General features: G+C 47.7%; 61 protein-coding genes and 2 pseudogenes. 17 read left to right on the plus strand and 46 right to left on the minus strand.

The features are described from left to right. Window positions 1-609: 609 nt before the first annotated feature. Window positions 610-1,527 (minus strand): LysR family transcriptional regulator, encoded by a 918-nt coding sequence (locus IFO68_RS20920; RefSeq protein ID WP_192017716.1) that lies wholly within the window; start codon window positions 1,525-1,527, stop codon window positions 610-612. A 104-nt stretch (window positions 1,528-1,631) separates the two neighbouring features. Here IFO68_RS20920 and IFO68_RS20925 point away from each other — a divergent pair, with 104 nt between their 5' ends. Further along, entirely contained in the window at window positions 1,632-2,087 is a 456-nt protein-coding gene (locus IFO68_RS20925) for a DMT family transporter (RefSeq protein WP_192017717.1), read from the plus strand. 34 nt (window positions 2,088-2,121) lie between these two features. Then, complete coding sequence (locus IFO68_RS20930; protein ID WP_192017718.1) at window positions 2,122-2,628, plus strand: DMT family transporter; 507 nt, start codon at window positions 2,122-2,124, stop codon at window positions 2,626-2,628. An 82-nt stretch (window positions 2,629-2,710) separates the two neighbouring features. On the opposite strand, the gene IFO68_RS20935 is transcribed toward IFO68_RS20930, so the two are convergent. The 3 genes from IFO68_RS20935 to IFO68_RS20945 all read right to left on the minus strand — a co-directional run bounded on the left by IFO68_RS20935 (window position 2,711) and on the right by IFO68_RS20945 (window position 5,437). Further along, a complete protein-coding gene (locus IFO68_RS20935; protein ID WP_192017719.1) occupies window positions 2,711-3,967 on the minus strand; it encodes a cysteine desulfurase-like protein in 1,257 nt (418 codons plus the stop codon). Next, the gene (locus tag IFO68_RS20940; RefSeq protein ID WP_192017720.1) at window positions 3,957-4,607 is read right to left on the minus strand and encodes a 2OG-Fe dioxygenase family protein; all 651 of its coding nucleotides are present in this window, start codon (window positions 4,605-4,607) and stop codon (window positions 3,957-3,959) included. Before IFO68_RS20940 ends, IFO68_RS20935 begins: the two co-directional genes overlap by 11 nt. Before the next feature lie 503 nt (window positions 4,608-5,110). Beyond that, a complete protein-coding gene (locus tag IFO68_RS20945) occupies window positions 5,111-5,437 on the minus strand; it encodes a hypothetical protein (protein ID WP_192017721.1) in 327 nt (108 codons plus the stop codon). 136 nt (window positions 5,438-5,573) lie between these two features. On the opposite strand from IFO68_RS20945, the gene IFO68_RS20950 reads away from it, so the two are divergent. Together IFO68_RS20950 and IFO68_RS20955 are read left to right on the plus strand one after the other, a co-directional pair. After that, window positions 5,574-6,152, plus strand: a complete 579-nt coding sequence (locus tag IFO68_RS20950) for a DUF6942 family protein (protein ID WP_192017722.1) — start codon at window positions 5,574-5,576, stop codon at window positions 6,150-6,152. Window positions 6,153-6,319: 167 nt separating this feature from the next. Then, a complete protein-coding gene (locus IFO68_RS20955; protein WP_192017723.1) occupies window positions 6,320-7,486 on the plus strand; it encodes a cation:proton antiporter in 1,167 nt (388 codons plus the stop codon). A 7-nt stretch (window positions 7,487-7,493) separates the two neighbouring features. Here the strand turns inward: IFO68_RS20955 and IFO68_RS20960 are convergent, their stop codons facing one another. After that, the gene (locus tag IFO68_RS20960) at window positions 7,494-8,006 is read right to left on the minus strand and encodes a hypothetical protein (RefSeq protein ID WP_192017724.1); all 513 of its coding nucleotides are present in this window, start codon (window positions 8,004-8,006) and stop codon (window positions 7,494-7,496) included. A 151-nt stretch (window positions 8,007-8,157) separates the two neighbouring features. Continuing rightward, window positions 8,158-8,550 (minus strand): hypothetical protein, encoded by a 393-nt coding sequence (locus IFO68_RS20965; RefSeq protein ID WP_225445375.1) that lies wholly within the window; start codon window positions 8,548-8,550, stop codon window positions 8,158-8,160. 396 nt (window positions 8,551-8,946) lie between these two features. Here IFO68_RS20965 and IFO68_RS20970 point away from each other — a divergent pair, with 396 nt between their 5' ends. Further along, window positions 8,947-9,990, plus strand: a complete 1,044-nt coding sequence (locus IFO68_RS20970) for a GMP reductase (RefSeq protein ID WP_192017725.1) — start codon at window positions 8,947-8,949, stop codon at window positions 9,988-9,990. A gap of 598 nt (window positions 9,991-10,588) precedes the next feature. On the opposite strand, the gene IFO68_RS20975 is transcribed toward IFO68_RS20970, so the two are convergent. The 24 genes from IFO68_RS20975 to IFO68_RS21085 all read right to left on the minus strand — a co-directional run bounded on the left by IFO68_RS20975 (window position 10,589) and on the right by IFO68_RS21085 (window position 28,444). Further along, entirely contained in the window at window positions 10,589-11,692 is a 1,104-nt protein-coding gene (locus tag IFO68_RS20975; protein ID WP_192017726.1) for an endonuclease/exonuclease/phosphatase family protein, read from the minus strand. Window positions 11,693-11,844: 152 nt separating this feature from the next. Continuing rightward, window positions 11,845-12,042 carry a hypothetical protein gene (locus tag IFO68_RS20980; protein WP_192017727.1) on the minus strand — a complete coding sequence of 66 codons (198 nt, stop codon included), beginning with the start codon at window positions 12,040-12,042 and terminating at the stop codon, window positions 11,845-11,847. Window positions 12,043-12,044: 2 nt separating this feature from the next. Continuing rightward, window positions 12,045-12,809, minus strand: coding sequence for a hypothetical protein (locus IFO68_RS20985; protein ID WP_192017728.1), 765 nt, complete (start codon window positions 12,807-12,809; stop codon window positions 12,045-12,047). After that, window positions 12,800-13,486, minus strand: coding sequence for a hypothetical protein (locus IFO68_RS20990; RefSeq protein WP_192017729.1), 687 nt, complete (start codon window positions 13,484-13,486; stop codon window positions 12,800-12,802). The genes IFO68_RS20985 and IFO68_RS20990 overlap by 10 nt, the downstream gene beginning before the upstream one ends. Continuing rightward, window positions 13,483-14,022, minus strand: coding sequence for a baseplate complex protein (locus IFO68_RS20995; RefSeq protein WP_192017730.1), 540 nt, complete (start codon window positions 14,020-14,022; stop codon window positions 13,483-13,485). Before IFO68_RS20995 ends, IFO68_RS20990 begins: the two co-directional genes overlap by 4 nt. A 51-nt stretch (window positions 14,023-14,073) precedes the next feature. Next, entirely contained in the window at window positions 14,074-16,599 is a 2,526-nt protein-coding gene (locus tag IFO68_RS21000) for a phage tail-collar fiber domain-containing protein (protein WP_192017731.1), read from the minus strand. 7 nt (window positions 16,600-16,606) lie between these two features. Next, window positions 16,607-17,203, minus strand: a complete 597-nt coding sequence (locus tag IFO68_RS21005) for a phage tail protein (RefSeq protein WP_225445376.1) — start codon at window positions 17,201-17,203, stop codon at window positions 16,607-16,609. After that, complete coding sequence (locus IFO68_RS21010) at window positions 17,196-18,383, minus strand: baseplate J/gp47 family protein (protein ID WP_192017732.1); 1,188 nt, start codon at window positions 18,381-18,383, stop codon at window positions 17,196-17,198. Before IFO68_RS21010 ends, IFO68_RS21005 begins: the two co-directional genes overlap by 8 nt. Beyond that, the gene (locus IFO68_RS21015; protein WP_192017733.1) at window positions 18,376-18,699 is read right to left on the minus strand and encodes a DUF2590 family protein; all 324 of its coding nucleotides are present in this window, start codon (window positions 18,697-18,699) and stop codon (window positions 18,376-18,378) included. Before IFO68_RS21015 ends, IFO68_RS21010 begins: the two co-directional genes overlap by 8 nt. Then, window positions 18,696-20,579 carry a phage tail tape measure protein gene (locus tag IFO68_RS21020; protein ID WP_192017734.1) on the minus strand — a complete coding sequence of 628 codons (1,884 nt, stop codon included), beginning with the start codon at window positions 20,577-20,579 and terminating at the stop codon, window positions 18,696-18,698. The genes IFO68_RS21015 and IFO68_RS21020 overlap by 4 nt, the downstream gene beginning before the upstream one ends. 3 nt (window positions 20,580-20,582) lie before the next feature. After that, complete coding sequence (locus tag IFO68_RS22185) at window positions 20,583-20,828, minus strand: DUF6890 family protein (protein WP_419555453.1); 246 nt, start codon at window positions 20,826-20,828, stop codon at window positions 20,583-20,585. Further along, window positions 20,768-21,031, minus strand: coding sequence for a putative phage tail assembly chaperone (locus IFO68_RS21025; protein ID WP_192017735.1), 264 nt, complete (start codon window positions 21,029-21,031; stop codon window positions 20,768-20,770). The genes IFO68_RS22185 and IFO68_RS21025 overlap by 61 nt, the downstream gene beginning before the upstream one ends. Beyond that, on the minus strand, window positions 21,028-21,312 hold the full coding sequence (locus IFO68_RS21030; protein ID WP_192017736.1) for a hypothetical protein: 285 nt from the start codon (window positions 21,310-21,312) through the stop codon (window positions 21,028-21,030). The genes IFO68_RS21025 and IFO68_RS21030 overlap by 4 nt, the downstream gene beginning before the upstream one ends. Beyond that, window positions 21,313-21,897 carry a 3TM-type holin gene (locus IFO68_RS21035; RefSeq protein ID WP_192017737.1) on the minus strand — a complete coding sequence of 195 codons (585 nt, stop codon included), beginning with the start codon at window positions 21,895-21,897 and terminating at the stop codon, window positions 21,313-21,315. A gap of 5 nt (window positions 21,898-21,902) precedes the next feature. Further along, window positions 21,903-22,325, minus strand: a complete 423-nt coding sequence (locus IFO68_RS21040) for a DUF5675 family protein (RefSeq protein ID WP_192017738.1) — start codon at window positions 22,323-22,325, stop codon at window positions 21,903-21,905. After that, entirely contained in the window at window positions 22,322-22,543 is a 222-nt protein-coding gene (locus IFO68_RS21045) for a TraR/DksA C4-type zinc finger protein (RefSeq protein ID WP_192017739.1), read from the minus strand. Before IFO68_RS21045 ends, IFO68_RS21040 begins: the two co-directional genes overlap by 4 nt. 9 nt (window positions 22,544-22,552) lie before the next feature. Further along, on the minus strand, window positions 22,553-23,002 hold the full coding sequence (locus IFO68_RS21050; RefSeq protein ID WP_192017740.1) for a phage protein: 450 nt from the start codon (window positions 23,000-23,002) through the stop codon (window positions 22,553-22,555). Further along, on the minus strand, window positions 23,002-24,123 hold the full coding sequence (locus IFO68_RS21055; RefSeq protein ID WP_192017741.1) for a DUF2586 domain-containing protein: 1,122 nt from the start codon (window positions 24,121-24,123) through the stop codon (window positions 23,002-23,004). The genes IFO68_RS21050 and IFO68_RS21055 overlap by 1 nt, the downstream gene beginning before the upstream one ends. A 3-nt stretch (window positions 24,124-24,126) precedes the next feature. Further along, entirely contained in the window at window positions 24,127-24,783 is a 657-nt protein-coding gene (locus IFO68_RS21060; protein ID WP_192017742.1) for a virion morphogenesis protein, read from the minus strand. Further along, complete coding sequence (locus IFO68_RS21065; RefSeq protein ID WP_192017743.1) at window positions 24,767-25,258, minus strand: phage tail protein; 492 nt, start codon at window positions 25,256-25,258, stop codon at window positions 24,767-24,769. The genes IFO68_RS21060 and IFO68_RS21065 overlap by 17 nt, the downstream gene beginning before the upstream one ends. Then, a complete protein-coding gene (locus tag IFO68_RS21070) occupies window positions 25,255-25,674 on the minus strand; it encodes a head completion/stabilization protein (protein WP_192017744.1) in 420 nt (139 codons plus the stop codon). Before IFO68_RS21070 ends, IFO68_RS21065 begins: the two co-directional genes overlap by 4 nt. 107 nt (window positions 25,675-25,781) lie before the next feature. Beyond that, window positions 25,782-26,501, minus strand: a complete 720-nt coding sequence (gpM, locus tag IFO68_RS21075; protein ID WP_192017745.1) for a phage terminase small subunit — start codon at window positions 26,499-26,501, stop codon at window positions 25,782-25,784. Between the two features lie 9 nt (window positions 26,502-26,510). Beyond that, on the minus strand, window positions 26,511-27,518 hold the full coding sequence (locus tag IFO68_RS21080; protein WP_192017746.1) for a phage major capsid protein, P2 family: 1,008 nt from the start codon (window positions 27,516-27,518) through the stop codon (window positions 26,511-26,513). Beyond that, complete coding sequence (locus IFO68_RS21085) at window positions 27,518-28,444, minus strand: GPO family capsid scaffolding protein (protein ID WP_192017747.1); 927 nt, start codon at window positions 28,442-28,444, stop codon at window positions 27,518-27,520. Before IFO68_RS21085 ends, IFO68_RS21080 begins: the two co-directional genes overlap by 1 nt. 176 nt (window positions 28,445-28,620) lie before the next feature. Here IFO68_RS21085 and IFO68_RS21090 point away from each other — a divergent pair, with 176 nt between their 5' ends. Continuing rightward, window positions 28,621-30,402, plus strand: a complete 1,782-nt coding sequence (locus tag IFO68_RS21090; protein WP_192017748.1) for a terminase large subunit domain-containing protein — start codon at window positions 28,621-28,623, stop codon at window positions 30,400-30,402. Continuing rightward, window positions 30,399-31,415: a phage portal protein gene (locus IFO68_RS21095; protein ID WP_192017749.1), complete on the plus strand. Its 1,017-nt coding sequence runs from the start codon at window positions 30,399-30,401 to the stop codon at window positions 31,413-31,415. The genes IFO68_RS21090 and IFO68_RS21095 overlap by 4 nt, the downstream gene beginning before the upstream one ends. A 14-nt stretch (window positions 31,416-31,429) precedes the next feature. Here the strand turns inward: IFO68_RS21095 and IFO68_RS21100 are convergent, their stop codons facing one another. Beyond that, complete coding sequence (locus IFO68_RS21100) at window positions 31,430-32,050, minus strand: hypothetical protein (RefSeq protein ID WP_192017750.1); 621 nt, start codon at window positions 32,048-32,050, stop codon at window positions 31,430-31,432. 163 nt (window positions 32,051-32,213) lie between these two features. Here IFO68_RS21100 and IFO68_RS22190 point away from each other — a divergent pair. Further along, window positions 32,214-32,345, plus strand: a pseudogene (locus IFO68_RS22190) (ogr/Delta-like zinc finger family protein); the annotation flags it as partial. Between the two features lie 24 nt (window positions 32,346-32,369). Next, on the plus strand, window positions 32,370-32,648 hold the full coding sequence (locus IFO68_RS22195; protein ID WP_225445379.1) for an ogr/Delta-like zinc finger family protein: 279 nt from the start codon (window positions 32,370-32,372) through the stop codon (window positions 32,646-32,648). A 15-nt stretch (window positions 32,649-32,663) separates the two neighbouring features. Here the strand turns inward: IFO68_RS22195 and IFO68_RS21110 are convergent, their stop codons facing one another. Beyond that, complete coding sequence (locus IFO68_RS21110; RefSeq protein ID WP_192017752.1) at window positions 32,664-32,867, minus strand: hypothetical protein; 204 nt, start codon at window positions 32,865-32,867, stop codon at window positions 32,664-32,666. A 232-nt stretch (window positions 32,868-33,099) separates the two neighbouring features. Beyond that, window positions 33,100-35,151: a rolling circle replication-associated protein gene (locus tag IFO68_RS21115; RefSeq protein WP_192017753.1), complete on the minus strand. Its 2,052-nt coding sequence runs from the start codon at window positions 35,149-35,151 to the stop codon at window positions 33,100-33,102. A gap of 616 nt (window positions 35,152-35,767) precedes the next feature. Here IFO68_RS21115 and IFO68_RS21120 point away from each other — a divergent pair. Beyond that, window positions 35,768-36,235 (plus strand): hypothetical protein, encoded by a 468-nt coding sequence (locus IFO68_RS21120; RefSeq protein WP_192017754.1) that lies wholly within the window; start codon window positions 35,768-35,770, stop codon window positions 36,233-36,235. Window positions 36,236-36,297: 62 nt separating this feature from the next. On the opposite strand, the gene IFO68_RS21125 is transcribed toward IFO68_RS21120, so the two are convergent. The 7 genes from IFO68_RS21125 to IFO68_RS21155 are packed head-to-tail and all read right to left on the minus strand — an operon-like array spanning window position 36,298 to window position 38,602. Continuing rightward, window positions 36,298-36,528 (minus strand): hypothetical protein, encoded by a 231-nt coding sequence (locus tag IFO68_RS21125; RefSeq protein ID WP_192017755.1) that lies wholly within the window; start codon window positions 36,526-36,528, stop codon window positions 36,298-36,300. 2 nt (window positions 36,529-36,530) lie between these two features. Further along, window positions 36,531-36,941: a hypothetical protein gene (locus tag IFO68_RS21130; protein ID WP_192017756.1), complete on the minus strand. Its 411-nt coding sequence runs from the start codon at window positions 36,939-36,941 to the stop codon at window positions 36,531-36,533. Continuing rightward, window positions 36,938-37,144 (minus strand): hypothetical protein, encoded by a 207-nt coding sequence (locus IFO68_RS21135; RefSeq protein WP_192017757.1) that lies wholly within the window; start codon window positions 37,142-37,144, stop codon window positions 36,938-36,940. The genes IFO68_RS21130 and IFO68_RS21135 overlap by 4 nt, the downstream gene beginning before the upstream one ends. Then, window positions 37,141-37,473: a hypothetical protein gene (locus tag IFO68_RS21140; RefSeq protein ID WP_192017758.1), complete on the minus strand. Its 333-nt coding sequence runs from the start codon at window positions 37,471-37,473 to the stop codon at window positions 37,141-37,143. Before IFO68_RS21140 ends, IFO68_RS21135 begins: the two co-directional genes overlap by 4 nt. Window positions 37,474-37,500: 27 nt before the next feature. Next, complete coding sequence (locus IFO68_RS21145) at window positions 37,501-37,788, minus strand: hypothetical protein (RefSeq protein WP_192017759.1); 288 nt, start codon at window positions 37,786-37,788, stop codon at window positions 37,501-37,503. A gap of 9 nt (window positions 37,789-37,797) precedes the next feature. Next, window positions 37,798-38,346, minus strand: coding sequence for a phage regulatory CII family protein (locus IFO68_RS21150; protein WP_192017760.1), 549 nt, complete (start codon window positions 38,344-38,346; stop codon window positions 37,798-37,800). 40 nt (window positions 38,347-38,386) lie between these two features. Next, on the minus strand, window positions 38,387-38,602 hold the full coding sequence (locus tag IFO68_RS21155; protein ID WP_192017761.1) for a DNA-binding protein: 216 nt from the start codon (window positions 38,600-38,602) through the stop codon (window positions 38,387-38,389). A 102-nt stretch (window positions 38,603-38,704) separates the two neighbouring features. Here IFO68_RS21155 and IFO68_RS21160 point away from each other — a divergent pair, with 102 nt between their 5' ends. Next, complete coding sequence (locus IFO68_RS21160) at window positions 38,705-39,307, plus strand: phage repressor protein CI (RefSeq protein ID WP_192017762.1); 603 nt, start codon at window positions 38,705-38,707, stop codon at window positions 39,305-39,307. 9 nt (window positions 39,308-39,316) lie between these two features. Further along, window positions 39,317-40,627 (plus strand): hypothetical protein, encoded by a 1,311-nt coding sequence (locus IFO68_RS21165; protein WP_192017763.1) that lies wholly within the window; start codon window positions 39,317-39,319, stop codon window positions 40,625-40,627. 100 nt (window positions 40,628-40,727) lie between these two features. On the opposite strand, the gene IFO68_RS21170 is transcribed toward IFO68_RS21165, so the two are convergent. After that, a complete protein-coding gene (locus tag IFO68_RS21170) occupies window positions 40,728-40,904 on the minus strand; it encodes a hypothetical protein (protein WP_192017764.1) in 177 nt (58 codons plus the stop codon). Between the two features lie 60 nt (window positions 40,905-40,964). Continuing rightward, window positions 40,965-41,795, minus strand: coding sequence for a zeta toxin family protein (locus IFO68_RS21175; RefSeq protein WP_192017765.1), 831 nt, complete (start codon window positions 41,793-41,795; stop codon window positions 40,965-40,967). Window positions 41,796-42,389: 594 nt separating this feature from the next. On the opposite strand from IFO68_RS21175, the gene IFO68_RS21180 reads away from it, so the two are divergent. Continuing rightward, a complete protein-coding gene (locus IFO68_RS21180) occupies window positions 42,390-43,028 on the plus strand; it encodes an HNH endonuclease (protein WP_225445377.1) in 639 nt (212 codons plus the stop codon). A 65-nt stretch (window positions 43,029-43,093) separates the two neighbouring features. Here the strand turns inward: IFO68_RS21180 and IFO68_RS21185 are convergent, their stop codons facing one another. The 4 genes from IFO68_RS21185 to IFO68_RS21200 form a co-directional block, all read right to left on the minus strand. Beyond that, a complete protein-coding gene (locus tag IFO68_RS21185; RefSeq protein ID WP_192017766.1) occupies window positions 43,094-43,675 on the minus strand; it encodes a hypothetical protein in 582 nt (193 codons plus the stop codon). A 348-nt stretch (window positions 43,676-44,023) separates the two neighbouring features. Beyond that, window positions 44,024-44,698 (minus strand): hypothetical protein, encoded by a 675-nt coding sequence (locus IFO68_RS21190; protein ID WP_192017767.1) that lies wholly within the window; start codon window positions 44,696-44,698, stop codon window positions 44,024-44,026. A gap of 340 nt (window positions 44,699-45,038) precedes the next feature. Next, complete coding sequence (locus tag IFO68_RS21195; RefSeq protein WP_192017768.1) at window positions 45,039-45,761, minus strand: hypothetical protein; 723 nt, start codon at window positions 45,759-45,761, stop codon at window positions 45,039-45,041. Between the two features lie 35 nt (window positions 45,762-45,796). Further along, the gene (locus IFO68_RS21200) at window positions 45,797-46,132 is read right to left on the minus strand and encodes a hypothetical protein (RefSeq protein WP_192017769.1); all 336 of its coding nucleotides are present in this window, start codon (window positions 46,130-46,132) and stop codon (window positions 45,797-45,799) included. A gap of 277 nt (window positions 46,133-46,409) precedes the next feature. On the opposite strand from IFO68_RS21200, the gene IFO68_RS21205 reads away from it, so the two are divergent. The 4 genes and pseudogenes from IFO68_RS21205 (at window position 46,410) to IFO68_RS21220 (ending at window position 48,723) form a co-directional block, all read left to right on the plus strand. Further along, a complete protein-coding gene (locus IFO68_RS21205) occupies window positions 46,410-47,432 on the plus strand; it encodes a phage integrase (protein ID WP_192017770.1) in 1,023 nt (340 codons plus the stop codon). Window positions 47,433-47,574: 142 nt separating this feature from the next. Then, window positions 47,575-47,832, plus strand: a pseudogene (locus tag IFO68_RS21210) (IMP dehydrogenase); the annotation flags it as partial. Between the two features lie 52 nt (window positions 47,833-47,884). Further along, window positions 47,885-48,172 (plus strand): hypothetical protein, encoded by a 288-nt coding sequence (locus IFO68_RS21215; RefSeq protein WP_192017771.1) that lies wholly within the window; start codon window positions 47,885-47,887, stop codon window positions 48,170-48,172. 179 nt (window positions 48,173-48,351) lie between these two features. Then, window positions 48,352-48,723, plus strand: coding sequence for a hypothetical protein (locus tag IFO68_RS21220; protein WP_192017772.1), 372 nt, complete (start codon window positions 48,352-48,354; stop codon window positions 48,721-48,723). The last annotated feature ends 99 nt before the right edge of the window (window positions 48,724-48,822 follow it).

Consider the following 48,822-nt stretch of genomic DNA (forward strand, 5'->3'; position numbering starts at 1 on the left):
CATCACGGAATATTACAGCGAGATCAGGCCACATCAATATAACGGTGGTCTGACGCCAAATGAGTCAGAACGGTTATTCTGGAATGACTCTAAAACTGTGGCCAGTTTTACTTGACCACTACATACCTGGAACTTCTCGACTGGATAGGCAGACATTTTCATGAAGGAAAAACGGGGCAGATCGCTCACGATGCGCCACCCATTCTTAAGCGATTAGGATTGAATAACTCTCACTGGCTTCGCACTTACAAACGATTTGAGAAAGGCAATATGATTGGGGCAAAGTCATCAATGAAAGCCTGCCTGTCATTAGTAGGACGGAAACGAATTTCTGGTACTCAATTATCCACTAATTAGACCTTGATCGGTGAATCGTTACAAAGCTTCAGCATAAGATTTTAGATCGGGTCAACGCATCTCAAATCACTGCTCATTTTTACCGTTTTGCTAATTTTACGGGCTAGCCGCAACTTTCCCGGCACATCAGCCCCCACTTTTGTTATCAGTCCGAACCCTATCAGTCAGAATAGCTACCTCTGTTAATACACAACCAGTTAGATCACTAATTTGCCTGTCCCATTTAGGTTTCCCGTAAAAGTGCCTGTCCTCCTAAAAGCGATCCCAGCGCGGCTCATCGCCTCCCAACTTATCCACCAGATAGTCAATCAGCACCCTTACTTTCTCAGGTAAATGTTTACGTTCTGGAAACATGGCATACACAGCATGCAGCGGCAACGCATAATCTGGCATTACCGGAATCAATTTCCCTGAAGCTAAATCCGCCCCCACGATAAAGGTCGGCATCTGACAAATGCCCAAGCCAGCAACCAAAGCATCTCGCAGCACTTCACTGTTATTGGCCTGGTAATTCCCTCTGGGCTGAATGCTCTCAACACCAGCAGGCCCGTCAAATCGCCATTCAGCACCACCACGAAAATAGCTGTAATACAGGCAGTTATGATTCTGTAAATCCGCTGGTGACTGTGGAGTACCGTGCTTTTCCAAATAGTGCGGAGCAGCGCAAAGCACACTTCGGCAAGGTGCTAACCGCCGCGCAACAAGGCTGGATTCAGGTATATGACCAATACGGATGGAGAGATCATAACCCCCTTCGACAAGATCAACCATTCTGTCATCCAATGTCATCTCCAGTCGGATGTCGGGATATCGTTGCAGAAACTCAGGGATCAACGGGCTGATGTGCAGACGTCCAAACGTCATCGGGACAGTCACTTTTAGCAGCCCGCTGGGGTTGCCCTGTAACTGACCAAGTTTATCCTCAGCCTCACGAGCAAGCTGATAAGCGGCTCTGGCAGATTCAAAGTACTGCTCACCGGCATCGGTCAGACTAAGGCTGCGCGTAGTCCTGTTCAGTAAACGCGTCCCCAGTTTTGCCTCAAGGTGATTGATACGTTTACTGACTGCAGATTTAGTGATCCCCAACCGTTCAGCCGCTGCAGAAAAGCTGCCACATTCCACCACAGTGACGAAAACTGGAATGGCACTGAAAGCATCGTTATCACGCATTTGTATACTAAACCTCAACAGTGTTTTTCAAATTAACCCAATTATAAACCTCACATACACAATATAAAATCTATCTTAGAAACTACACAATGAGTGGATTACCCATGTTGAAATTCCCCCCTGCTCTGCTTGCGCTTTTTGCTGGTGCTGTGTTGTCACTCATGATTGTGCTCAACAGCCAGTTAGCCGCATACAGCTCTCCAGTCTTGGCCTCCTGGATTGCACATGGCATAGGTGCAGCGTTTGCTGGCTTTATATTGTTTGTCTGTCATGTTCGGAGTAAACAGACGCGCCCGGCCTCCAAACCAATTCCAAAGTGGGCTTATCTGGGCGGTATACCCGGTGCATTTACCGTTATTCTGGCTACGGCTACGGTGAATAGCCCGTTGGGCCTGTCGGGTTCTGTGGCCTTTATGCTGGTGGGACAGACACTTTTCGGGATGTTTAGTGATGTGTTCGGACTGATGGGCTCGAATAAAAGGAAAATTTCTTCTCAAGATTTAGCCGTGGTGTGCTGCATTCTCTCGGGCAGCATGCTGATCATTTTTACACCCAGCTGATTATTAAAATATTACTGATTAATGAGGATAAGCCATGTCCTGGTTCATTTTTCTTGCTGTACTCAACGGTATCTGTATTAGCCTGAGCCGCGTTTTGAACGGTCGGTTAAGTCTTGACCGCACTGCAATGCTCTCATCTTACTGGAATCACCTGATAGGGTTTATCTTTCTGTCACTACTCGTGCCGCTTGTTCATGGCAACTCTTTCTCTTTGCCACAAAATGCCCCATTAAGTGCTTACGCTGGGGGAGTCATTGGTGTGTTATTTGTGGCGATTAGTAGCCTTGTGCTCCCAAGAATTGGAGCGATGCGAACAAGCTTGCTGGTGATCAGCGGGCAAATGCTGGTGGGTGTGTCACTTTCCCTGGTTTTGCTGTTCTTAAAGGGACAGTCACTTTTAGATATGATCTGGCCAATCGCGGGAATGATATTGATTTTGTTCGGTGTGAATCTCAACCAGCAGCGTCAGGTCAACCCATACAGAAAACCCGATGTTGAGCTGGGGTATCATGCACTCAATAAGAAAAAGCCCGCGAGATAACGCGGGCTTTCATTCGTTCAGCTTAATGGATTAAGCCTGTGACAGTGTTCTGCAAATGGCAGTAATAATTGTTATTAATTGTTCAGAAACAGGATTCAGAAACAGGGTTCAAAAACGGCGCTAACGCTTCAAAAAGTCGATCAATTTCTGCTTGAGTATTGTAATGCATGAAACCAATTCGGACGACGCCGCCACCTTCAAGCACTCCTAGCTGCTGGCACAAGCCTAACGCATAAAAGTGCCCATTCCAGACGCACATATTCTGTTGACCCAGGTGAGAGGCTATATCCGACGGCGGTACATTATCAATACGTATCGCAAAAGTCGGAGTGCGTTCTGCGAGCCGTTTATCATCCTCGATACCCAGCAAAGTGATATTGCTGAATTTTCTGACCCGGTTCAAAAAGTGCTGACTCAGCGCTTCTTCATGAGACTGATACTGAGAGTAACTGGCTGCCAGACGCTCGCGTAAGCCGTCTTGCGGATCGCCCCACTGTGCCAGATAGTCAATCGCAGCCACTACACCCGCCAAACCCTCAAAGTTCTGGGTTCCCGTTTCAAAACGTCCCGGACCGATATCGGTAGCAGGTTCAACTTTATACGGCTTCAATGTCTGCAGCCACTGAGGTGCCACATAAGCGATTCCCACATGCGGGCCAAAGAACTTATAGGCTGAACATGCCAGAAAATCACAACCCAGTGCCTGCACATCCACCAGCTTGTGTGGAGCATAGTGCACGGCATCAACATAGACTTGCGCGCCAACACTGTGTGCTGCTTTAACAATACGTGCAATGTCCACCAGCGAGCCGGTTGTATTCGACGCATAAGTGACGGCCACCAGCCGCGTTTTATTATTCAGCAAAGACTCAAAGTGCTCATAGTCCAGTGTGCAGTCGGCTTCATTCACCCGAACCTGACGAACCAATACTCCTTTATCATCCGCCGCTTGCTGCCAGCTGGACACGTTCGAATAATGATCCAGAGACGTCACGATCACTTCGTCACCTTGCTTCCAGTCGCGTGAAATGGCACGGCTGAGCTGAAAAGTCAGTGAAGTCATATTCGGACCGAATACAATATTGTCGGGTGATGGCGCATTCAGCAAGGCCTGAACAGACTCACGCGCCTTTGCCAAGAGTGACACTGTCACCTCGCTGGAGAAAAACGAACCGCCAAGATTGGCATTATAACGGCCAAGATAATCCGTCATCGCCTGTAACACACTGGCAGGTACTTGTGCTCCGCCCGGTCCGTCAAAGAAATACACAGGTGCATCATTGATCTGTTGAGCCAGTGCGGGGAACTGCTGTCGAACACTTGATACATCAAAGTGCATACTGAGTCTCCCGGGCTGTCAGAACAAAGAGATCCATGTAGCCTTGTTGATCTTTCTTCACAGCCTTAATCGGACGCGCATTATGCCAGAGCTGATCATCAGCCAGAATAGCGACTTCACCCTGCTCGAGCGCCATGCTCAAAAAAGGCAGTTGATTTTTATTCTTGTAGACCAGAAACTCACCGCCCTCGATGTTTTCACGTCCAATCCCAATCACCGCAATGTGATTAAAACCATCCTGATGAACCCCTTCTGGCGCTACCTGAGTCTCACCCTCCAGCGCGGCAATACGGATCTGATGAATTTCAATTTCCTGATCATCTGATAAGGCATTGGCACGTTTGAACACTTCACACATTTCATGCATCCCGGCACTGAAAAGTATCTTGTCTTCCAAAGGCTCAAAACTGCGGCTGACATTGCCCTGAAAGTGGTTAATGTCGTCAGATTGCACAAAGGCCCTGGGCGGCATGTGCTGCACGCCATTGGCGGTCGCTTTCACAATGGAATAACGGCGAAGACGGTACTCGCCATCTGCGTGCCCGGTTTTAGGCAAATGATTGAACGAAGGGGAAAGCTCATTGATAGCCTGTCCGCTTAGTTGTGTGAGTTGAAAAGTACGACCCAGTGAAACATTCATTGCATCAGCTCCTCTTAGCAGCGCCTTATCCCTAGCCGTCCGCAACTGTGTCGGACGCTCTCCCGTTTGCAGCAAACCACAAACAATAGATTAACAATTCAGTTACAAGGTAGAGTAAAGGAAAATTCGACAAAGCCAATACCAAGCAGATATAAACTTCACATAACAGTTAAAATTAAGAATACTAAACCATAGAAGTGGATATGACTGGGCTAACAATCTAGTATTTCAATCTGGCTTCACGAAAAAGCAGTGTTCTTTGCTAGATAAAACCGTAACCATCTGATTTTAAAAGATTACTGCTTTAACACTCAAATTGTGGAACCGCTGTAAACCCATCAAAAGGCAGCATAAAAGACCGTTTGTGATATGTATCCCACCAGAAATATTGATATTCAGTACATGCGCAGAGGAAATGAAAATGTTGAATACAAAAAACCTCCTGCCATTTCTGACAGAAGGTCTGTAAATCTGGAGGATAAACGGAACAGGCTGGTGGCAGCTTAAGGACGGTGTGGGGTATAAACGTAATTATCACCAGATTTTTTATAAAATGCGTTATCAATAATGGCATAGGTAATGCCTGATACCACAGCAAAGGTCACCAATTCGGGTAAATTGGTTCGGTGATACTCCCTGCGAGGGCGTTCCTTAATAACGACAACCTCATGATGGTGATAATGTCTGGCCGGTTTACGATGATGATGGTGTCTGTGCTTATTTTTATGCTTATAATATTTTTTATAACCATGGTCTCTGCCACCATGAGCAAAACTGGTTGCTGGTGCGATCAGAGACAAGCACAAGATACCAATCCATAGAGTTTTCATATAACACTACCTGTTTTTCTGCATATGTGTACAGCGTACATATAGCTTGGTAAAGCAGTGTCAACCGCAAGTAAACCTTAAGTAAAATCACGCTTACATTCACTCAACATACTGCATACAAAGAAGATCGACACAGATGCCTGAAAATACAAATACTTTCGCCGAAGATAGCACGCAACACCTTATCGGGCTGGGATGTCCCGACTTTTCCTTAGCCGCTTATATCGAAAACCGGCCAGACGTGCCCGGGATGGCATATCTGGATCAATTACAGCCTGCTGCCTCAGGTGAAATAAAGGCTATCGGCCAGGCGTGCGGCAACGGTTGGCGAAAAGTGTTCAACGTATACGCAAAGCTGATTTATGCCCTCGACAGCAAGTTTTTCCCCCATTCAACGAACGCCCCGAGCTGGCAGTCGTACAGAGATGATTTCCTTCTCCAGCAATCCAGCCAGACAGCGCTGTTATTCAATCCTCCCGTTCTTGATGCACCAGATTCTACCCCTCGCTACCACATCATTATGGGAAGAACCTACGCCAAGAAACTGATTCACGAGGAGAAACTGACGGTGCCTCTCATCTGGCTGGATAATGAATTCGCAATTAACCGCGAGCACAGGTTGGTCATCTGTCCCTACTTTGACTATCGCCAGCTCTCCAATAGCAAAATAGATCGATTGGCGAATACCCTAGCCGGATTTGCCCGCCACATATAAGCGTCTGTCCCTCTACGGCATGGCATACGATTAGTCAGTCACAATAGTGCCTGTCCCGCTAAAGCATTTCGCTAAAGCAATTTACCCGTCGCAATAGTGCCTGTCCCACTAAAGCATCTATGCTTTTAAGGGATCAACAAGCCTGATTGCTGTCGTATGGGTGCTGTATGTTAAATGAACTGCAAACCATGATTTTCGAACTCGGGATCATTGTGGTCAGTTCAGCGTTAATAGGCACAATGTTCCTGTATGCCCGCCAGCCTATTATTCTGGCGTACATCGTTGCCGGCATTGCCCTTGGCCCTAGCGGGTTAGGCTTGCTGAATGACAGCGACAGAATCATCCAATTCGGCCAGTTCGGTGTCATTCTCTTGCTGTTCCTGCTGGGCCTGAACCTGCAACCTTTCAAGCTGCTGAGTCTCTTTAAAGAAAGCGCACTGATCACACTGGGTACCTGCTGTCTCTTCTTTCTGGTGACACTGGGATTTAGCTTGCTGATCGGTCTGTCCCTTGGCGATTCGCTTGTGGCTGGCGCCGCACTGATGTTCTCAAGTACCGTCATAGGGCTGAAATTGATCCCGACCACCACCCTTCACCATCAGCGTGTGGGGGAAGTTATGACCAGTGTACTACTGATACAGGACATGCTGGCTATCATTGTGATTCTGTTTCTGAATGTGCGTGAGCCTGATGTCATGATCAGCGCCTTTGTACTCATTCTGCTGAAACTAGGATTGCTCTGCCTGCTGGCGTATTTAGGCGTCCGCTATCTGGTGCTCCCCCTGTTTCGTCGTTTTGATGTGATTCAGGAATACACCTTTGTTACCGCACTGGCATGGTGCCTGCTGTGGGCGGAAACGGCTCATCTGGCGGGATTATCCTATGAAATCGGCGCTTTCGTCGCCGGGCTATCCATTGCTATCAGTCGGGTTTCGCAAGCCATTTCCCTGCACCTGAAACCTTTGCGGGAGTTTTTTCTGATTCTGTTTTTCTTCGCGGTGGGCGCAAAAATGGATATCACACAAGGTGGGACCGTGTTGCTGTGGGGTGGGCTGTTCGGGGTACTGCTAGTGGCAGTAAAAGCAGCTGGATTCATTGTTGCATTGAAGCTGGCCAAGGAAAAAGCGCCTCAGGAACTGTCTGCCCGGCTCAGCCAAGCCAGCGAGTTTTCACTCTTGCTGGCTTATTCTGCCTTAACCGCCGGTCTGGTTTCCGATCAGGGTATGCTCTTTATTCAAACCGCGACACTCACTACTTTCATCCTGTCCACTTACTGGGTAGTGAGCCGCTTTCCTACGCCGATTTCAAGCGTGAGCGATCTGCGTAAAGACTGAACACGCGTCAGGCGGCCTGACGCTGACATTGCATAGAAAAATGATTCTGCGGGGTAATGTGATACCACATTTCGAACTGCGCTTTGTTTTTTCCTTTCATCACAGGCTGCAGGAAAATACGGTAACCCATGAGATCGCGTTGCGCATCATAGCCAAAAGGATTGGCCTGATTGGGATCTGTCAGTATTTCCCGTTTCATTGATAACGGTTTTAAACGGTACTCACCTTCCAGTGACTCAAGGTGATAGTCGACAAACAGGTTGAATTCCAGCTCAGTTTTGCCTTGATCCTGATAGCGAATCCATTCTTTAGAATTAACTTTGCCATCATGATGAAAATCATAATTCACCCAGCTCTCTTCCTTGTCTGATGCCTTCTCATCCGGAAGACACTGCCACTTGCCCACCAACTCTGACATGGATGCCAGCTCTGTGGTGGCATGCGCAGCGGTGGCCAGCCCTAACTGACTCGCCAGCAACAAAGAGACGGCCAGATATCTGCCCTGCGTCCATGAGTTCATCCATTCACCTACATGATTATTGTCAGATTCGTTTACTAACATAGCGAACTTAAGATAATGTCTCCACAAGCTTTTACCAAAATCAGACATTAAAAAAGGAGCCATCGCTCCTTTTATATATTCACTCGTCATTCGGGCCATTCTTCAACGCTTAAGATGACTTAGCCTGAAGGTGGCCAGTATGCGTTGCGGCCTGGGATTTCTCACCGCTGACCGTCTTGTTTTCCAGCCTTTCAGCAATATTGGCCAGCAAATGCTTAACCGGCACAATCGGACCCATCATATTAACCCGCATAGCAGACCCCACGGCCCCCAAATGCAACTCCGAGACGTCAGAGGCCGAGTAGTTGTACTTATAGTTGAACTTGTCGATCGCCAGATGAAGCAGATCAAACTCCTTCCGGTGACAAGAAATATATGCGCGCCAATACATAGCATCCAGAACTTCATCAGACGAGTAAGCCCGCAGAATAAAGCGCCAGCTGCCATCTTCACCGTAGAAATCCAGCGGGAATATCTGTTTTGTTTTTCTTTTATTAAACAAGGTAAATCGATCCACTTAGCCAGCGAGACTCATAGGATTATCCAAGGATTGAAACAGATTGGAAGAGAAAAATGATAAATTTGACATTCGGATTCAGGAAGTCATCCGCGTCTGGTTATGAAGTGATTTGAGTGCTTGAGGATTCGCCAAAACGTCACCTGATTGTAGCAATCGGGGGGGAAACGTCCGGATGCAATCTTTGGGAGGATACCATAAAAAAAATGCATTTTTCAGGCTTGTAGAAAAAAAAACTGCGCCTATAATGCTGAAAACCGGAGCGTCTGCCAACGCTCCGGTTTTTTTGTGCCTGCTCTTCAGGAAAATTGCTATCTGCCAATAGCGCATACCTGACGAGCAATATCCGATAATCACATTGAAGATAAAGAAGGAACTTCCATGCGTATCGAACAAGACCTGAAACTGGGATTCAAAGATGTACTGTTTCGCCCGAAACGTTCAACCCTGAAAAGCCGATCTCAAGTTGAATTAACCCGCGATTTTACATTCAAGCATAGCGGCCGTCAATGGTCAGGCGTTCCCATTATTGCCGCCAATATGGACTCAGTCGGCAGCTTTGACATGGCAAAAGCACTGGCAAAACACAATGTCATGACCGCCATTCACAAACACTATACGGTTGAGGACTGGGCCGGTTTCATCAAAGAAAACCCGGCTGATGTACTCAAACACGCCATGGTTTCTACCGGTACATCAGATGCGGATTTTCAGAAAACCAAAGACATCATGGCGCTGACCGACGATCTGATGTTTATCTGCATCGATATTGCGAACGGTTACTCTGAGCATCTGGTCGAGTACGTGGAAAAAGTCCGTAACGCATTCCCCGACAAAGTCATCAGCGCGGGTAATGTTGTCACCGGCGACATGGTGGAAGAGCTGATTCTGGCAGGTGCAGACATAGTCAAAGTAGGTATCGGCCCGGGTTCAGTGTGCACCACTCGCGTGAAAACCGGTGTCGGCTACCCGCAACTGTCTGCCATTATCGAATGTGCAGACGCCGCGCACGGACTGGGCGGACAGATCATTGGTGACGGCGGTTGCACCTGTGCCGGCGATGTCTCTAAAGCCTTCGGCGGCGGTGCCGATTTCGTGATGCTGGGCGGTATGCTGGCCGGCCATGAAGAAAGCAACGGCGAAATCGTTGAAAAAGACGGCCATCAATTCATGAAATTTTACGGCATGTCATCTCAGAGCGCGATGGACAAGCATTCCGGCGGTGTTGCCAACTACCGTGCCGCTGAAGGAAAAACCGTACTATTGCCTTACCGCGGTCCGGTGGAATACACCATCCAGGATATCATGGGCGGCGTACGCTCAACCTGTACCTACGTTGGCGCGGCGAAGCTCAAAGAGCTCACAAAACGCACCACTTTCATCCGTGTTCGTGAGCAAGAAAATAACGTGTACGGAAAAGAATAACTCGGTTTTCCCGATGTATTTGAGGCCGCTTTTGAGCGGCCTTTTTTGTGTCCAAAAACGCCGAGTGTCTACAAAGTGTCTACACCTGGGAAATTTTTCACGCAGAATCCAAGATTTCTTCAGCTCCTTTTCTCTCCCACTCATTCACTCAATCTCTGATGAAAGATTCTGAAATTGAAGTCCCAAGAAAATCTCTATAACTAACTGTTTTAAAATGAGTAATTGAATAGATTGAAATTTCCCTTTGATCCTTTGATCAAGCCAACCTCTGACAGAAAACATCAGAACCTTTAATTATCAACAGGTTATAATAAACAAGAGATCAAACCTTGATCATCTCTTTTCAATTCACTGAAAAGAATTTCAACTTTTGAAATTCTTCTTTCCCCTCAAAGCCCAGTTATCTAGCGCCTTTCGTGTATGATTTTCATAAATTCAAAACTGAAAAAAAACTACCGCAAAAACCTCGCAGGCGGGGAGGAGGAGTGCGGATTTCGTCACGCGCTCGCTCCATTCCGTGGCCGTTGTAACTGGGCTAACTGCAGGCAACAAAAAAGCGCCCATGGTGGGCGCTTAGTAATAATTATGTATCAATACTTTAGGGAATAGTTAATTTCACCACAACCGGACAATGATCACTTGCCTTCGGTCTGTCCCATCCTATACGCGGATAACGTACTATGCCTTCAGTGTTGGGCACTCTGTATGGCATACCATTGCGGATAATGTCAGGTTTTACACCTTGATTAGCACTATTTATTGCAGGTGAAACAAGAATATAATCTAACTGAGTCTTTGTTTTTTCCCAGCTGTAATAATGCGTCCATCGCTCTAGCTCCTCAAGATTAGATACAAGGTTAACAGAAAAGTCATCTTGTAATAGAGGTGCAAGACCAGAGTTATTTTCTTTTACCAGCTTCTCTGTGCCATCATTCGAAATTCTTATCTGTTCTACATAATCATTTAAATCACCAATTACAATCCAATTGGCTTCTGCGGGGTTGACAAATTTATGTTCAATCAGGTGTCGCACAGCTATAGCCTCTAAAGTACGTTCACCCATTGTCTTATCACGACCTCCTCCCATTGATTTAAAATGACATACAAAAACTGTTAACTCTTTACCATCTTTATGGATTTCAAGTTCTAGACAATCACGATTGAAAATTCGTCCCCTCTTTTTCATTTCTTCCTTCACAACTGGAAACCTATTTACAAGTTCATCCCTCTCTTCTTTAGTTCCGAGATCTGACCTTGTCATATGAGCGTGCGACTTTGAATATACGGGAAAAAGTTCTGTCGCCATCGCAGCAACGTCTATTCCCCGTTTATCATTACCTTCATGCAATACAACTTGTTGATATTCATTTGTTTGTGTTTTATTTAAATAAAAATTACGGAATTTTATCAGTGCATCAATACTATCAACTTCTTGGAGGCACAGTAGATCTGCGTCAGCATTCTTGATAGCAAGTGCGGCATGCTGACGCTTGTCATCTTCTTGAGATATAAAGGCGGCACGTAATGCTTGCTTGAACTCCTCAAACTGAGTTAGGTCATTACTCCTAAAGTCTGTAAGGCTGTTGACAATTGGCGGCAAATAACGCTGGGAATACTCTGAATCTCTGCTGTTTCCAAAAGCTGAAAAATCAAATCGATTGAAAATGTTCTCTAAATTGAAGTTCGCAATACTTATTTCCAAAGTAGCCTCCTGAATATTGAAAGTGATACATCATGAGCGTTTTACTTGGTAAACAACTTCTCTACCGGCAACAAAAGGTGTTTCCTAAGTTAAGCAAAAGTAGTCGAAGACTTTTGTATTACCAACTATATCCAGTCTATTTTTGAAATCTTTCACGTTATTTTGTACTGCCCCTTTGAGCTACCATTACTTACATCGACTAAAGCATTCTCTATAATTTCCTCCACCACAGCTGCCGCGATCGCTTCGGCCATATCCCCTGCGGCAGCATGCTCACCTTCTGTGACAAAGCCTTTGGCTTTCAGGTGGGTGATGATTTTCTGTTTCAGTGAGTCTTTGTTGAGTGCCATGGTTACTTCCCTGCGAATACGGTGGTAGAGACATCCACATGAGGCTTGCCCGTGAACGGGCAGATGGTGGCGCCTGTACAGACGCCTTTGCCGCCGTTGAGCTTGATGGTGTCGGCATCCTCGGTGATGTTCTTTGCCTGGATGATGAGGTCTTTACTGACGGTCAGTTTCGCCTGGCCTTCGATGGTTTCGATTCTGTCTTTGAGCACGGTGATTTCATCATTCTGCTTGATGAGGACTTTCCGCATTTGCTCAATGACTGCCATGTAGTTGGTCGCGTTCACATTGCAGTCGATACAGTTCAGGGTGGCGTTTTTGTCTGTGGTGCTCTCAAAGTTACCCGCCTGATCAACCAGGTGGTAAACTCCTTGGCGTTGTTGGTAACGGGATTCCCCTTCTAAAATACCCGGCAACCGAAATCCCAGTGGCAGCACACAGCGGATAAACGGCTTATCCGCATGGCCGAACATCCAGCCGATTTCCACAATGCTCCCTTTCGCGGGCGGCTCCAGTCGCCCAGCCATCTCACCAACACCGGGCACCGGCAGCGGGACCGCCTGTAATGGTGGTCGGTCTTTCAGATCATTCCCCTGCTCATCCAGCAACTGCACATCAACCGCATAATGGGGATAGAAACGGTCGGACAAATCACCTTCCTTTGGGAGTTCCGGCAGTGCGACCACTTTTCCCCAGCGGGGCAAATGTGCTTTGGCGGTCAGCTCCGGGAAGAGGCGGTAAATCATCCGCTTGAGGGTGTTTAAGTCCATGTTAGTTTCACCTCCGTTCCCGTAAATTCTACCGCTTTGAGGCGAACACCATTCACCAGTGCGCCAGGCTTGAGTTTGGGGATACAGGGGATTGTAGCGCTTTTGTTGGCCGTGTGGCCCGTCATCAGTTCATTGGGAATGGTGACAGGTTTATCCGCCCAGTAACTATCCTGCCAGCTGCCCACAAAAATCTGGCCGTTGCCTTGCTGCTGCCAGAAAAAATCCGGCACGCTGAAGGTGGCGGCCAGTTCATCAATGACCCGATACCCATTACCGTCACTGTAGAAACAGGGCGCAGCTGTTTTGCTGTAGGCCCGCTTCGGCACTACGAACTGCAGTCCGGTTTTGTCACTGACATGACTGAGCAACTGCATCAGGGTCGGATGACGCATGATGACCGGCAACGGGCGATACAGCACTGCAGCCAGCTCCCGGCAAAAGATGTTCGACCAGCCTTTCTGGGTAGGCTGCACCCGTTCCACATAACCCAGAAACACCCGGCTGAGGTTCTCCCCCCATCCCAGATCAACGGCGACAATGCTGTTCACCTCAGGGCTGCCTTCGATGACCAGCTGGGCCCTGCCCGGCGCCGTATCATCAAAGGTCAGCCGATGGGTGCTGACCTTGGTTTTCTGGCGGCCAATATAGACCTGTGCGGTAAAGCGTTGTGTATTCATGCCAGTGCGTTATCCACCCGTTTCAACACTCCCATAAAGCCGGTGAGCTCAACCGTGGTTTCCGGGGGAACGTCTGCAGACGCTGTGACCTGATCTGACGGCGTTTCCACGCCCTGGACCGTTTGCTGACTAGCTGCTTTATCCGCCTCCCGGCTTTCAACCCGCTCAGGTACGGACCTATGTTCAACCAACTCAAAGCTCACCGCCCACTGACGCAGGGATTCCTGTTCATCGCCCCGAATGTTGCCCTGAAACTTCACTTCTCGGATTTTCAGGGCCTGGGCTGTTCGGTTGCTGATGCGGTACACTTGACGGGCGTCATTTTCCTTGACGCCAGCCAGTTCGAACAATTTGCTGAGGTCTGGCTGGCGTTCAAAGGGAATGGTGCCACTCACAGACAGCACCTTGGCTTTGTCCCCGGTTTCCGCCTGGTCCGTTGCGGCTGTCTGGCCGGACATATCCTGTCCGGCGAGTTGCTGGCGTACACTGACACGCAGGGATTTGAGGGATAGCTGGGTTCCGGATAGGGTTAACATAGATTACTACTCTTGATAGCTTGCTTTATAATTACAGACTTAGTCATTATTTTACTTACCTGACAAAATTATCCATTCTCCATCTACAGATTCAACCGCTAAGCACCCATATTTAGTATTCAGAGCAATTTGCGAGCTGCCATTTATACTTTCACCAGGCGCGGCAGAGAATATCAGTGAATATATGGATTCATCGTTTTTTACCAGAGAATACTTTTTACCCGAAACTTTCCTAGCTGATGGCAGATTAATGTAAACAGAAGAAGTTAGCTCCCCATCATTCACAAATTTATCATCAAGCAATGAAGCGGTAACATTTGTTCTTATTTTCCTTAATGAATCACCTTCATCCACATAAATCTCAGATGTTCCATATAAGTATTCACCCATTTGCCAATTGATGATTTTTTGCTGCTGACGCACTGCTACAGTTGAGTTTGTTGCATTCAACCAATAACGTCCTTCACCGGCTTCACTGGTTGAACCCTTCCCATCCAACTGAACATCCAGTAACTCGATATCACTATTTGTTACAACGAAACCATCATATGGCCCGGATTCAGCACCATTCCCAACCCCATCAATTTTAGTCCCCTTGAACTGCAATCCTTCCAAATCTGAAACACTGACACCCGAACCATAGGCCGATACAATTTTTGTATTTTCAAACTCAGAATTCATCTTCCGGCGAGTAATAGGAAAGCGAACTAATGAAACAGATGCCTCTCTATTCACCTTTCCGCATTTAACAAAAGTATTTGAGTTAAATGTTGAATTTAACGGCGACTGTATTTCAAGCCCTCCGCCACCCAGTTCAAACAAATCATTATCATTGAATTTTAACCAAATCGGCTTGATATATAGAAACCCTTTGTTTTCAACTGCCAATTCATTAAAAACTTTATTTCCACTATGAGTACCACCGTCCAGGTAACCAAAATATCCAGCTCCCTTATGTGGGTTCTGGAAAGTGTTTCTCGTCAAATCCATGTCTGCAACACGAGTTTGTCCGCCATAGACACCCCAACCACAATGGTAAAAAAGGTTATCATCAACCTTAGCTTTGATAGATGTTTCATTGGCCTGTTCGGCCATCGACACCCCTCGGCTTAATGAGGTGAACACACATTTTCTTATGTCTAAGTATTCATCATTTGTTGTCTTAATGCCGTAGCAATTTGATAGCCAGCTATCACTACCGAACCCAACACCTCTGGCTGTAAAATATTTCACCGTTGCACCAGGCTCATCGAGGTTCTCTGTTCCAATATCAAAAAGCGGGAGGTTTGCTACGTTGGCATAAAACCGGAATTCATCCGACGAAGGGGAATGCAGCTTGATACCATTTCGACGACATATAACCGTCTTTGATAATCCAAAGAACCCCTTACCTGTCAGCTTGTTCACATCATTATCAATCAGTTGTTGCAATACCCAGGAATTATCAGCGCCCGAGCCATCATTAGACCAGTTTGCAATAGCACCAAACTTTCTGATATCAACTTCTTTCTTTTTGAGCTCTTGACTGTTTGCCCACAATCCATTTTTTGTTTGGAATGCAAGCTCATGCATCTTGACCTTGCTGATAACATATTCGTCATCACCACCATCAAATGCGCTGTAATAACCAATCGTTTTTATGATACTGCCAGCTTCAAAAATACCACTTAGTACATCGTTTTTACTTCCAACGTATTGCACCGTCGTTTTTTTTACCCAATCACGACTAGCACTCTCCCCCTCTGGCCGCAAATCGCTGACACTCCCATCAGCCAACACCTGGGCAATCTTGCAAACAAAGTGCTTCACACCCTGCGCATTGGTGTAGTCATCTTTCTCGTCTGCGGTCACCACGAAATCAAACAAGGTGGTTTGTTCGCCGGTAGGTGAGCCTTCCCGGTAGGCATCTACATAGATGAATGCGGGTTTGTCTGGTACCTGCACAATACGGTCGAACTCAAGTTGAACCCGGTTACCCGACACATACCCGGCACCGGCTTTGATGTTGAAAGCCGTAGACTGCGGCGTCACCAGAAAGCCGTCATCAATGAACCAGTCTTTGCCGTTCATATCGATCATCGCCTGCGCACTGTCATCATCCATACGTTTAAGGCGCTTGGCTGAATCATATTGCCAGGTAGAGGCATCAACGGTGATGTTGGTGATTTCGGCAATGTCTTTGTATTCCAGCACCACAGAGCGCACCAGGGTATTGCCCGCAATGCCCGGCTCATCGGCAGTTTTCGGGGTCAGTTTGTGGTGGTCAATGGTCACCAACACCCCTTGCTCCGAGCTGTAAGCACCGGTCCAGTTGAAATCGAACGGACCTTCATCGCTTTTCAGGGTCGTCGAGTAGATCACCGCATCTGCGCTGAGTCGCCCCCGCTGCTCCACAGATTTTTCAAACACTACATAATCAGCGGGTACCCCATCGTCAGACTGAGGATAATCCGCCCGGTTGGGGATATTGGCAAAGATGAGTTTATCAATGGTGAGCGGGCTTTCTTCTGCATTCACTTGTGCCAGTAAGGCTTTGCCCGCAGCGGTCAGGATTTTCGTTTCAGTCGTATTTGCCATTCTTTCCTCAGCCTTTCACTGTTGCTGTGTAATATTCACATTCCATGTTCAGCACCTTGGGCAACATGGGTACATTGATGCGGGATTTGATATGCGCCGTTTCATAACCGGCGTCGATGGCCTGGCTTTTGGCAGCCACGGGCATCTGCACATAACTGGTGTACTGGTAACGCCGACAGGTGCGGCCATACTGGCGGATCACGGTATCGAGCAACCGGGGCACTTCCGTTAAATCGCCATCCTGAATCTGCAGGCTCACCACGTCCCAGTCGACGCTTTGCAATCGCTCATCCTGAGTGATGTGGGGATAGCCCAGCTTTTGGAACATCACTTCCCAGCCTGCAATCGAACCGGCCTCTTTGGTGAACTGGTAGGCGTAGGCCACCCGGATGCGAAACAGGGCTTCAGGCTCCTGGCCCAGCCGAGTGACACCCCGCTGCCAACCCAGCAGCTCGACCATGCCTATGGGGGCCGTCAGGGGATCGTGTTGCTGCAATGGCAGCTGCAGTGCCTCCGATACTCGACCCCAGTAGCGATGCAGGGCGCGGGCGATTTTTGCCAGCTCACCACGGCCCATCCACCACTTCAAAACAATCTCAGGCATTCTCAAGAGTCACCTCCAGCGTCCCGATGCGGGGAATGGTCAGGTTGTTCAGGATGTCCGCCTGGGCAAACTCCAGCGATTCAACGCCGGGGAACTGGGCGTGTAGCTCTTGCCCCAGTTTCGAGAAGCTGAAGCGTTTGACCGGGTTAGTTCGGGTCGGCTGATAATCGGTGTTCTCGCGAAAAGCGGCCCGGATAAAGTGTTCAATCTGCGCTTTCAGGTCGTCCCGCGCTTCCAGCGTCATCGATACCACAGGCCAGACTGACACCTGAATATTCGTTTCCACACCGGGCATGGCCATGACCAGCAAATCATCCCCATGGCCGTGCTGGCCGTTGTCCCGGATGTGCTGATTCATATCCGCAATCATCGCCGCTGACGGTTCGCCGGTATCAAGCAGAATGTAGGCGTTGGCAGTGCCCGGACCGCGTGGTGCGTTGTGCTCAAAATACACATTGTCATCCTGGATCCCGGCCCGTTTGGTCAGCAGCGCCCGATAGGCTGCATCAATGTGCCACTTGGCAATGGCTGACCACTGGTCACGGACCCGCAGGCGCAGTTCATCATGAGACTCTTCATCCGCACCGGCACTGTCCAGCCAGTCCGCGGCGTTGGTCGCCGCCGCAATGCCGGGGATGGCCGTTGGCAGAATGTGGTAATAGCCTTCGCCCAGGTTGTACGCCGCGCCGGGCAATTCCGCTTCAACCGGTGCCAGCACTAGGGTCTGGTTTTCCGGGAGCTCTGTGTCCTCAGTCACCCGGACCCGGTAAATGTGACCGTTAATCACATCAGTCTGGATCCAGGTACCAGCCGCAATCATCAGGGCCGGCCCCTGCGCAGCGGCACGTTGAAATGCCACATGGCCGGTTGCCTTGCTGGCGCCTTTGCGTTCTGTCTGACAGGCCCAGGCTTGCTGGTCGAGCCATTCCCCGGTTGCCGTTGCCAGAAATACGTTCGGCAGCACATGTTTGACCATCAGCCGGTCGACCAGCCACACGGTGCAGCTGGTCACTGCATTTTCAATCAGGCGCCAAAACGGGGAGAAAGGTGAGTCGTTATTGATGATGGCCTCTTCTGCGGCCATCTCAGCTTTCAGCACCTGCTTCCAGCTGTCTTTATCCAGGGGCACCCCGGCATCTTTCACGATTTGGGCATAGTCTGGTTTTGGGATCTCAGCCATGACTGACCTCCAGTTCTAACGTGCCGAAATCCCGCGTGGTGGCAAACACCCAAATGATGCCGGGTGTGGGCTCTTCAAGCCGGACGGTACCCGGTACCAGACGCACATCCTCTTCAACCAACAATTCAATCTGAGTGCTGATGTCACGGCGCTTACTGCGGCTGCGCTCTGCAATCAGGGACACAGCCAGACCGGATTCAATGATGGCGTGCTTGATATCCTGCGCAATCACGGCCCGGTCCTGAATCAGTACCGGGTTTCGCCCGGCATCGAGCACCACATCGCCGTTCTCGATTAAAATGTCCTGATAGGTCATCCGGCAAACATCTCCATTTCGTTTGCAAAGTCCTGCGGGTTGTTCATCTGCTGGGCATAGATACTGACGCCACCGTAATTCGTTGAGCTGCTCTGATAGTTAGAGAGTGTTTTCGCAGCGCCGCCATGTGGTACCTGTGCCACGGGCTTGGCGGCCTGAACTGCCTGAATGCTGACGGCCTCCTCATCACCGCCAAAGCCGGGCAGCCAGTCGATCATGCCTTTCATGGTGGTACCAATCTGCTCCCACATGCTTTTCAGCCACTCAAACACCCCGCCGAAGATGTTGTAGATTTCCCCGGCCATCTGGCCGATGAATTCAAACCCACTGGCATCGGTAAATCCGGACATGACCCATTGCCAACCGGCGCGAACCAGTGCAAAGGCGGCCCGAAATGGCAGGGTGAACAGGGCGATGGCGTTTTCGAGAATCTGAAACCAGGTGGTGTCACCAAAACTTGCCTTCAAATCGTCCCAGTAGTAAATCAGTGCGCCCACAGCCGCTATGGCCGCCACCACGGCGCCGACGATCAAGATGATGGGGTTCGCTGCAATTGCCAGGTTGGCGGCTAGTACCGCACCACGTAGGAACATCATGGTTTTGGTTAAACCTGCAGCAGCGATCCCCCATAGATTCAGAGTCAGGGTATACATCGCCATGGCTTGTTTTCCGATCCCGACCATCAATGTCAACATGCCCCCGGCAGCGGCTAAACTCAGCACAGCGATGACGCCATAACCTATGACCCGAGTCAGGTTCGGAAAGAGCTGAGTCCACTCAATCAGCGTATTAGCGCCATCAGCCAATTCAGCCACTAAGGGTAATATCGCAGGCAGTAATGCCGCACCAATGGCTGCGCGCACGGCAAAGACTCCACTTTCAAGGCGTTCCCACTGGTCAGTCATGGCATGGGCCATATTGATGGCCGTGTTCAGGTTGCTGGCCTTGTCGAGCTCGGAAATATTGCCTTTCAGCTCACCGGTTTTCTTAATGAGGTCGGTGATCACCAAGGTTGCCTGGTCACTGCCAAAAGCCGTTTTAAGCTGATGAATCTCCGCACTGTCCAGTTCACCAAACCGTTCTTTCAGCTTGCCCATGATCTCGAACATCGGGAGCATCTTGCCGTTGCTGTCCACGAATGACATACCCAGCGCATCCTGAGCTTTCACGACACCAGACAAAAACGCTTTATACCTTGTACCCGCTTCACTGCCTGACATGCTGCCCTGCAGCATCCCAAGAACGGCCATTTGTTCCTGCATCGCGATGCCGTTCGCTTTACCTAAAGCCCCGATCCCCTTGAATGCATCGGACATGCCTTGCCCTGTGGTTTTGAACATCTCGACAGACTTCGAGGTCATGCCTGCAATGCGTTCGGCCCAGTTGTCCTTGCCGATGGCATCAGCCTGGTCTTTGAACACCGAATACATGGTGCCCATGTAACTGGTGATGGTCGCGGTGTCAGCTTTAGTGGCCGCTGCCAGAATGGCAGAGCTTCGGGTCACGCCGGAGAGTTCATCCCCAGACATGGCCCCCATAGCGGATTTGATGTCGTAACTGGCCGCAACAAATTCAGTGGCAGATTTCCCATACTCCACAGCAAAACTCAGTGCCGTGTCACTGAGTTGCTGAAGCTGTTTGTCTGCAACCCCCAACGATTTCACTTCGCCCAGCGCCCGATCCATTTCAATGGCAGGCATCAGGGCTTGCTGCAAGGCAATCCCCGCACCGGCTACGCCCGCAGCACCGGCGACCATGGTATGGGTGCCATCGCGGTATGACCGAGCCATATCACCAAACTGGCGCTGAATGTTGCCCAGCGGTTTAGAAATCTGGTCTATCAGTCCAACAGTAAATCGAAGCGGTTCGGGTAATGCCATTGCTTATCCTGAAAATGCTTTGCTCACACCGGAGGCCATCACGGCGGCCATATTTTCCCAGTAGCGTTTTTCCAGCCAGGCAGCCTGAGCCAGACTGTTTTCATCATCCGGCTCGCCCGGCAGCCATTTGCGGCGAAATGCCAGCAGTTGGGCAAGATCACTGTTATCCAGTGCAGTGACCTTGCTGTTTATTTTTTTACGGTGATGGCAATTTTCGGCGCGTATTCCTGCATCAGCACGCCAGCCAATTGCATGGCCGCCCCTGGGTTTTCTTCGGTCAGGCCGCGCAGGCTCTCTTTGCTGTCGTCACTGGCTGACTGCATGATGAAGTTATGTGCGCCATCGGAAATATTGCCCTGTGCCACCTGGCCCATGTATTCGGCATACAGGTCTGGGGTCGGTTGAAATGTGACGTCATTACCTGCCACGGTCAGAGTGATTGTTTTGCTCATGCGGTTTCTCGCTCTTTGTCTAATTTCGATTCCAGACGGTCGAACCGTCCGTTGATTGATAATTTCAGGTCGTCCACGGCTTCGCGCAGTTCATGCTTGGTGGCGTACTTCTCAGCCACGTCACCGCGCAGCCGTTCTGTTGCCAGCTCGTTTGCATGGATACGGCGGTCGTGGTCACGGGCCGTCGCCTGGCCTTTGTCTGTTCGTCCGAATATCAAGGCCATCAGGCTGAATACCACGGCCAGCAAAGCCACACCTGCCGATACCCAAGCTGGTTCCATCTAGCCCCCTTTTACGCCTTGCCGGATACCGCCGAGCACACCTACAGGCTTCACTCCGGCAGTGATCTGTTTATCTAATGATCGTTTGTGGATGTTTACCCCCAGAACTGCTAGCGCAATAGAGATAAGCGGAGTCAGTGCGACAATGGCATTGACCACATTCGCCGCTTCCTGGGGCTGGAAAGTCATCACAAAGAACAGGCCAAAGAACATCAGCGCCCAACTCAGGCACAGGGTGTATCCCCAAGTTGGCCGCCATCGGCGCACAAAAGGATCGCTGCTAGCCATTTCGGCCTGCATGGTGGCTGCCTGCTGGGTTATCGCGAGCTGGCGCTCTTCACTTTCCAGCTTTGCATGCTGGAACATTAATTCCTGCAAGCGAATGCGCTCATCGGATTCCAGTTGCTTGATTTTCAACAGCGCCTCAGGGTTTGCCCTCAGCTTCGCTTCAATCGCAGCAGCCGTGTTTTCAACACCCAGCGCACTAGCAACCAGTCCGCCGACTGCGCCGCCTGCCGGACCGCCAATTAGCGTACCGACCATGGGGGCTGCAGTGCCGATCAGTTTTTTCACTTCTTCCCACATGCTTGCTAATCCTTTCGAATGGTCAGAACAGCAGGCGCTCCGGCCAGCTCATCCATCAGGTTGTGAAATGCTGCCGTTGAGTTCAAAACCGCCCACTCATTGCCGACAAAACCAAAATCAACACCGGGAGCCAGACACCCTTGCAGTTGCGACGGGTGGTTTGCCTTATGGATCAGAATGTGCGTCCGCTGGCTTGGCCCGTAACGGGTGACACCCAAACTTTCGGCTTCCAGTGCGTAGCAGTTGCCAAACTTCGGGCTTTGATGCGGATAGAGGGTGTAGGTGCCTTCGGGCACACAAGATTCCCCCTTTTTGTTGTTCAGAAAAGGACGCTCAACCATGCAGCAAACCTGGCTGCCATCTTCGCGATGGAGCGTTCCATAGGTGCCGTGTTCAAAGTAACGGCGTTTCAGAATGAAATTCTTCACAGTTTCCCCTTGTCGGCGAGTTCCTGGCATGGGGTGCAGTACTGGCACCCCGGTATGTGTTGGCGGCGTTTTTCCGGGATGGCGTCGCCGCATTCCGTGCATTCTGTCGCGCTGGTCTGGTTGCCCGTCTGGCTGGACGCGGCACCCAGCTGTCTGTCCAGCGCCATTTGGGTGAATTTGGCTTCAATCGCACTGGCATGATCAAATACGTCCGGCATTCGCTATCCTCAGGAAACCAGGTCTTCGGTTTCATCATCACGCAGGTACGATGTACCGTTGATTTTGATGAAATCCGGACTGGTGATATCGAACGGGATTTTGTGCACCAGGGCGCTGCCGCCGTTTGCGTCGACATCGAGTAAATCTGAAATTTTGATACGAACGCCGAACATCTCGACTTTCAGCTCATCCTTATCAATCTTGCCAAACCCCATGGCATCGAATGCCGGCAGTGCGCGCCAGGCGCCTGCATTGGCTGCGGCCTTGTTCAGCAGATTGAACTGCGAGGTGGTCAATTCCATTTCTCCGGACGCTTCCACATCGCCGTCCACGTAGCCATCCGGCACGCCATTGGTTTTAGACACCGCGCTGTTATCGGTAATCGACAGGGTAAATTTCTGCGCGCTCAGGCGGATATCCCCCAGATTGAAGCGCATGTTTTTTCCGGAAATTCGCATTAGGCCTCCGTGTCTGCTGGGTTAGTCAGATCCAGTGCAATATTCACTGCGATATGTTTCGGGCAGTTATGCGGGCGAACCATCAGGCCAATGATCACCTTGGTTTTGGTCTGCCACTGAATCGTCACGTCCTTGTCTCGCGGTTTCATGATTTCACCGGGGAAGGTGATACCGCCGATTTCAGTGGTCTTCGACATCTGGCGCATATCGACACTGAAATACTGACGGTTCAGCTCAATAGACGCCGGTGTGGAATTCAGGATCTTGTCACCCATCCGGCGAATCGCTTTTACCCGAACTCGGCGGTTCAGCTTGTGAACCGGGCGAACATACTCAAGTACCTGGTAATCGCCGCCAGCAGCTTCCAGCGTGGTGGCATCGCCCCAGTAGATGCCCTGATAGTCCGGGTACCACTGCGGGACTGAGTAACGGACGGTTGCCAGTGCGATGATGGTTGCCATATCCAGCACTTTGCCGTCGCTGTCCGTCGGGTGTTCACCCAATCCCAGCACATTGCCGGTTGCCACCCGCATGGGCGTATCGGCGACGGTGACACTGCGGTCACACAGTCGGCCCGCCAGCACCCCGATGTTATTGCCATGCAACTGGGGTATTGGCACTACCATGTTGGCTGCCGCGTCCTTCACCAAGGTGACCATCGCGCCGGTATAGGCCGACCAGGTTTGCGCCGCTTTATCAATGCCCGGTACGGCAGCCAGAAAGAACACCCAGCGTCCCAGCTTGCTCACCAGTTCGGTGTGCTTGGCCTGCATGGCATCAAATCCGGCTTTGTCTGTGGTTTCATCCACAATCACAATGCCTTCGAAAGAGCCGGTCAGGTTCGCGGCATCCACTGCGTTTTCCCAGGTCTGGCCGTCTGCCAGCGCATAAATGGCTGCGGTCCAGTTCTGCTTGCCGTTGAGCTGCGCGGCGATCACATTGCGGCCCAGGGCATCATCTGCCACCACATCATTTAAGTTGGTTGCTGCAGACACATAGGTCAGCTTGCCCTGCAACTCAGCTTTTGAGGTGCTGCCGATAAAGAGCAAATGACGCTCGATTTCCGGCCCCCCCCCTTGCCCTAAGTTGAGGTTGTTGACATCAACAGTTCCGATTGCCATGGGTTATTTCCTTGTTTTGGCCTGCTCGAATATGTTCACGAGCTGGCGGTTGACTTCTCGTTCCTGGCTGCCGAGGATCTGACGTTCAGGGAGTGGGATATCCCAAGCGGTCTTTGATGGTTCGTTTTGGATGATTCGAATCATCAACCCGGCTTTCCCTTTATTGATGTTCTCCATGATCCATCTAAGACTGGGCTTCTTTGTCCCTTTGCCTTTTGAGCGTTGAATTTCAAAGCCAAGCTCTCTAAGTTTTCGCGCCTGGGCTTTGGTACAAGGCTCTTTGGAATCGGAACGACCATATTTTTTCTGCATCTTTCTGGCAGTCATCCGTTCGGATTGCCCGAGGTGATGCCGTCCTGCAATGCGGCCTGTTAGCTTATTCGCCCACGTCAGTTCCAGCGTGTTGCCGCCTTTGACATAAGGCTCAAGTCCTTTCGCCATCCGGCGCATCATCTTGCCGCGTTTCTTGCTGCGCCGTTCTTCCAGCGGCCTGCCGTGAATGTCCTGCTGCTGCTGAATGCGCTTGCGAACTCTCGACTTTTCCCAGCGCCCCAGCGTTTTTAAAATCCATATCCGCTTTCGGGCTGGCAGTGCCAGCATGGCCAGCTTTTCCTGCAGGTTGAGCTGGTCACGCTGAACAACTTTAATCTGCGGCTTCATTTCGAATTTCCGCTTCTTCTGCAGTGTCGATAGGCACGGACTGAACCCGGTACAATTCACCCGCAAACTCAATCAGGCCATCCGGGTCAGGGATCATTTCAACCGACTCTTCGAGCGTCAGTTCAATCGCCACATCAGCGGCTTCATGGCTGATAACGTCCACGGCCACATCCGGATCCCCGAGCTCTTCCACATCCCTGTTCGGGTCGTGCTCACTCAACCAGCAGGCAACCAGTGCCAGCAGGTAGCGCGGGTCTAACTTCTGGTGCGGAAACTCTTCAATGCTGATCACCGCGCGGTACTGCCAGTTGCAGATGATGAAGCCGCCGTTCCCCCGGTCTTCTCCGTTCAAAATGAGCTTCGCGCTTTCCTGCCAGGCATCGAGCTTGTTCGCCAGCACATCGGTTTTCAGCCTGCGGACGATGTAATCTGTCAGGTGCTCAAGCTTGGTTTTGCTGTAAACGACGTTGTTCATATCGAATCAATTCCGTTTGGGCTACGGCCTAACAAGAGGCACACATCACGGGCACTTTGGGCCAGAAAGCGCTGGCTCTGCTCCGGGTCATCAGTGGCCGCATTAGCACCTTGCTCGCGCCTGTCCTGGGTGGCGAATTCAGCCAGTAATTCCGCATGGGCCCGACCATACACCGCCCGCTTGTAGGCAAACTGCTTTGCTGCGTTCAGCTCCTGCGCTGCGCCATCAACCTGCAGTTTTTGAAGCTGGCCCTGTACATTCAGGGCCGCGATTGATAACGCCATAGCAATTGAGTCGTTATCAAACACACTGGCTACCCGGCGGATGCTGCGAAATTCACTGGTCGATAAATCAGGCCAGCCAGCACCGTTTAAGGTGGTGTTATCCGCCGGGTTTACCTTTCCGCCAAAGCTCATCGCTGCCCCTTTTAATTAGTTGCACCTCTAGCCACTGAGTCGACGGATTCGGGTTAGCCTGTTGGCTGCCCTATCCTCGTCAGCCGAGGCGCGGCGGCTTGGGAGTCTTACAAATTCTTCCCGGTTTCCAGCGCACTGATGCGCTGGTCGATTTTGCTGATCATGGTGCCGACGCCAATTTTGTCGTGTTGTTTGTTTGCCTCAACAAGCAGGGCTTTGGCTTTTTCCAGCGTTTCAATATCACCAACAGCGGTCGCTCGTGGCTTGCCTTCGTCGTCTCGCAGCAAGAGCAAGCCCGCGAACTTGAACCATTTAGCATTCACCTGTTCGTTCAAACGCCATTCGTGCCGAACCTTTTCAAATACCTGGCTGAAATAAGGTTCAATGGAATGACCACGCTCTGATTCACGTTCAGCCCATTCCAGTACCTGATCGGCGCAGAACGTAGGCCAGTCACGTTTGATGTAATCCGGTGTTGGTAATTCGCGCTCAATTGCTTTGAAGCACCAATCCAATGCTGTTTCCATGGCTTCCACATCGAACAGCCAAAGAACCAAACTGGTGAACACCGGATTCTGGTATTGCTCCCCGCTTTCCAAGTAGCGTTCTGCCAGAGCGCGATATTTAGGAATTAACACATCTCGTTTGTGTGCAATCCGATCGGCACGAGCATTGAAACGGCGCCGCATATCCTGGCGGTCTTCTTCCAGCTCAATCAGCTTGATATGCAGACTGTCGGTCGTGGCCTCACTGACTTCAGAAGCCACTTTCTGTGATCCGCTTTTAGCCAGCAGTGCATTGCGCTGTTTTTGTAATGGGCTAGCCATGATCAGTCCTTACACCTGTGCCGGTTCAATGACGTCCACGGCTTCAATGGCCGCGAACTTGTTGAAGTCGCCCACCGCATACCCTTCCATACGCAGGTAAGAGTTTTCGAACTGCTTACGGTCTTCTTCATTGCGCGCTTTACGCCACTGCGTACCTTTCTGCGTCAGGATCTGCAGGTTCTTCAAAGACGTGACCCAAACCTGTTTTGCTGGGAAGAATGGCGGTGTGAAGGCTTTCTTACCTGCGATCGTTTTCGCAAGGCTCTGAGCCGCTTTGTGCTCGGTTGGTACCGTGGCAGATTCCAGCAAACGATGCTGTTCAGCAGAGACCAGATCACGGCCAACCAAAACCACCAGATCAGGGCTTTCGCGATAGACTTCATGAACCGTGGTGTTGATTAGGTCATTCACCAGGGAATCCAGGTTTTTATATGCATCGGCTGTTGCACCGGTTGCATCCAGCTTGGCAGATGCCAGTACTTGCTCAGCTTTCTTTTCTTTGACGATGGTCAGCCAGCCTTTGTTAACGTCCTGACCTAGTGGGTAAGTCGTCGGGTTGGTCGTTTCAGCAATGTGGGTACCGTGGAAACCAACACGAATCATATCCAGTGCAAAGTTACGGGTACTGGCCTGATTCATCAGTTTGATGAACTCCCCAGGACCGCCAGAGTTAGCCCAAACCGTCATGGTTTCCCAGGCAATACATGCGCAGGAGTCTGTTTCAGTCAGCTGATAGGTATTACCGTCAAAACCCAACTGACCACGGAAGCGCCCACCTTTAACACGACCAGTCAGCAAACCACCTGAGCCCACATCAACAACCTGACCCGCAATCTGATCAACCGGGTTGTGCGTAATCATGTTCAGGAAAGCATCAGATTCTAAAATGGCCTGACGCAACTTGGTTTCAATCACCGGCGTAATAGCGAACTGCTTCGATGGGTTACCAGTACCGTAAGTTTTGGAAACTGAATCGCTGTACTTCGCCAGATATTCGGATGAAAGTGTATTCAGCATTAAATCGCCTCCACCGTTTCGCCAGCACCTTCACCCGCTGGGCGCTGCCCCGGTGTTTCCTGTGCTAACGCGTTAAACTTGTTTTCCAAGCCATCCAGCTTGTCTGTCATCGGCTTCAGCTGCTTTTGCAGTTCTGCAGAGAACAGTTCACTGAAATTCGGCGCCGCAGGTTGACTGCCTTCCGTTTTAGATGGCTGTTTGTCACCACCATCGGCTTCAGGCTGACCTCCTTCTGGCGGTTTTTCCTTGTCAGCAAACTTCTGCTCCAGAGCATCCAGCTTGTTGCTGAAAGGCTGAAGCTGCTCTGCCAGCAAGGCTTTCAATTGTTCTTCATTCACGTCGTGTTCCTCGTCGTGTGTATCTGTTGAGATTTCTGGCAAAGTGCCACCTTTAGAGAACCAATTGCCGATGGTCTTAAAGGCCTGAGCAATGGAGCTACGGGAGTCATCAGTCGAGATAAAATCGGTTGGATTCAGCTCTTCAAGTTGGCTGTATTCGCGTTCATGCGTCTTTTCGCCAATCGAAAACTTCAGGCGAGTGGTACCGGAACTGGCCGGTGAATCAGTCACAGCCAACCCCATCAAATAACAACGGCCCTCGCCCTTGTAATCCGGGTTCGCTTCAATGGAAGTAAACAGCTTTTGGCCTTGTTTGTTAGATTCAAGCAGGAAGTCATTTGCGGTCAGCTTCGCGAACAATCGCAACTTGTTTTTGAACTTGGCAGCTTTTACCTCATCTACCGTGCCCCAGTTACGACCTTCAAATGGCGCCCAGGATGAACGAAAGTGCTCGGGCCAAATCAATGCCGTATACTCTTCCGTCGAATACTGTTCAGCCATGTCTTTTATCCAGTTGGCTGTAATGGTGCGCCCGTCTACGGTTGCCCCTTCAGTTGCCACGATTACCCAACCAGTCTGCTTGCTCATGAATCCCGATTCCGTCAGTGAAAATGTCAATTTGCGTATCAGTCACCGCAAAGCGTACGCCTTTGAGTAACCAGATTCATGCAATTGATTTCTAAGGAATTCGGATAGGATTTCGTTCCGAACACAGCAGAATTTAAGTACCTCAATTGAGTCATTTCGCCGCGTATGATTGCGGCATGGCATACTCTCCTGAACTACGACAAGCCGCCCGAGCCCTCTACCTGAAGGCATGGACGCCAAAAGATATCGCTGCCGAACTTGGCCTAAGTAATGAACGAATCATTTACTACTGGGCTGATAAATATGGCTGGCGGGATATGTTGCGTGAGCACACGGTTGATGAAGCCATTGCGTCCCGCATCCAGGCATTACTTGAAATACCGGATCCATCCCGTAACCAGCTGGACATGCTCGACCGGCTGATTAACCACCACACCAAGCTGAAAAAAATGCGTGCGGTAGATAAGCAGCAAGAGCAACAATCGGAGGCCGGCAGCAATAAAGCCGACACGCCGCACAAGCAACGCACAGCCAACACCGCCGCAAAAAGCAGTAAGAAGAAAGGCAAACAGGCAAAAAACAATGTCGACGACGTAAGCGAAGCCGACTTTGCAGACTGGCATCAGTCGTTATTTAAATACCAGCTGACGATGCGGGACAACCTGCATCAGCGTATTCGAAATATTCTGAAATCGCGTCAGATTGGGGCAACCTACTATTTCAGTGGTGAGGCGCTAGAAAACGCCATTTTGACGGGCGACAATCAGATCTTCCTTTCTGCCTCCCGCGCGCAGGCTGAAGTCTTCCGCAGCTACATCATTGCGATTGCCAAAGAGTTTTTGGATATCGAGCTGAGCGGTAACCCAATCGTGCTATCGAATGGTGCGGAATTGCGGTTTTTGTCGACCAATAGCAAAACCGCACAGAGCTATCACGGCCACGTGTATGTGGACGAATATTTCTGGATCCCAAAGTTCGACGAGCTGAACAAACTTGCATCAGCCATGGCGACCCACAAGAAATGGCGGAAGACTTACTTTTCAACCCCATCAGCCAAAACCCATCAGGCTTACCCTTTCTGGACTGGCGATAGCTGGAAGAAAGGTAAAGAAAGCCGCGAAAAGCTCGATTTCCCCACTTTTGAGGAATACCGCGACGGTGGCCGCTTATGTCCAGACAGACAATGGCGTTACGTCGTCACGATTGAAGATGCAGCAAATGGCGGCTGTGGGCTGTTCGATATCGATGAGCTCCACGACGAATACAGTGAAGATGACTTCAATAACCTCTTCATGTGTATTTTCGTTGATGGTTCGCAAAGCGTTTTCAAGTTTAACCACCTTGAACGCTGCATGGTTGACAGTGCGCACTGGCAAGACTTTAAGCGCAACAACCCAAGACCGTTCGATAATCGGGAAGTCTGGCTGGGCTACGACCCCAGCCGAACTCGCGACAATGCATGTCTGGTTGTTATCGCGCCGCCTATTGTCGCGCCTGAAAATTTCCGAGTGTTAGAAAAACACTACTGGCGCGGGCTGAATTTCCAACACCATGTCGCAGAAATAGAGAAAGTATTTGAGCGTTTCAATGTCACTTACATTGGCGTCGATACCACAGGGATCGGCGGCGGTGTATGGGACCTGATCAGCCAGAAACACCCACGTGAAGCGGTTGCCATCCACTACAGCACCGAGAATAAAACCCGCCTGGTGATGAAGATGATTGATGTCATTGAATCCAATCGACTGCAGTTTGATGCCGAACATAAAGACATCGCCATGGCATTCATGGCCATCAAACGTGTAACCACAAGCAGCGGTAATGCCATGACATTCAAAGCTGAGCGAAGCGAAATCACCGGGCATGCTGACGCTTTCTGGGCCATAGCACATGCGCTGATCAATGAACCGCTGAACCATTCCAATAAACGTAAATCAACCTGGGCGACCGCAGCATGACACAGGCACTCACCACCAAGCCAACAACCCAAAATTCTGCATACCATATCGACAGCACACCTGAGCCGGTCGACTCAAGCCGATGGCTCACCGATTACAACGAGCTCTACTACAACGATGCAGACAACTTCTGGGAGCCGCCTGTTTCGCGCCAAGGCCTGGCGCAAATAGCCAATGCAAATGCCTATCACGGCAGCCTGCTCATTGCCCGCGCCAACTATGTGGCCGGACGGTTTACAAGCGGTGGCGACCTGCGCCGTCGTTTTGTTCAGGCGTTTTGCCGTGATTACTTCATGTTTGGGGATGCGGCATTATTGAAACTGCGAAATGCTTTCGGGCAAGTCGTCGGTTTATACCCACTGCCTTCAATGTATTTGCGACGGCGCAAAAACGGCGATTTCGTCATCCTTGAACGAGACGAGAAACAGCTTGTGTACAGAGAAAAAGACGTCATTTTTCTACCTCAGTACGAACCCCAACAGCAAATCTATGGCTTACCGGATTACCTGGGCAGCATTCAAAGCAGCCTGCTCAACAAAGACGCCACACTCTTTCGCCGGCGCTATTACATGAACGGTGCCCACATGGGGTTCATTTTCTATGCGACTGACCCGAACCTAAGTCCAGAAGACGAAAAAATGCTGCAAGAGAAGATCGCCAGCAGCAAAGGTGTGGGTAACTTTCGCAGTATGTTTGTGAACATCCCGAACGGGAAAGAGAAAGGCATTCAACTGATTCCGGTTGGCGATATTGCCACTAAAGACGAGTTTGAACGAATCAAGAACATCACCGCGCAAGACATTCTGGTTGGGCATCGCTTCCCCAGCGCAAAAGGCGGCTTAGTGCCTCAACCCGGCTCAAACCTGGGCGACCCAGTCAAGGTAGGTACCGAGTACGCGAAAGATGAAGTGATTCCCGTGTGTGAACTGATTATGGATGAAGTGAATTCAGATCCCGAGATAACCAAGAGTTTGCGATTAACCTTCAATACAAATGTAGAAAAGGCCGCATAACGGCCTTTCAATATTTAGCTTGTAGGAATTTCTTTTAAAAACTTTTCCAGTCCAGGTTTAGCCCAAACATATGGATATTTTAGATAGCTTGAGTTATTTGGGTCACTTGGTTCAATACGTTGCTCAGAGTAGCTATCCAAGAATTGAACACGAACAATTGACTTCTTAGCTTGGATTAACTCATCCAGCTGATCCCTCGTAATCCAGTATGATTTCTTTGTTGTGTAATGAAGTGGAGTAGATATTGGGCCTAAGATGGACTGCGTGGTCAAAGACTTCATATCTTTAATTCCATAATCATGTTTATCAACCGGGAGCAGGCTAATAAATTTGCCATCAATATTAAAATCTAAACTCGTTGCTGGTTCAAAATTTATTGGCTCATTCCACTCAGCAACAAGGATGAGACGCCCCTCTTTCATCTTGTTGTTCCAACGAGCTCCAAGCAACAAATATGATGAGCCATCATCTAAGTAACCCGGCTCTATTGATACATCTTTCCTACCATCAAACTCAGATTGTGATTTACTAATGTACCCTGGCCACCCCGGATTATCATATGTAGCTTTTAAAGACTCAGTTGTAACACAGCCTGATAAAATTAAAGCGCACAGGCCAACTAAATAGCATTTCATAATTTTTCCTTATTGCTTGCAGATATAACCTGGCAGAAATGTATCAGATACACATGCAAGCGCAATGCAAATCAGGGCACAATAAAAAACCCAACTCGACATACTGTACAAAAACACAGGCATTTCTTACTATTACCCTATCAGTCAGCCAGTTAGGAAAACCATGCGTATCTATTGCCAATGCGGTGAGCGCGCGATTATCAGCAGGAGTAAAACGGTTGATGATGGCGCCCAGCTTTCTTGTTCCTGCCGGGATCCCTATTGCGGACATACGTTTGTCAGTGCAGTGAGTTACAAACACACATTGAAGTACTCAGCTATGACAACGGCTACCCCATTTATTCGAGGTAGCCGTATTTATTGTGGGTGTGGTGAACGGGCCATTATTACTAAAACCAACCGCCTCACAATAGATTGTGCCGATATGTACTGTCAGTGCAAAAATCCAGAGTGTGGGCACAGCTTTGTCATGTCGCAGGGTTTCTCACACACCCTTAGCCCATCTTCAAAGTCGACGGGCCAGTTAGTCCATGCCATTGTGCGCTCACTCTCGCCAGAACAAACCAAACAGGTTTACCAACAGCTTTCTCTGATTTAGGCCCGAACGGGCCTTCTAATACTCGTTCCTTATCTGTGAAGCCTCCGCTAATAATCTTTTCACCATCTTTTCTTGCTCAGCATCGAGTGGCTTCTTTCTATCCTTCATCACTAAATCGACCAGGTACATCCCTACCTGAGTGCGATCGTCACCATATGTGTTGGCTGCCAGTGCCTCAACAATAAAGTCGATCGCCTGCCAGCTTATAGAACGCGTCATCTAAACAGTACTCCTAGCCCTAAAGCACTGTACAAAAATACAGTAGTTTTAACTGATATGCAGCAGTTTAGGTAAAAAACTTCTACAAGGGGCTGATTTTTATGAGTCTGATGTACAATCGGCCACCGATTTATCCTGTTCTTCATCCGCAGCACGTTGGCGCGCATTCTCTTCTATTTGTTCTTGTAGCGCTTTCAGCGCCAGGGCATCAAAACTCATGCTCTATCCTCGTTTAGGCAGCTTTACGTATGCACAGCAAGTCATCCTGATGTTGTAAGCTCAACATCAAGTCTCTATCTTCTGGCAGCTCGTTGGGCTCATAGCGATTCCAGAATGACGACCAGTAATCCAAACTGGTGCGTCTATCTGGCAGCGTATCGGCGAAGTGTCGCCAGTAGCTGCGCTGCTGACGTAACGTGTTCGCCATTTGCAGCCGCATCATCCGCTTATAGTCGATATCCTGATCAACCTCCTGCAGCGCAAAATGCAGAACACGAAGCCGTTCTATTTGATCATCATCCAGGTTCAAATCATCCTGCAGCTCGGCATATTCCTTTTGTAGGCTGGCAATTAAAGCGGCTTTCTCTTGTTCCAGTTCCTCTTTCACCTGTTCATTGCGCGCATTCACTTGCCATTGACGGTTATTCACCGCCCATCCAAGAAAGCGATCGAATTTATCCGAAGCGTTATCACCGGTAAAAGTGATCTGATAATGACCAGAGGCGACCACACCGGTGGCTCGTTTATCGGCCTTTGCCGAAGCAATTTCCTCATCTTGCTGCAACATCATAGCTTTCAGCTTCTCAAGCCGGGCAGCTCGTTTTTCCTCACTGAGTTTTTTACTGTTCTTGGTGATTTGATACTGGCGTTTCGATTCCTTGAGCTTAAAGAACGCTCGCTTTTCCCGCTCCTCGTGGTGGACTTTGCGCCGATATAGCTTCTCTTCACACTCGGCAATAATCGCCGCCATGTTATCGGCCTGAAAACTCGCCAACTCCTGCCAGCCTGGCGCCCTGGCACAAGCACTGATGCCGTAGCGATTACCGCGAATCAGCCCCTGATTGCCATCTCGCCCTTTCGCTGCATACCCAACGGCTTTTACCAGATAACCCGCACCAGCTTTGGCATGTTTGATTTTCTCGATCTTCGCAAAGCCATTACCCCACAGCCCTTCAAGCCGCCCGGCCCAAGCATGGAAATAAGATTTTGGTACCCGCCAACGGAACAACACATGCACATGCGGGTTTGGCTCACCGTCCGCATTAGCCGGCATTTCAGCCACCCAGCAATAATCCAATGGTACCGCTACTTTCTGTAAGCCCTTGCCAGGCTTCTCTTTCCACCGCGGGTTCTGCCCTAACTTGTCTTTCTTATCGCCTTTTCGAATGGGGGTGAATGGTCCATCGGCAATCACCTTGCCGCATGGGGTGCCAGCCGGTTGGACAATCTCTTTGCCGCGTTTTTTTCTGGCGGGCCGGTAACTTGGAATCCAACCACGCTGATACATTTTCTGCGCACCATCCAGAAAGCGGCTAACTTCATTGCCAATGGAAGAATCCGGTGCGTACTCGTGAATTCTTGACCACGGGCCAGATGCACGCACACTTGCCGATCCAATGTTTTTGATTTCATGGCCATGCGCATCAACCCGACCCGTTTCTGTAATCGGCGCCATATTGATCACCGCGAATTCGCCGGCTTTACCCATGTCGTCCAGCCAGGTGAAGTTACCGGCCGCTTTCACACGATACGGATCACGACCATGCGGACTCATCACCACAATGGTTCCGTAACGTCCTGGCTTGGTCCGGTTTTTCGATTGTGGTCGGCTGGTAAGTACACGCTCGCGCTGTTCCCGCGTAAACGTCAGCGTAATGAAGGTGGAATACCCATCGCGAGTCGACTGAACGAACGCGCCCGATTCAAATATTTTGCGAACCGCACCGCTCGTCACTTCCTCAGTGAACCGATCACCACTTTGCGCTGGCGGTGCTTCCGATGGCCGCGCCTGCGACTCTAACCGAATCCGGTATTCGCCAGACCAATCACGATGCAGAAATCTCGCCATAACAGGCGCATTTTCAACAAACCCAAAGTGTTTCAAATGCTCTAACGGACGGTCTTTCCAATCCAGCTTGATTGGCTTCACACGTGGCGGCACGAACGGCGTTACATACTGCACATTGCCGCGACGTTCATAATCGACTCTTCTGAACAGATCATTCCACTGAACAAGGCGCTGCTTGCTCTTTTTCAGCTCGCTCTGCGCCCTCTCCCTCGCCAAGTCCTCCCTTGTCGGACTTTTGCGCCGCTGGACTAGCCTACTATTCCCCGCCCGTTCCGGGCGGCCCTGCGGGGCCAGTTCAGGAGGAAGTTTCGGATCGCGATACCTGAGGAATCGTTTTAACGCTTCATCATCCGAATGCCCTTCCAAGAAAAAACTGGCTTTCGAAATTTGTTCAGGGATCACGCCTGTGTATTGTCGAACTTCTTTAGGCGTAAAAAAACCGAGATTATTCTCGGTAACATTTATCATCTGATAACTCACGTTGAAGCCTCCCAGCCAAATAACACGCAAATTGAATAACTTTTTGCACTATTTTTTCTAATCAATAGAAATACATTTGAACCTGAAATATTGCTCAATAATGTTCAATATTGCTCAGTAATGACCAACTCTATCTTTCTTGAATTAGTTCCCCGTATCGTGGGGATGACGGCCCATTGTCGTCGCTGGCACACGTCGCTAATCTTCAGTTCGACCAAAACAAATCAACTAGCGAGGAGACAGAAAATGTCCGGTTTTACAAACCAACAGTCAAACAACGACACAGACAAATTCCATCACAGACGTGAATCACTTCCGCCACCAAAACCTGATGGAGATAAAAAGGATTAATATGAACGACACCAGTACTGAATTCGATATTCGTTTTTCTATCCGCACAGAACAATTGAACGAAATGTTCTATAACCGAGTAGATACTTTGATGACGATTGCCCAAATGTTTTTGGGATCCGCCATTTTTGCCGGAGTAGGATTTTCTGTATTGGCAGGTGCATTGGTTTCTTTGTTGTCCATCATTACTTTCACGGTAAAACCAACCCTGAAAGCGGTTCAATCTGGTAACCAAGCAAAACGTTACACTGCCCTTCTGAATCCGGACTTGAATGAAAAAGAAAAACGCGAGCAGTTCTATCGAATTCAAGAATTGGACAATCAACCATTGCTCTCTTTCTACAACATTGCCTTCATTCGGGCTGGCATGGAAATGGGATTGGATGTATCCAACAAAACCCTTTCCCGCTTTGAACTCTTCATGGCTCGATTTGTTGGCGAAAGGTTGAAACGAACCGGTAACGAGTGAGCAAACACACGCCCCTTTTTTTGGGGCGTTGTTTTTATAGCTAACTTGATACATGACGCTGCTCATATCTCCACCAACTCCTGAGCATCCACCACTAACAAACCGCCGGCGCTGCTGTTGCGACGCAACACACCATTTCTCACATGGCGACATTCGAACATGTGGCAAGCCTGATCAATCGCCTCGTTTCGGCTGCTGCACTCGCCCACTTCCATGTTCATTACTTCACCGGTTTGCTCATTGCGAACAATGCCGCCATCGGCACAAACCACCACTGCAAAGAAACGCATCATGATCACACCTCGTTCAAGCTTGGGTTGTGGTGAATATCCACCGTTTGTGCCCACCAGGTTTGAATTGCTGCCGGCAGCGTGACCTGGCGATACTGGCCCGCCATGAAGAACAAACCGCGAATGGCGCCCATGGCCTGAAACTCTTCCATGCTGCCGTGTTCCGAACTGTTAAAAACACACATCCAGAACGCGAACCAACCGGTGAAAACATCATCGAGTGTTAACAACGCCATATCGTGTGCTAGGTGGAACGACTGCGCTTTCACCGCGTCCAGTGCGAACCATTCGCCTGCGGCGTCTTCCACGTAATCGAAAATCGTAATGAAGGCATCCACCGCCGGGCCAGGAAAGCCCACATCCGCAAACGCATCTTTTAGGTCATCGGCTGCAACCATAATGTGGCCCTTGTTCATGCTGGCACCTCTTCTTTGCTAGTAGCCAGAAAGGTATCCGCCTCACTCACGAAATAACGCGCATCTTCAACCATGCGAATCATGTCGGCGGTAGTACGGCCACTGCGGCGGATATTCTCGATATCGGCAGACATACAATCGGCCGACTCTTGCAACCGATCGCGAAGTAATTCAATCAGCTCAACGGCTGTAAACTGGCTCATGCTGGCACCTCGCACTTGTCCATCTCGTTTGCGATCACCTCAATCAGCTTGTCTTCCAACGCCAGCAACTGCGCTAAGGGTGTTGCGTTATCGCTGTAGCGGTTGCGATGCAAATAAACCTGTTCTTTCAACAGGTTCACGCTTTCGCGGGCACCATCCACAATGTGGTGTGTATTCACCGTGACATCGAATTGACTGAAGTAACCGTTGTAATTCACAAAGCCGTTCACATATTGGCTATTCGAAACAATCAGCTCCATAATGCCCGCAATCACAGATTGGCAATTGTGGTTCTCTTGTTCCTGCGTGTGGTTCTCGATAGATTTCATGTTGCCCTCCCAAGCTGGCCTTTCGGCCTACTGAAAATCTCGGAACGCCTTGTGCGCGAACGGCTTGAGCGCATCGGCAAGTGTGTTGATAGACCGGTGCAACGCTTTACGCTCCAGGTCTTCCATTTCGTGTAACTTCATCTCTACATGGCGTTGCTTCAAACCGGCTGAAAAGCACAAGGTGCGTTTTACGTCTTCAGTCAGATTGTCGTAACTCAGCCCCAGCGAACTCTTGCAGCCGAACAACTCGTGGCAATAGGCAATCGAATCTTTCGCTGAGCGCGGTTGGTTAAGTTGCTCTGCGGCGTTTCCCATGGTGACTCCTTAACTGAACCCCGGCATTGGCATCGAACCCAGTGCATCGACAGCACAAGAAAGCACAGGTACGGCCTGAAACTTGCCCTCGACTTCGTTCATCAGCATCACCAATTCACGAACGGCCTGCTGCGCGCGTTTTACCACTTGATCTTTGGTGCGTTGGTTGATGCGTTGCGTGGCATTCATTGCCAGCGTATGCGAACAAATTTCGCCGGTGGCCGCGGTAATGGTGAGCAAGCGATCGTTCATCGACTTCTTCGGCGCGTTGCTTTCCTCGGCCGGCAGAGGCGCGACGGTTAAATCGATTTCCTTCAGCAAGGCTTCAATCATGCGGGTATCCATTTCACCGGTAACCGGATCACGCGTGGCTTTGGTAAGCAGCATCATTTCAGTGGCGTACAAATGGTGTTTGGATTTTTTCACATCCAGCTTGTTGCATTGCTGCTGCGAGTTCAGCCCAACACGCGCCGCCAGTTCTTTAATGACATGCGCATTGCTGAATGCCACGCAGGCACTGTAAAAAGCCGAGTGTTTTGACTGTGCATTTGCAAACATGGTGGCGTCCTGCCCTTGGCGATATATTCAAATGACTTAATTAGTAAGCCGCGTCAGCGCCTTCATTCGATAAAGCCACCATGTTGATGAGTGGCTTTTCCTTTGGCTTGCCTGGGGATTTCGGACGGATGGGCAGCCGGCCTTCGTGAATCATTTTGTTCACCTGGCCGATGGTAATGCCTGAGATTTCAGAGAATTTCTGAACTGTGACAAAGGGACAAAGTGGCGCATTGAACACTATTGAAGAATTATTCATGGTGTTATCCTTATGAGTTGTTCAGTTACTTGGCTATCGAAAAACCGTGCAAGTTAATTCGATATCACTCTTTTGGGTTCTTTTAGGATGGTAGATCACTCAATGTTTGACGGTCAACATAAAATTCACCCTTTTGCCTACCAAGGCGGTAAGGACATAACTCAAAGACTAGAAAAGGCATTGAAAACTAAAGGGAATATGGGGCTAGCAAAAGTTTTAGGAATTAGCAGGGCTACCATTTCCACTTGGCATCAGCGTAACCAAACACCATTTGAAGTCGTGGTAAGAGTTCATCTTGCAACAGGTGCGTCACTCAAATGGCTCATTCTAGGCGAAGGTGAAATGTATGTGAGTGATGATTCAAATGCAGGTCGAAACACAGTCAACCTCCCTTACTTCTCATTCAAAGATGGTGATTTGGTGGAAGAGGAAAAGCTTCAATTTGATCGCCGCTATCTAGAAAGTAAAAGAGTGCTGGTAAGCGACAACCTGATTGTTGTGGCAAAAAATGGCGACTTGGTATTTGTAGATAAGAGCTTTGACAAAGCAATTTCAGGCCAGTATCTGATCAAAATCGATGGGGATGTATCCATCAACTCGCTACAAAAACTGCCTGGTAACAAGGTAGCGATTGAGTTCTCCAACTCTACAGTTCAGTTGGATGAAAGGGATATTGAGGTTCTGGGGAAGGTTATTTCAAATTAAGGATGATAAATGACTGCAGAAATTGCTGTATATAACAAAAGTGGAGTAGCTTTAGCTGCTGATTCAGCAGTGACAATATCTCAAAATGAATCAAGTAAAATATATAATGGTGCTGAAAAACTGTTCGCTCTAACAAAACATCATCCTGTTGGTATAATGGTTAATGGCTCAGGAGCACTTTGTGGTGTTCCTTGGGAAATGATTATCAAAGAATATAGAAAACATCTCGGAATAAAATCTTTCGATAGAATTGATGAATATGCTTCTGATTTCTTTCAGTTTATTGAGGATTCAAACTTATTAATCCCAAGTGACTTTAGAGAAAACTTTCTTTATCAATTGTATGAAGAAATACTTGAACAGGCAGCTAATCTCGTAGAAAGCCAATCTGAATATAGTGAGCATATTGAAAATTTATCTACTCCTCCAATGGAGTTGATCATTAGTTTATTCGTAAAAGTTTTTGATGCAATGATTTCTGGTATGGAAAAAAGAGATTTTCTTCAGAATTTTTCTGACGAGGATTTCAGCGACATAATGGATGACATACCTGAAATATTAGATTTAATTATTAATGATTATTTAGAAGATTATATTCAAGATGGGATGATGGTTACTTCGGATTTTAAGAAGAAATTCGAACAACTATGTTGTATAGCAACAACAAAGCTTATTCCTACAATTCAAAATGCTGGCGTTATCTTTGCCGGTTATGGTGACAAAGAGTTCTTTCCAGTCATTAAGAGCTTTAATGTTCAGGGTTTTTTTCACTCTAAAGTCAGATATTCTATCCAAAATTCAAAATGTGTAAGCAGTCCAGGCGAGAGTGGAATCATCCCGTATGCACAGGAAGAAGAAGTTGCAAGCTTTATTACAGGGACAACTCCAAATATAAAGAACAAATTTTTAGACGAAATAAAAAACTCAATTTCTAAAATTGCAGGACATATATCTAAAGAATTATCAAATATTGGAGTTGAACCAGATGTACAAGATCAATTCCATTCGGATATTTTAAAAATTAGCGTTGAGGAATGTGAAAACATATATAACAACGTTGACTCATGGGTGAAAAGAGAATATACACAGCCAATTGTAGATATGGTTCAACATCTGCCAAAAGAAGAAATGGCAAATATGGCCGAATCGCTTGTAAATCTATCTGCTTTTAGGCGAAAAGTGACTAATCAGCAAGAAACTGTTGGCGGACCAATTGATGTAGCGATTATTTCTAAAGGAGACGGATTCATTTGGTACAAGAGAAAACATTATTTCCAAAAAGAACTAAACTTACATTACTTCAATGAAATAAAACAATAATTCCTTATGATGAAAAAGCAACAACCATTTTACATTGAATTTATATAAGTCAGTAAAAAAAAGAGCGGGAAATCCGCTCTCTTTTTCAAACAGAAAACATTTAAACCTTATATCCCTTATAAAAATCTTCAATATCCTTTAAAGAATATTTTTCTAGCGTGCTTTTCAAAACTTTTACTTCGTAAGAATCTTTATCAGAAAACTGGGACTTAGCTCTACGTGCACTTTGAGCACGTTTTCTATTAACTCTACCAGCGTTATCTCGTACTGAACTCATATTATTCACTCCTTTTTATAATATAATATTAAACCTAAAGTAGTTATTAATCAAGACTGGCTAAAAAAGCAAAAAATTCAGTCCATTAGATTCAATCACTATTGGATCACTTCCCTTGTCAACATCTGTTGACACCTTAAAAAAACCACTCCACTCATCATCATTTTTAATTAAATCATATACTTCTGATGGTCTCTCACCGTACTCGTCAAAGATTTTTTTTATAGGGATATATCTTTTACTTATTTGATATCGTTCAATTGCTCTTTTGAGTGCTTTTATAGGATCAAGCCACACTAACCCCAAAGTAACCTCATAACCAACATTAGTAAGAATATCACGCAAAGTTCTTATTGATTTTGGTTTGGAGCCAATTTTAGGGATTACTAAATTGTGACTGTAATTCATTGAAAATGTTACCAAAGAAGGAGGATCACCTAACACAATTTTATCCGACTCTTTATGAACCCAAGCCGCACCAGTCGGAAAAGACATTTCAGGAAACTTGCGCTTTGCAAAGTCCGAGTCAATAATAACCGACCCCAATTGTTCCGCAATTTTACTGGCAACTGTTGATTTACCTGAAGCAGGCAAACCAATTAAAATAACAGCCTTTTTTTCTGAAATGACACCAGAGCGAGGCATAGCTCCGCCAACTCCAATTCGAATATGGTCATCGTCTTCTAGAACTGGTCGATGGATCAAATCAGATAAAATTGACTTAGTTATTTCATCTCGTCTTAAATCAGATTTGACCCACTTTTCAACTTCATATTCACTCATCACATTCTCAATTAAAGATATTTCCCTGGCTAGAACCATTGTATTTATATTTTCTGCATATCCTAATTTTTCAATCAAAAATCTTTCCGTATCTTTAATATTTCTCATATAAGTCACATTTATAATTAGTAATAAAGAGTGAAGTGTGTTCAATATTTATATTTAAATGAATACCATGTGATGAAAACATAGAAATGAATAATAAAATCACATAAAAACAATGCGTTTATCATCTGAATGATATGTGATTAATTTTAAGATTGAACAATATACTCATTCTCTCTTCCTTAGAGTAAGAGAGTTTTACACTTTCTATCTATGCTCTAACGTAACTTTCATCAACTTCATGTTAGCAGATAAGATAAGAATGAAACGTGGGTTGATCACAGATTGGGCGTTGTGCAATTTTCCTCAATATTTTTCAATACACATACAATAAGAGTTTGTTTAGACTCTGATTATCCAGGTAACCAAATCTATAAGGTTCAGAAGAAGTTGATGTTCGAAGTTGGAAAAGAATACCACCGCCAGTCAGAAATCCATGGCGTGTACAAAGGCCAGGCCTAGGGCGGTATATCCACCCCTTCGGGCATGGATGCGATCTTCATTTTTACCGGAGACGGCGGTGAGAAACACGGCTATGCCGACGACTTCGGCGACGATGGCATTTTCTACTACACCGGCGAAGGCCAGTAAGGCGACATGGAAATGGTGCGCGGGAACAAGGCTATTTTGAACAACATGAAAGATGGCCGCACCATTCATATCTTTGAGTATGTGCGCAAAGCTTACGTGCGTTACAACGGTTCGGCCGACTGCATTGGTTACCACGAAGAACAACGGCCCGACACACACGGGACCAAGCGCAACGCGTTCATCTTCCATTTAATGATGCACAGCCAAGATGAAGTGGAAGCTAATACCGATCACTTACCTGAAGTGGCCGACGTCTCGAAAGCACAAAAGCCCATCGAGAAAGAACTGAAGAAACTCAAAACCCTGGCCGAGTTACGCAAGGCAGCGTTGAGCACATCATCTTCAAGCGCCGATACCAAAACCCGCCAGGTTGCTACCTACTACCGTTCTGAAGCATTGAAGAAATACGTGAAGGCCAGAGCAAAAGGCAACTGCGAAGGCTGCGACACCCCCGCCCCATTTGAAACAAAAAAAGGCCCCTACCTGGAGCCCCATCACGTCCACCGCCTCGCCGACGGCGGCCCCGATCATCCAAAATTCGTCATCGCCCTCTGCCCCACCTGCCACCGCCGCGCCCACTACGCCGTGGATGCAGCCGCATTCAACCAAACCTTGATTGAAAAATTGGTGGGGATTGAGGGGTGAGGGATGACCGCACCAATAATCTGGTTAGATTGTTGGTGCGGTTGCTATATCAAAAGTATGTTAAATTACTCCATTGGTATGTATGCAAATGGATAATTAAGTATTTGAAATCGCTTACAGGCTGTATGAACGCTTCTTAAAGTATCATCAATGCTACCCCAGTGCTGCTTATCTATTCCCGGATATTTATTCCTATATTCATAGTGAACAATCACGGTGAACAAACCAGCTAATGCTAACAGCACATTATTTAAATTAGCTTTCGCATAATTCTCCGACCTATCATGCTTCACCTTGTTGTGATATACCCACCAACTTGGCCGTTGATCTTTAGTAACCTCCGCCCAAGGTTTAAAATCTTCCTTTAGGCCGGAACACCTCACCTCTTGACCCACAAAATCTGGTATATGCTCAACAACAATATCTAGGTAACCGGCCATATTCTTAGGCTTAGATTGATTATCTGTTAATAACCCGCAAAGCAATTTCATGATAACATCAACTTCAGAGCAAATTGAAAGATACAATCGGGTTAATTCAATTGAATACACTTTGAAATTGTCTTCACTGATCTCAATATATCGGGAAAGCTTATCAATATCATCCTCGAAGGTTTTGTAATAAGCGAGAAAATTTACCTGGCTCAACTGCTATCCTCATCAACTCAGTCTTATCAAACCATCCTATCGGACCTACATTTTTGTTGAAACACTAACCGCTTCTCAAGCATAGAAAAATGCTTGACCTTTGAAGCTGATCCATAGGTCCTCGGCTTCGTTTACAAGCCAGTCATCCACCTTTCGCAAACTTGTGGGCAAACTCGCTTCACAAATTGTGCTCCTGACAGCTGAACTTACTGTTTTTAAAAAGACTATTAATCGCATTGCCACCTCCTGTGTGATGGCTAAGCTTGTAGCACTTTTTAGCAATCAATTACGTATCTCTACGACAATAATGCGAAGAACCACGCTGGCTGCATGTAAATTAAGCCAGCCTTATTTCTTGTCTTGAGACGTCGTGCGTATAGGCAAGGGATTCACAAGAGTTTGTCGCCACTTTTTGTACTGCTCATTATTTGCTTTATGCATCTTGCCTAATTTATCTAATTTTAGAAAAAGAAGAGCATAAAGAACTGTGTATAATAGAAAAAATGCAACTGGAGTAGTATTGCTATTTAATATAGCGTCCATCCATTTCCTTTCCTGGTTATTATAGTTTTCAACTTTATATAATTTAGTATTAAGACTAGCTATAGTGCTTTTTAATTCAATAAGCATAAGCGCATAGAAATCTTCTGAAACCAAATCATTTAAATAATTATTAGCTTTTGAGTAAATGCTTTGAAACTCTACGATTGCCATATCGCAGACCTTATTTTTTTGAGTTTCGCTTATATTACCTTCATTACATACAGTCATTAAATCATACACATATTGATGCCTATCAATATTTCTTTTTAATTCAACTCGAATGGAAATATTTTTGTCATTTTCTGTTGCTTTATAGTTCAACCAGTATATACCGCCGTAGAAAGCGCTATAAAACAACATTTGCAATATGATTTGTATTGCAATAAATCCCACAAACCCTTTTGAAAAAACTTTTAATACCCTATCTAACTTTCGATTCAAAAAATCAAAATCTTCATACGCATCTTTTAAATTTGTCATTAACTAACATCCTTGCTGGCTAATATTACTTAAGCTTCTCAAATAAAAGTGGTAAAATGAACGTTGAAATAATCCCCTTTATTAAATCATCGGAGATATAGACCATGAAAAAAAGCATGATTAAGAATGTGACGATCTTCTTGAAAGATATTTCAAATAAACCAGCCGTTAAGCGGTTAATAAATAATGATTTTGTTAAAAATAGTTTACGTTTATTGGTGTGGCTTTGTGGTAGGTTGACTTCATCGCTCCGCTTTTTGAAACACCGTAAACCGGCTTTCAACCTACCACAAAGCCACACCTAAGTCAATACACTGCAATGTCATTCAATATAGTTCTTTTAGCTATGATGGTTGCTTAGTACAAGCACGATGTGTCTTAAGTTTCCAAGCTCCCAATGACCTTTTCGCAGTGCCTCTTGTTCTTGAGCTGTTAAAGTTGATGCTGACCATGGAATTACACCATTTACTGGGGTATCTCCTCGAGGTAGTAACTCAACAAGCATTTGTTTTTGATTATCATCATACAACTTGACTACTCCCCACTTACAAACCCCAAATGCCCACAACTTATGACCTGCTATGCTTTGGGTAAAGTCACTGATCACCGTTCCATGCTGTTCCATCAAGGTTAAATATACATGCTTTGTAATATGTACACCTTCATAGTCAGGATCAACGAAAGCACCACGTATTTGCTTACCGCTAATTCGGCCGCTGTCCATTTCTATATCCATATCCTTGAATACATAACGAGCAATCTGGATTTCACTTTCATAAGGGATGCCAAGCTTTAAAGCTTCATCAGCAGCACTAATTTTACATTGCGACTCTGAAAAAACCTTTCCCGCATAGTATTCTGGATACTCATCCCCTTTAGCGTAATTGAGCTTATAGACAATTACAGCACCTGAATAAGTACTACCCTTAATCGGACAGATCTCTAAACGGTATAAATTACCGTCCATGTCATTGTAAAAGTACTGTTCAAAAATGTTAGCAAGAAGGCCCTGAACTGGTTGGTCCAAGGCCTTTGAATAGTCAGGAATTACGGCAGGTGCCATCTATTAACCAATCTCCATATAGGTTAATGCAAATTTTAAGCTGTCATAGCCTGGAGGTATTGCTGATCTTGCTCAACAATTGAGTCAATTTTCTGCTTTATGTAGCTTTCTAAAGCTGCAAATTCAGGATGCTGAGATGCTGGGCTAGTCACATAACGCAGCTTATTGTGTTTGAGACTCACTTCGGTGACAACAAGGATCTCTTCCCATGCCTTTTTGTCATGAAAATCGTTTAGCACTACAATGTAACGTGAGTTGTGCTTGCGCATATTGAGGCTACGTACTTCCACCTCACGTGCAAAACCGGGCAGATAGAAAGCATCCACCTTTTTCGTTCTACTCATGATCGATTGTACTGTACGTGTATACATTGCACTCACTCCGGCAACTACCCATTAAATAATACGTCTACGTGTAAAGTATTTAACCATTGTGGCTAAATATCAACAGAAATTTGGTTGATTTCTTTCATGCAAATTAGTGCAAATCTTTACAACTTGTTGCAACTTGTCGTTATGGTTGCGCCAAATTAGCTTTAACTTACTGATTCATCAGCTTCAAATGTTTTTTACACTCTATGTAAACATTGAAAAACATCGAAGCTCATAGCACAATAACTGTATAAATAAACAGTAATCTGTGTAGCTTATGACAGTTCGAAAACTTGAAGATGGCGGATGGATTTGCGATTGCTACCCCAATGGCCGCTCTGGGAAACGCGTTAGAAAACGCTTTGCGACAAAAGGTGAAGCAACAGCCTTTGAACGACATACCATGCGTGAGGTGGATGAGAAGCCGTGGCTTGGTGTTGCAGCCGATCGCCGCCGGCTGTTAGACCTTCTGAACATTTGGTATTCAATGTACGGGGTCAGCCTAAGTAATGGCAACGTGATCAAAGACAAAATGGACCACATGGCAAGGGCCATGGGCAACCCGTTGGCAGCCAAGTTTACCAGTAAAATCTATTCCAACTTCCGACAACTGCGTATGGCCGGCGACATCAATTTTGTTGCTCGACGCTGGCAAAAAGGCGCACCCTCAATCGCCACTCTCAATTCAGAGCTTTCGCGATTCAAAGCTGTATTCAGTAAACTGAAAGAACTGGGAGAATGGGTTGGCCCAAACCCGCTGGAAGATATTAAGCCACTGAAAGATCATGAACGTCAGATGGCGTTTTTGACTTCAGAACAGATCGCACATCTGCTTGAGCTCGTCGCACAGCATGAGCGAGAGGATATGCTCAAAATTGTAAAGATTTGCCTTGCCACCGGTGCTCGCTGGAACGAGGCAGCAAAGTTACGCGGTAGCCAACTAAGCAAATATAAAATCACCTACACCAACACAAAGAATAAGAAGAATCGGTCGATTCCAATTTCGCCCGAACTCTACGAAGAGATTTACAAACCAACATCCGGACAGTTATTTCAGGAGTGCTATACGCCATTTTGCTATCTGCTAAAGACGAAGGTTTTTAAGGACATTCCAACCGGCCAGGCAACCCACGTTTTGCGCCACACGTTTGCCAGCCACTTTATGATGAATGGCGGAAACATCCTGGTGCTGAAAGATATCCTCGGCCATGCTGATATTGGCATGACGATGCGCTATGCGCATTTTTCCCCAGAACACCTTTCAGATGCGATCAGCAAAAACCCTCTTGCCAACCTCTGAATCCCCGCCTGAAAAAGTGACTACATTTTGTCTACGTTCGTGAAAAAAACGGTAAAAAATAGCATTAAATACCTGTATAACCACACAGTAAACACCTCACAACCAACACATAAGAAACTGTTTTTAAAGGGATTGTGTTATTTTTATGAAGTTCTACGGCATGTCATCGCAGAGCGCGATGGACAAGCATTCCGGCGGTGTTGCCAACTACCGTGCCGCTGAAGGAAAAACCGTACTATTGCCCTACCGCGGCCCTGTGGAATACACCATCCAGGATATCATGGGCGGCGTGCGATCAACCTGCACCTACGTTGGCGCGGCGAAGCTCAAAGAGCTCACAAAACGCACCACTTTCATCCGTGTTCGTGAGCAAGAAAACAACGTGTACGGGAAAGAGTGATTCGGTTTTTCCGATGTGTTTGAGGCCGCTTTGAGCGGCCTTTTTTGTCACTATGCCCCGTCCCTATGCTGAACACGTTATCTACAAACGCCAATACCAAACCCACCAAGTCACCACCGACTACCATTCTGAAGCATTGAAGAAATACGTGAAGGCCAGAGCAAAAGGCAACTGCGAAGGCTGCGACACCCCCGCCCCATTTGAAACAAAAAAAGGCACCTACCTGGAGCACCATCACGTCCACCGCCTCGCCACTACAGATGCCGCCGCATTCAACCAAACGTTGATTGAGAAATTGATGGGGATTGAGGGTAAGAAACTGCACCTGCCAACTAGTTAAGTGACAGGTACAGTTCTTCACCCTCTCCAATCCGAAGCTTTTGCAATCGTTGTGAACCTAACTTGTCATAACTATCCCTACAAAATGTAGGACTTTGCTGCATATTGCACAGTTCAAGCATTGACCATTGCAACAAATCTAAGTAATACTCAGTGCATACACATTGCCTTGAGATCACCATGCTAGAAGTTGAATTTACGCATGATGGTAGCCGGTGTACCCCCGAGCTATTCATCGCTGCCCCCGAGAAGTATGAAGGTCTCATCGTCTGTATTGAATGCCGAAAAAGAGCCTGGTTTACCAAGGGGTTTACCACGGTTAAAGGGGTTGAACGAACAGCATGCTTCGGTTCCCACCATGAAGATGGTTGTAATAGAGCCTCTTCGATTTTAGAAGCCGAAGACATGGAGGGCATTGAAACAGACGAAAACGGTGATAACAAATCAGCCGATATTTTCATTAACCTTGATAAAACTAAGCACGGGCAAATTGAAAAATCTGTCGACAATGATAAAACGGATGCCCCATGTACTAATTCAGACCTGATCTGACAGTTACCCACTTTTCAACTCGGTGCCTGTCAGATTATATCTGAGCTAGATTCTTCTCTGCCCAGATTGATTTCCCATCCTCTAATGTTTCTATTGGCG

Origin of the sequence: Photobacterium arenosum (assembly GCF_014841115.1) — a bacterium.
Classification (GTDB): domain Bacteria; phylum Pseudomonadota; class Gammaproteobacteria; order Enterobacterales; family Vibrionaceae; genus Photobacterium; species Photobacterium arenosum.

Coding starts and splice junctions, on each gene's coding strand:
- IFO68_RS21160 (WP_192017762.1), top strand. CDS start 38,705: ATGTTTGACGGTCAACATAAAATTCACCCTTTTGCCTACCAAGGCGGT.
- IFO68_RS21145 (WP_192017759.1), bottom strand. CDS start 37,788: ATGGGAAACGCCGCAGAGCAACTTAACCAACCGCGCTCAGCGAAAGAT.
- IFO68_RS21110 (WP_192017752.1), bottom strand. CDS start 32,867: ATGACGCGTTCTATAAGCTGGCAGGCGATCGACTTTATTGTTGAGGCA.
- IFO68_RS21140 (WP_192017758.1), bottom strand. CDS start 37,473: ATGAAATCTATCGAGAACCACACGCAGGAACAAGAGAACCACAATTGC.
- IFO68_RS21025 (WP_192017735.1), bottom strand. CDS start 21,031: ATGAGCAAAACAATCACTCTGACCGTGGCAGGTAATGACGTCACATTT.
- IFO68_RS21000 (WP_192017731.1), bottom strand. CDS start 16,599: ATGGCAAATACGACTGAAACGAAAATCCTGACCGCTGCGGGCAAAGCC.
- IFO68_RS21135 (WP_192017757.1), bottom strand. CDS start 37,144: ATGAGCCAGTTTACAGCCGTTGAGCTGATTGAATTACTTCGCGATCGG.
- IFO68_RS21220 (WP_192017772.1), top strand. CDS start 48,352: ATGCTAGAAGTTGAATTTACGCATGATGGTAGCCGGTGTACCCCCGAG.
- IFO68_RS21085 (WP_192017747.1), bottom strand. CDS start 28,444: ATGAGCAAGCAGACTGGTTGGGTAATCGTGGCAACTGAAGGGGCAACC.
- gpM (WP_192017745.1), bottom strand. CDS start 26,501: ATGGCTAGCCCATTACAAAAACAGCGCAATGCACTGCTGGCTAAAAGC.
- IFO68_RS22195 (WP_225445379.1), top strand. CDS start 32,370: ATGACAACGGCTACCCCATTTATTCGAGGTAGCCGTATTTATTGTGGG.
- IFO68_RS20995 (WP_192017730.1), bottom strand. CDS start 14,022: ATGTTAACCCTATCCGGAACCCAGCTATCCCTCAAATCCCTGCGTGTC.
- IFO68_RS21120 (WP_192017754.1), top strand. CDS start 35,768: ATGAACGACACCAGTACTGAATTCGATATTCGTTTTTCTATCCGCACA.
- IFO68_RS21175 (WP_192017765.1), bottom strand. CDS start 41,795: ATGAGAAATATTAAAGATACGGAAAGATTTTTGATTGAAAAATTAGGA.
- IFO68_RS21100 (WP_192017750.1), bottom strand. CDS start 32,050: ATGAAATGCTATTTAGTTGGCCTGTGCGCTTTAATTTTATCAGGCTGT.
- IFO68_RS20920 (WP_192017716.1), bottom strand. CDS start 1,527: ATGCGTGATAACGATGCTTTCAGTGCCATTCCAGTTTTCGTCACTGTG.
- IFO68_RS21130 (WP_192017756.1), bottom strand. CDS start 36,941: ATGAACAAGGGCCACATTATGGTTGCAGCCGATGACCTAAAAGATGCG.
- IFO68_RS21080 (WP_192017746.1), bottom strand. CDS start 27,518: ATGCTGAATACACTTTCATCCGAATATCTGGCGAAGTACAGCGATTCA.
- IFO68_RS20985 (WP_192017728.1), bottom strand. CDS start 12,809: ATGGACTTAAACACCCTCAAGCGGATGATTTACCGCCTCTTCCCGGAG.
- IFO68_RS21010 (WP_192017732.1), bottom strand. CDS start 18,383: ATGGCTGAGATCCCAAAACCAGACTATGCCCAAATCGTGAAAGATGCC.
- IFO68_RS20930 (WP_192017718.1), top strand. CDS start 2,122: ATGTCCTGGTTCATTTTTCTTGCTGTACTCAACGGTATCTGTATTAGC.
- IFO68_RS21020 (WP_192017734.1), bottom strand. CDS start 20,579: ATGGCATTACCCGAACCGCTTCGATTTACTGTTGGACTGATAGACCAG.
- IFO68_RS21170 (WP_192017764.1), bottom strand. CDS start 40,904: ATGAGTTCAGTACGAGATAACGCTGGTAGAGTTAATAGAAAACGTGCT.
- IFO68_RS21165 (WP_192017763.1), top strand. CDS start 39,317: ATGACTGCAGAAATTGCTGTATATAACAAAAGTGGAGTAGCTTTAGCT.
- IFO68_RS21060 (WP_192017742.1), bottom strand. CDS start 24,783: ATGAAGCCGCAGATTAAAGTTGTTCAGCGTGACCAGCTCAACCTGCAG.
- IFO68_RS20935 (WP_192017719.1), bottom strand. CDS start 3,967: ATGCACTTTGATGTATCAAGTGTTCGACAGCAGTTCCCCGCACTGGCT.
- IFO68_RS21150 (WP_192017760.1), bottom strand. CDS start 38,346: ATGTTTGCAAATGCACAGTCAAAACACTCGGCTTTTTACAGTGCCTGC.
- IFO68_RS21180 (WP_225445377.1), top strand. CDS start 42,390: ATGGAAATGGTGCGCGGGAACAAGGCTATTTTGAACAACATGAAAGAT.
- IFO68_RS21125 (WP_192017755.1), bottom strand. CDS start 36,528: ATGATGCGTTTCTTTGCAGTGGTGGTTTGTGCCGATGGCGGCATTGTT.
- IFO68_RS21015 (WP_192017733.1), bottom strand. CDS start 18,699: ATGACCTATCAGGACATTTTAATCGAGAACGGCGATGTGGTGCTCGAT.
- IFO68_RS21030 (WP_192017736.1), bottom strand. CDS start 21,312: ATGGAACCAGCTTGGGTATCGGCAGGTGTGGCTTTGCTGGCCGTGGTA.
- IFO68_RS20970 (WP_192017725.1), top strand. CDS start 8,947: ATGCGTATCGAACAAGACCTGAAACTGGGATTCAAAGATGTACTGTTT.
- IFO68_RS21095 (WP_192017749.1), top strand. CDS start 30,399: ATGACACAGGCACTCACCACCAAGCCAACAACCCAAAATTCTGCATAC.
- IFO68_RS21070 (WP_192017744.1), bottom strand. CDS start 25,674: ATGAGCTTTGGCGGAAAGGTAAACCCGGCGGATAACACCACCTTAAAC.
- IFO68_RS20940 (WP_192017720.1), bottom strand. CDS start 4,607: ATGAATGTTTCACTGGGTCGTACTTTTCAACTCACACAACTAAGCGGA.
- IFO68_RS21155 (WP_192017761.1), bottom strand. CDS start 38,602: ATGAATAATTCTTCAATAGTGTTCAATGCGCCACTTTGTCCCTTTGTC.
- IFO68_RS21200 (WP_192017769.1), bottom strand. CDS start 46,132: ATGTATACACGTACAGTACAATCGATCATGAGTAGAACGAAAAAGGTG.
- IFO68_RS21090 (WP_192017748.1), top strand. CDS start 28,621: ATGGCATACTCTCCTGAACTACGACAAGCCGCCCGAGCCCTCTACCTG.
- IFO68_RS21050 (WP_192017740.1), bottom strand. CDS start 23,002: ATGCGAATTTCCGGAAAAAACATGCGCTTCAATCTGGGGGATATCCGC.
- IFO68_RS21205 (WP_192017770.1), top strand. CDS start 46,410: ATGACAGTTCGAAAACTTGAAGATGGCGGATGGATTTGCGATTGCTAC.
- IFO68_RS21215 (WP_192017771.1), top strand. CDS start 47,885: ATGCCCCGTCCCTATGCTGAACACGTTATCTACAAACGCCAATACCAA.
- IFO68_RS21065 (WP_192017743.1), bottom strand. CDS start 25,258: ATGAACAACGTCGTTTACAGCAAAACCAAGCTTGAGCACCTGACAGAT.
- IFO68_RS20925 (WP_192017717.1), top strand. CDS start 1,632: ATGTTGAAATTCCCCCCTGCTCTGCTTGCGCTTTTTGCTGGTGCTGTG.
- IFO68_RS20960 (WP_192017724.1), bottom strand. CDS start 8,006: ATGAACTCATGGACGCAGGGCAGATATCTGGCCGTCTCTTTGTTGCTG.
- IFO68_RS21190 (WP_192017767.1), bottom strand. CDS start 44,698: ATGACAAATTTAAAAGATGCGTATGAAGATTTTGATTTTTTGAATCGA.
- IFO68_RS20950 (WP_192017722.1), top strand. CDS start 5,574: ATGCCTGAAAATACAAATACTTTCGCCGAAGATAGCACGCAACACCTT.
- IFO68_RS21045 (WP_192017739.1), bottom strand. CDS start 22,543: ATGCCGGACGTATTTGATCATGCCAGTGCGATTGAAGCCAAATTCACC.
- IFO68_RS21055 (WP_192017741.1), bottom strand. CDS start 24,123: ATGGCAATCGGAACTGTTGATGTCAACAACCTCAACTTAGGGCAAGGG.
- IFO68_RS20990 (WP_192017729.1), bottom strand. CDS start 13,486: ATGAATACACAACGCTTTACCGCACAGGTCTATATTGGCCGCCAGAAA.
- IFO68_RS21035 (WP_192017737.1), bottom strand. CDS start 21,897: ATGTGGGAAGAAGTGAAAAAACTGATCGGCACTGCAGCCCCCATGGTC.
- IFO68_RS21195 (WP_192017768.1), bottom strand. CDS start 45,761: ATGGCACCTGCCGTAATTCCTGACTATTCAAAGGCCTTGGACCAACCA.
- IFO68_RS20945 (WP_192017721.1), bottom strand. CDS start 5,437: ATGAAAACTCTATGGATTGGTATCTTGTGCTTGTCTCTGATCGCACCA.
- IFO68_RS20980 (WP_192017727.1), bottom strand. CDS start 12,042: ATGGCACTCAACAAAGACTCACTGAAACAGAAAATCATCACCCACCTG.
- IFO68_RS20955 (WP_192017723.1), top strand. CDS start 6,320: ATGTTAAATGAACTGCAAACCATGATTTTCGAACTCGGGATCATTGTG.
- IFO68_RS21005 (WP_225445376.1), bottom strand. CDS start 17,203: ATGCCTGAGATTGTTTTGAAGTGGTGGATGGGCCGTGGTGAGCTGGCA.